Raw genomic sequence first — 47,586 nt, forward strand, 5'->3', positions numbered from 1 at the left:
CCATTAATGAGTCTTTGAACTCCATTAATGAGTCTTTGAACTCCATTAATGAGTCTTTGAACTCCATTAATGAGTCTTTGAACTCCATTAATGAGCCTTTGAACTCCATTAATGAGCCTTTGAACTCCGTTAAAGAGTCTTTGAACTCCATTAATGAGTCTTTAATACTCGTGAACAACAAAATTTAAAAACTCTCTGCGTCTCTGCGCCTCTGTGTGAAACTTAAAACTCTGCTAACAGCGTTTCCAAGCAGCGAGTGAAATTATATACAATAGCTTATCAGTTGCCTACATTCACAGATACCAAGTTAAAACTGACAGTTAAACAAGTTTTTAGCTGGTTGACTATAAGTTAAGTAATATAGCGGTTCTTAGTTAAGTTTAATATAGACCTAACCCCCAACCCCTTCCCTACAAGGGAACGGAAATAAACCTCAAAGCCTCTCTCCTTTTAGGAGAGAGGTTTGGAGAGAGGTCAAAATTTATTGCATACAAACAAGAAGCGCTAAACAGGTGCATTTTTACCAAATTGATGCTGTTGGAGAATAGTCTATGGCAATGACGAAACTCTGGAAGTTTTTGCGAAACATTCAGGATTTGAACTGGGGACAAAGCGTAGAGGTAACAAAGACTGGAGCCGAAGCAGCGAAAGCCGTGCTTGATTTGGCAAAAGCAATCAAGGAGCAAAAACCCAATGTTCAAAACTTCAAACCTTATGTAGAACAAATTTCATCGCTATTAGATGTATTTAATTCTCCTCTCGGTCAAATTACCAAAGAAGTAATTCCCTTTGCACCCATCGCCATTACCATCCTCAAGTTCATTATTGATGCAACTAACAAAGAGCCAAGTTTAGAAAACTGTGTGCTACTAGTTAGTCAGGCTGCCTACATAGATAGCTTTCAGGATATTCTCAAACAAGATTCGGAATTACTTCAGAAAATTGATCAAAACCGTGAAGCTTCTGAGACTTTAGCTTTTCAGATTCATAAATTAGGTGAGCAAGAATTTGATGAGCGGGAAGTGAAAAAAGCTATTCTCTATTTTCACGAATCTCAACTAGCAGAATCATTTAATCAGATTTTACAGCAACGCTTGCAAGAAGCCGGATTATCCGAGGCAGAAGCAAAAACCTTCACTGAAAGGGTGGCGCGTCACACTGATGAAAATATGCAAGACGCATTGGTAGAAGTTGGAGAGAAAGCGGACAAACTTTGGAAGTGGTATAGCGCCGGAGGAAAAGAAAAGCTAGAGAAAAATCTGAATATTGAAGATTATTTACAACACGTTGATTTTGTCACCAGTGATTCAGGCTGGCTGACAGATAAAAATACTCGGTTTTTGTTTTTACTAGATGGGTTTGACGAGTTATTACTAGAAGGACGAGCCAGTGGCGGCTTGAAGGAATTTCTGGAACAGGTGGAGCAGTTTCAAAAAGATCGCCTTTGCCATCATCAGTTTTTGATTACTGGTCGTCCCCTAGCACTGCAAGGAATTGAGCGGCTACTTTCACAAACCAAAAGCTTGAAGCGCGTTGAACTTCAGCCAATGGATGATTCACTTCAGCAAAAATGGCTGGAAAAATGGGCAATTGCGGCTCAAGTTAACAAGAGTGAGTTTGAAAAATTTTTGCAGGCCTGCCCTGATGAAGTCAAAAATAAACTAGCACGAGAACCCTTACTGCTTTATTTACTGGCACGGATGCACCGAGAGAACCGTCTCAATGTCCAAATGTTTGCAGGCACAGACGCTATTAAGGCAAAAATCCGCATTTATGACGAATCGGTGAAGTGGGTACTAGAAAAACAGCGTAACAGTGAAAATCAGAATGATAACTCCCGCTTGACTGGATTAGAAAGTGAGGATTTACGGCAGTTTCTCACGGAAGCCGCTTTGTGTGTGGTGCAGTCTGGGAATGAATCTGCCAGAGTGACGATGTTAGAAGCACGGCTCAAAGACAGCAACAACCCAGCTGCAAAGTTAATTCAGGATGCCAGACAGGAGAATACCTCGGAAAAAAATCAACAAGATAAGCTACTCAATAATCTGTTGACGGCATTTTATATTAAACCAGCCTCTGGTGATAAAGGCGGTTCAGTAGAGTTTGTTCACAAGAGTTTTAGCGAATTTTTATTCGCAGAACGGTTACTCAAAAGCTTTGTGGATTGGATAACGAAGGTAAACAAGCGTGACTTTATTACCACGGAGGTAATGGATAAGCAAATTTACGATTTATTCGGGTATGGAAATTTAACGCCTGAGATTATCGAATATTTGATGGGGTTGTTGGCTGAGAGTTCAGAATTTCACGATGTAGAACGCTTGTGTCAACTTTTCCGAAGATTAGAGGATTTCTACTTTCGTTGGTGCGATGGGGAATTTATTGATGCAGAAGATGCAAACCTGCCTCTGATAAAGAAAAAACAATTACGGGAGCAGTTACCAGAGCGAGAAAATCAGTTGGGATTACGACAGGTGGATGTTTGTACAGGGCTGAATGTGATGATTTTGCTGTTAGAGTTGCATCGCTATGCTCAACAGCGAGATGAACTGAAAAACAAAATAGTTTTTTATCCTTGTGGTCAAAAGAATCAAGAAGGTTTTGATAGAAACAGGTTGCTTCGCATTATTAACTATAGTAATTGCATAACAGTTGCAGAATTTCCATTTAAAGTAGGACAATTTCTTTCTAAGGTCAATCTTAGTGATGCTGATCTTAGGCAGATAGACTTTAGTGGTGCAGACCTTAATGGTGCAGACCTTAGTGGTGCATATCTCTATCTTGCCGACTTTGGTATGGTAGACCTTAGTTATGCAGACCTTAGTTATGCAGATCTTCTTGATGCAAGTTTCGGAGAGTATGCTAATCTCAGCGGCATAAACCTCACTAACGCTAACCTTATTTATACGTACTTAGCTCAGACAAACCTCAAGGGATCAAACCTCAAGGGGGCAAATCTCAGCAACGCAATCCTCAACGAAGCGGATCTTAGCGACGCAGACCTCAGTGATGCCGACCTCAGCGCTGCTAACCTCAGCGATGCTAACCTCAACAATGCCAACCTCAGCAATGCCAACTTCAGTCGTGCCAACCTTGAAGCAGTTGTATGGAACAGTGACACAAAATGGTTTAATGCTAAGGGGCTACATGAAGCAGTTGGTGTATCTCCAGAGTTGTCGCAAGACAAAGCTTTTGCGGCTGCGGTTTCCTTGAGCCAGGGCTTCAGTTGGGTGAGAGAAGGCAAAATTAAAGAAGCACAGGAAGCTTTCAAACAAGCCCAAATACTTGACCAGAGTTTAAGAAACTCTGCTGAATTTTGGAATAGTATTTGCTGGGTTGGCTGTTTACACGGTTATGCTCAAGGTGTTTTCAAAATCTGTGAAAAAGCTGTTACCTTAGACCCTGATAATAAAGCCTCCCAAGACAGTCGAGGACTGGCTAGAGTTTTGACAGGCGACTTGGTAGGGGCATTAGAAGACTTTCAGGCTGTTGTAGACAGTGGCGCACTTAATTACTCAAATGATGTGAAGCAGCGACGGCTACGCTGGATAGAAGCATTAAAGTCAGGAAATAATCCCCTGACACCAGAAGAATTGGAGAAACTGCGACAGGTTGAGGGTTGATGTATCCGTTCAAGTTCAGCGCCTCAACATCTGGCGCAATTGGGCTGACCGTATAGGCGATCATCGCTAACGCGCATAATAAAACCATCCCCTCTATTTCACTCACTTATGGCGATCGCAACTCAACCCCAATTAACTTTAGACGAGTTCCTCAAACTGCCAGAAACTGAGCCAGCATCAGATTTTATCAACGGGGAAATCATTCAAAAACCAATGCCCCAAGGTGAACATAGCCTACTGCGGGGAGAATCTTGTCATGTCATCAATCAGATAACCGAAAGGCAAAAAATTGCTTTGGCTTTGCCCGAACTACGTTGTACCTTCGGCGGTGCTTCTATCGTCCCTGATGTCTCTATGTTTCGCTGGGATAGAATTCCTAAAACTCCATCTGGCAGAATTGTTAATCGCTTTGAAATTCATCCTGACTGGGCAATTGAGATTCTTTCCCCAGACCAAAAGTTCACAAAAGTATTGAGTAAATTATTGCATTGTTCGCGCAATGGTACTGAATTAGGCTGGTTAATCAACCCAGAAGACGAAAGTGTGCTGGGGATTTTTCCGGGAGTGCGAGTGGAATTATACGAAGCTGCTGATAAATTACCCATCCTGGAGGGTATTGAGTTGGAACTGACTGTAGAACAAGTTTTTGGCTGGTTGAGTTTGACGTGAAAAAGAACGCATTTCCTAGAGAAAGTTGGAAAGGATTATATCTGTAGGTTTATTGTAGAAACTGGGCGGTATAGCCCCAACTCGTGCATACTCCAAAAATTTGTATTGCCGTGCTTTTATGGAAAATCAACTAGGATTTGTTCTGAAACTGCTTTTACTCTCGGCTTTGTTATCGCTATTAATTAAGTATGCAGCGCCAAGTCTATCAATTCCGGCGACAGCAACCAACGCGTTGATAATAGTATTGTTGCCGATTGTGATTATGGCGATCGCGCTACTGTGGCGATTCCAAGCACAGAAACAGAATTAACTCAAATCATTTACGCACAACTTCCTAAAATCGGCTAACCTAACTGAATTACAACAAAATTGCATCTCGCCAACCGTTGGAAGTCAGCCTGTGAAACTCGGTCAATGGATCGGCTTAATCGCCATAGTTCTTTCTTTATACATTCTGTGGCAAATTCGAGAAGTGCTTTTGCTAATGTTTGCCGCAGTTGTCTTAGCCACTACCTTAAATCGGCTAGCAAAACGCTTCCAACGCTTAGGCATAAGACGTGGATTTGCCGTCCTCTTTTCAGTAGCGATCTTTTTTGCACTGATTGTAGGTTTTTTCTGGCTAATTGTGCCACCTTTTGCCCGGCAATTTCAAGAACTAACCTATCGGGTTCCCCAAGGGTTTGAGCGCTTTAATAGTTGGCTTGACGCCCTGAGAACTCGTATTCCTACCCAATTGGTTTCCTACATCCCAGATATCAACAGCCTTATCCAACAAGTACAGCCCTTCGTCAATCGGGTACTAGGAAACTCGTTTGCCTTTGTATCTGGCTCCTTAGAAGTTGTTCTCAAGGTTTTGCTAGTGTTGGTTTTAACAGGAATGTTATTAGCCAACCCCCTAGCTTACCGCAAAGTCTTTGTGCGGCTTTTTCCCTCATTTTATCGGCAACGAGTGGAAGGGATTTTAGATAAATGCGAAATTTCTTTGGGGGGATGGGTAACAGGCGCTCTCATTGCTATGGGTGTAGTGGGATTGATGAGTGTAGTTGGCTTATCTATTTTGGGTGTAAAAGCAGCACTTGCTTTAGGAGTTTTAGCAGGATTTTTGAACTTAATTCCCAATCTCGGCCCAACAATGAGTGTACTACCAGCAATGGCGATTGCCCTGTTGGATGATCCTTGGAAAGCCGTCGCTGTCTTGATTCTCTACTTTTTTATTCAACAAACTGAAAGTAATTTCATCACGCCCGTTGTCATGGCGCATCAAGTCTCATTGCTACCCGCTGTCACCTTAATTGCCCAGCTATTTTTCGTCACTTTCTTTGGCTTTTTAGGATTATTTCTAGCGCTACCCCTGACTGTTGTTGCTAAAATTTGGTTGCAAGAAGTACTGATTAAAGATGTTTTGGATAAATGGGGGAATAACCATACGAAAGAGACTGAGTTTGTAATGGTTTCTGAATCTCCCGGAGTAGATGATAATTGGACAGCAGAAAGTCCTGATATTAATCAGGAGCGACCGATTGATGATATCTTGCAAAAAGAAGATTAGTCAAAATAATTCATAATTAATAATTAATAATTATGGCAATCCGATTTGATTGCGTGAAAAAATCTAAGTATATGTAGGGGAGCCAGGCGTGTGGGCGGGTTTCCCACGCCAGTCCGTACAACGGGGGGAAAATACGCAAGCGGCTGGCTCGACTTGAGCGAACTGGCGTTGTGTTATTGCCGAGAGTACTGGCGTTGTGTTATTGCCGAGAGTACCGCACCTAGAATCAGAGGTGGTGCGTTAGCCTTATGCGTTGATTCTGCCTAGTAACTAAGCGATAACAATATCCAACGTCCACTACAAAGTCATTAAGTACAGGTCACCACAAAAAAGGGTCGGAAATTAAGCTGCGATTAATAGGTCTATTTGAGCCGTAGAATTGGAATCTGGAATTTGGCACTTTGCGATAACTTTCAAGGTTGACTTTTTACTCCAACCAAAAGGATGTGCTTTTGTATTTTATTCAGAAATAAAAGCTTGTAAACGTTTCATCTCTTGGGACTTTTGGCGAGTTTCCTGAAAAACTCGTGGTTTTCAGTCTATCCGACAAGAAGAGTTGGATGTTTCTTTTGGAAGTCCCTTAGTTTAAGAGGATGTTTGAAAAGTCTTAAAGTATACTAAAAACCTCGCTTCCATTACTCTCCTCGAAAGGTCGAAAGGCTTTGAACCCCCCCTTTCTGGTAGGGAAGGGGGGTTAGGTTTGGGAGGGTTTGATGTTACCAAAAATACTTTTCAAACATCTTCTAAGGTTTGTCCAAGAGAATCGATTCTGCTGCTATATCATCTAAGCTGATGCTGCTTAATAAATTTCGCCACTCTGCTTGCAGTGCTGCATCTTTAGGATTTTTCTGGCGCAGTTGAGCCAGTGTCGTCAGTGCCTCGTACCATATGCCGTTTTGGGCATAGATAGCATAGCGCTTTAGAGGTTCTGCCGTTTGTAGCTCTTTGAGAGCGGCTGGATTCAGTTCGACTCGTTTTATTACCCCTTCGACGAAAGTCGGGGGAGAATCCTTTTGCTTGTCACAGTTAATGGTGAAAAACCAGCGATATTCTTTGTCTAGTGCTAAAGCGGGAGCAGTGGTAGGCAGAGAAACGCTGATGACTCCTGGTTTATCTGGTAGAGCGATCGCTTTTTGATAAATCTCGTTAAAGTCCTGATCTTGCAGCACAAATTCAACTTCATAGGGCAAATCTTTGGTATATGGCACATAGAAAAACCAACTTGGGCGTTCTACTGTTGTTTGTCCCCAGACATTAATCACTGAGTTAGCTTGCTCAGTAAAGGGCACTAAAGCAGTCAGGTCAGGTTTAGTAAGTGGACATGTCGGCCCGCGCTTCGCTCCACCACGAACGCGACCGCCAGGAGGGGGGCCAGATGGAAGTGAGGGTGGATTAAAGGCTCGCTTACCTCCGCCACGAAGGCGATCTCCAGGAGGGGGGCCAGGTGGAATTGTGGGTTGATTAAAGGTTGTGATTTGAGCAAGGGTCGTTTTAGCATCAGAGCGTAGGCTTAACCCGCCGTAGGCATCGCTAAGTGAAGAACCAATTGGTTTCGCCAGTACTGGAGTCACGCTAACTAGTAAACTGGTGTAGCTAAAAGCTAGTACTAAAAACAGTTTTCTCGGTTGTGAATTTGACTTCATAAAAACCCTACCTTAAGTATGTAAACCTTATAGATTTATCTGCTGGTTATCTAAAAATGTAATCAATAAAATCTTTCCCCATTCCCTAAAGAACTCCAAAAATTAAATTATCCAAATTTTTGTGTCCAATACAACTATCAGATTCTTCTTCCCCTGCTCAATAACTGCTTCCACAGCGATTGGATCTTTTTTGATTTGGAAGTCCCCTATTCTCCACTCGCCACCCGAACTTTTGTTTTTGAATTATAAATTGACATCAAGACAACCGTAGCTACCAACGACAAAGCCGAAGGTATGAACGGCACCCAAGCACCCGAAATTAACAGACCAAAGCAAACTATATACAGAACACTAGAGGTAATACTGACTGCCAATGCCAACCAAGGGAACGAAAGCTTTTGCCAAGCCAGAACTCCCCCTACCAAAGACCAGCCCCAAATCCAGACCACCTCAACCCACAGTGACCAAACCCGCAGCAACGGCCGCCCATCCTGGACAGCACTGAGGATTTGGCTGACCATATGCGCTTGTACTAAGACTCCTGGCATTTGCTGATCTAAAGCAGCGCCATAGGGTGTAGCCCAGGTGTCTGGAGAATCCCCTTTTGCCACCACACCAATCAAAACAATCTTGTCTTTGATCGCACTGGGGTTAACCGGACTAGATAAAAATTGGGTTAGCTTTACCTGTTCGGCTATCTCTTTTGAAGAACGGTAGTTGAGCAAGATTTGACCGCCATTAGCATCAATATTTTGATAGCCGCCAGTACGAGATTTCAGATTTGGAAAAATAGTTTTACCCAGCTGCAAATTACCTTGAGGAGTGAACTTTGGTTGAATTCCTGAAGGACGCAGATAGAGAGAGGCCAATTGCAGACTGAATGCAAAGGGAGCAGGACATAACGATGTCGCCTCTTGGTTCATAAACAAAAGATGCCGACGGATAACTCCATCATGATCATTAATAAAGTCACTGAATCCCAGATTTGTTGTGGGGATTTCTGGTGGCGGCTGATTGCCTGGGATATCTACTGTACCATCGCTTCCCTTACATATGCCAATCAAGTTCTGAGTTTTTTGGAGACGAGTAATTAAATCAGGTTGTGTGGCTTTAAAATCACGATAGATATCCAAGCCGATCGCTCTGGGTTGGTATTGATTCAATTTCGCCAGTAGTTTGTTGAGAGATTTTTCGGAAATGGAAGCTCCAATTAAGGACTCGCCATTTTGTCTTTGAGTCGCCAAATCATGATCGTCAATTGTGATTATCAGCAGTCGGGGATCAACTCCCTCCGCAGGGCGCGATCGCATCATCTGGTCAAAAGCTTGAATTTCTGGATTTTCCAGCAATCCCAGCCATCTCAGCCCACAAACCAAGACTGTAATCGCCAAACTGGATAACAAAGTTGTCTGAAATCTGCGTCTGGTAGACAAAGCTAAATCCGGTATATCTTCAGTTTTTGTAAACCTTAATTCATCCCAAGTGGGTGGTATCTGCGCTGGATTTTGGCAAATTACTGGTAGCCAAGTCGCACAGGGAAATCGATCCTCAAGTCCTTGCAAACGTTCTCGCGCTTGGCGTACCGCTTGATATAAAGACTTGCCACCCGCAAAACCTTCGAGAAAATACTTTAAGAACTCCTTAGCAACCTGGTCTGGGACTGGTTCGCGCATGACGATCATCTGAGGAATTTGCAAATCAGCCAGTTCTCGCGCCAATCCCAATCCATCACAGGAGTTAAATATAGCTAGTTGCAAGCCGTTTTCAATGGCTTTCCTGAGAGCGTACTTTAACTCGCTAATGGTGAGGCTATCAGTTTTATTCAGATAAATTCGTCCGCTTTCTCCATTTCTGTTACTAGAACTGTGCCCAGCAAAGAAGAGAATATCCCAGTTTTTTCCCCAAAGATGGTCAGTCAATTCCTTACGTTGTGGTTCTACCAGAAAGCTGACCTCTGCATTACTACATTGTTGCAGTAAGGCTTGATCAGCCTGGGTGTCAATTCCCTGACTATTGCCCACAATTGCTAAAATGTTGACTAATTGATTTAAAGTGCGTGGCTTGTGAATGTGATCATAAGATGGTGAAGAAAGGGCGATTTCAGCCTTAGGGTAGCGTTCTAACAAGTCCCACAGATGCCAGGGTAATAGCTGCAATTGGCTATTTTCTGTTTGCAAAATCACCCGCACTTCTTCGGTGGACGACAATCTTTCTAACCATTTTTCCCTCAAAGGGCGAAACTCCTCTGCTCGCAGCCAGGTATTAAAGCGTGCCCGCAAAATATGGGAAGTGTTTTCGCAGTCTTGAATCATCGATACATTTGTCACCTGCATTTGGTCAGCATGGAGGCGATAACGATTGCCTATCTGCCGATAACTAGATTGCCAATGACTATAATAGAGCGGCATTTCGGGGAATGAAGGTAGTCTGCCGATGATTTCTGTTGCAGCACGCTCCTGTTCTTCACCAATTTGGAGAGTGACAGCAAACCCCTGCTCAAAACTACCCTCTCCGAATTTCAGAACCACTAACTTACCCATGACTGTCGCTATCTCCCTGTGCAAAATCATGCCCTGTTATAATGTCTGATCACAAGCTCCACAAGCGTCTACAGACTTCTTTCAAAATCCCTAAAAGCCGACTTGGATTTTAATTTTTAATTTTTAATTAACCAATTACCACTTAATAAATTATCAACAAAGAGGGAAGATAGCTACATGTTTCAAATCCTAAAATGTTCGGTAATACTGGTATTATCCAAGGCTACTCTAACGCTAAATTGCTCTGTAGGTTCACCGCGAAACTGTAATTGAATGTAGTTGTCTGATTTTCTCGATTGAGCGTTTAGAAATACTGCCCCTGAACTATCTAGGACGGTGAGATGAACTCTTGGCGGCAAGTAGATTTGATTCCCAGTGGCGTGCAATTGGAGATGAATATTGGTTTGTTGATCCTTTTCGGGGCTGATTTCCACAATCAACATCACAGGTTGGTTGAGAATTTGGATACCCAAATCAATCACTTTTGCACGTTTAGTAATTGATTCTGGTCGGTTAAAGGCATTTAGTTCCAAAGTTTCAGTACTGCGAAAAGCATAAGTTGGTCTGAGTTGCGGCACGTTCCACATGGATTCAATAGTCTGCCAACCTGTCTCAAATACACCAGCAAACCATTGACTTAAATTCACCAGTGAACTAACTGGGGACTGGCGCAGTTGACCCAAGTGGTCGAGAAACGCTTCCAATGGTTGCAGTTGTTCTAAAGGCAGTGTTTCAGTTGCAACACTAGGGATAAAACCAAGCAGCCTCGCTTCTTGGAGCGATTCATCAAATTGAACTACTAAATAACCCACTCGTTCTTCCCAGGTTTCTGGAGGAATGGAACATATCTGTTGATCCAGATGGACAGGGCGACACTCAAGACGACCAACTGAGGGCACCTCTAAGTCAGCTACATTCCCACAAAGGCGCATGATCGGGTTCCAACTATCACTAGCTTGGAGGTCAGTAGGAATATCCATCATTTCCAAGTAGTCATTCACCACCCACACAGCCAGTGTATTCAGCCGGACTTGTTCTGCTTTTTCAGGATTTGGCTGCTGGTTAGCAAATTGCTGGGCAGTTATACGAGCTGATTGGGAAATTGGCAATGTTAAAGCGAAATCGTTTAGCTGATAGGTGGAGTTACTCATATGTCAATCTCTAGGGATCAATGCTGCTATATACATATCACCCGCATTTACTAAATTTATGCCACAAAATAGAGAATGATTATTGGAAAATTAGGGATGGGGGCAGAGGAGATATGTTTTAGAATGCAACTTGATGTCAACATCAGTTTAATGAGTCTTTGAACTCCACTCTTGTGCTCTCCTGCTCCAATGCCCTATGCCCAATGACGCCAGTTACTTCTCCTGTCGGAGACGCTGCGCGTAGCTTGCTTCCCTGTAAGGGTACAAGTCGGGCATTGCCCGTCCAACGCACTGGCTCCCCAATGCCCAATTCACAAATTACAACCAATTGCCAATCAACACATAGGCAGACCAAAAGCTTGGTGCCTTGTAGTTAGGATGTTTCAGCAGTTGCATCTGGGCATGGTGGACAGCTTCGGCTTTGGTGATTTTGCCACTCTTAAGTTCTCGATAGAAGGCGGTAACAAACATTGCCGTCGATTCATCATCAATCTGCCATAGGGAGGCTATGGTACTACGTGCCCCAGCTCGTACAGCTGCTCCTGCTAGACCGAGTGCTGCACGGCTGTCTCCTGTTGCTGTCTGGCAAGCACTCAAAACTAATAGTTCTACTATAGTTTTACCCTGACTGCTAAAGAGAGTATCAAAATCCTTGACATTAATCTGACCATCGAAATCCAGAATAAAAGTGTCTTCAAGGCGGGAACTAAACTGACCGTGGGTTGCTAAATGCACTATGTTGAATGAAGTGGCACCAATTTCACTCTCTAAATTCTTTTTCTTAAAATCTCTATCTAGTAGGCTAGTTGTCGAGATTCCTGCTTTGCTAATGCCGTCAAATTCAGATTTGATCGCAAGCAACGGTGCAAATTTAGAAAACCCTGGCGGCGGCTGAGTTAATCCTGCGGTTAGCGCTCTTAGCTGCTGTTGTACCAGCGGTTTAGGGTTGAGGAGTTGCAGACCCACGCTCAGAGCTACTGCATATTTCTCTACCAAGTATTGCTTACCATCATAGAGAGCTGCCATTGGTAAATTGCGTAACGGCCCATCCAAGACAAACACTAGGGTATCTACCCCACTTTTTTGCAATTGTGACTCTATGGGTTTGAGCAGCCAGTTGTAAACTTGGTGCGAGTGGGTTTGGACGGCTTTAGTAGCGGTAGGATTGACAAGATTTTTTCGCAGTTCTACTAAGAGTTTCTCTACTTCTGTGTAAGAAATCTGAGTAGTGTAGTTTTGCAGAGGTTGTTTGGGAATTTTGACAATGACCTGGAGTTCTTTTTCAAGAATAATCGGATAGAGGATGGCAGCCGTGGGATTATCTTGCTCTACCACTTGATCGAGGGTTACTTTCTGACCTTGTAGGCAAGCTTCCTGGAAGAAGTTATCCAATTCTGCTAGTTGGAGTGCTTCAATCCGCTGACGTGCTTTCTCTAATATTTTTTCATCTGGTTTTTCTTGTTGTGATTTCAGCAGTAACTCTACTGACTGTCGGTAGATGGGTTCTACGCTGTCCCGGAAGTTGAATTGCACATCCTGGTTTACTACATCTTTATTGACTACTAAATCTCTGCGGACAGACTGGAGAGTGTCTACAGCAGCATCATATGCCGCGATCGCACCATTAATATCTTTTTGTGCCTTGAGCAATCTACCTAACTGCCACTGCAAGGTATAGGTAATTTCTGGTACATTGCTGCTCTCTACCAAAGCTAATCCTTGCCGGGTAAGGTCTTGTGCCTCTGACCACTGTCTGGTTTCTTCGTACAAGCCGCCTAAACTCTTCAGAGCATAAGCCTCTGCCCGCTTGTCCCCTAAACTGTGGGATTGCTGAATGGTGCTGGCGAGTAATACTGCTGAGTCTTTTGTGCTGAATCCTAAGTAGGAATTATGACTGGATGCTTGTAATATACCACTCTTGACTTTTGCCAGACTTTGTGCAAAGTTTACCTGAGCGTAAATACTAGCACGACTGAGGGGGAGTTGGTTGAGTTGGGACTCAATCAACGGCAAGAGAGTTTGAACCTTTGCCCATTGTTGATCTTCAATGAGTAGACCGAAAAGATTCAGTTGCGCTTGGACTTTTGTCAGGGGTAAGGGAGATGCTGCAACTGTTTGTTGATAATAGGCGATCGCCTTTGCTTTGTCCTGTTGTTTCCGGGCATTATTCCCCAGGCTGAACAGACTAGCCCCAATATCAGCGCTTGATTGCAGATTTCGAGCAATCATCAGACTTTCTTCTAGCGCCTGGCGTGACTTTTCCAAATCACCCAATACCAAAAGGGCATCACCGAGCGATCGCAAACTCACTGTCTTTTCTATACAGTCTGGTTGAGATTTTAACGTCTGACTTACCTCTTCGAGTGTTTTGACAGACCGAGGATAAAATCCTTGGGTTCGCCACGCCTGTGCTTGATTGATTAGCGATCGCACCACGCCGCTTTGATTATCTGCTTGCCTGTAAATTTCTTCCGTCTGCCGCCAAGTTTCTAAAGCCGCCTCAGCCTGTCCCGTTGTCAGTTGAAGACGACCTTGAATATCCAGTGATTGGGCAAATATTTGCAGATTTTGGTTTTTATCCTGTCCTTTGAGTAAATTTAGGCTCTCTGTAATTGCCTGCTGTGCCTGACTCCATGCACCAAGTTGCTGGTAAGCTAGGGAAAGATTACTCAGTGTCACTGCCATTCTGAGGCTCTGCCTTTGCTGCTTATATGCTTGGACAGCTTGTTCTAACACTTCTACCGCCTTGGCAAACTTTCCGTCATTGTATAAAACTTTGCCCTGTTCTAGTAGTGAGGCGGGGTCAGCGGCCACAGCCAGCAACGTCAGATTGTTAATTAGTAGTTGGGATGAGGAATTAATTGAGCCAGTAACTTTTGCCAGCACGGGTGAACCAAGGATGCATAGCAAAGTTATCAGGAAGTACAAAAGCAAACGTAAAAAGTAAGCCAGCGTGGTCTTCTTTCTTCGCAAAAAAGCGTCTTTAAGAATTGGGGAGACACTAAGAGCGAACGAGCGTCGGGAAAATAGGCAACACTCTGGCTGCTTTTGCTTTTTAACTTTTACAGAATTCGCGCTGAAAATCCTAGTTGTTTTAGTCATAAGTATGACAAGAGATAAGTGATAACCAGGAACGCACAGGATTAACTGTAAATGTTTGGGCTACCAGGGTAATGTTACCATTTGCATCCATTACTCATCCCTGAGCTTCCACAATCTTATTTATCGTGGTTTGGATGAAAAGTATTTACTAATCTGTGAGTCATTAAATACGTATTTTTCAGTATCCTCAACGACAGCAGCGATCGCGTTGTAGCCTCCTAGTACAGCACGGCGTAAATAAGCAGACCATTGAAAAGCCCTAAAGAGCTTATTCCATAATACTTTTGACCTTTGACTTTTGACTTTTGATTTCCGCCTTGCGGTACTAGCCTATTATAAAGAGACCTTCCTCCTGAACGTTGTGATTCAGAATGGGCTATAGTCACTTTTGCTGCTGATAGTTGTGCTGGCGGCGTTGTCGTGAAATGAGCCAAACTAGGACTTAATCTGAAAATAGTCACAACCATGACTGTAATACAAACCAATGTTAACCAGAAAGCTTTGTAAATAGGCTTTGTATTTCCATCGTAAAAATTCCTCTTTTAAGTTTAATACTGCATGAATACAGAAAAGTTTTTAAATTATCAATTTTTCTATTACTAACACAGACAACTATAGCGTTTCTCGTTTACGTGAATTACACCCGTAGGTGCACGACAGTGCCGTGCCCTTACACTTAGCGATATAATGTTGTACTGCATGTGAATGGGAACCGCTATAACTCTTATATATTGACGAAAACACTGTACCAAATTTCCAAGATAAAATCCGAATCCGGAACAGTTTTATTTGAGTTTATATTGTAAAAAACAAGCCCACTGATGTGAACTTGTTTATATATGTAAAATCAGTCAATTCCCTTAACGAAAATATTTTACCTTTCTGGGGCACATTAACTATCTTTTGTTAATGTTATCCTAGTCTCACAACTAGCTATTCAAGCGTCAATTCCAGCACTTCCTACCTACTGAATAAAAATTATATCACAATAAAATGCCTAAAACCTGGTCAAGGTTGACCAGGTTTTATCGAATTCACAGGTTTCAAATTGTTAAACTAATTAAGTAATTGAAAGTTAATAACTAAGGTGGACTAAACAACGAACAAACTCAGCATTTTTGCGTTTTTCCGCTTTGGGATTTGGTTTTGCCTTCTACATTAGGCTTTTTACCACTTCTATACTTTATATGCTGAAATTTGCTTGGGTTGATGACAGGGAACACTAAGTCATTTACCCTTTTAGTTTGGTTTTCTTTTGTTTGGTGTCCTACTAATTTAAATTATCACTTAGTTTTGTGAGTTGCAACCCTTAGTTTACTAAAATTGATGTTTTGTTAGATTTTGCAATCTAGAACCAGAAATTTGATCCCTAACCCTGTTTTTAAGAAAGTTGAAGGGATCTTCGTACTCCTAAGGGGAAGCAAGCTACGCAAAGCGTCTCCAAAAAAGAGAGACAAGTATGGCTAACTAAACTGCATTGTCACCAATTCCACATAATTTGACTGTTATCAAGATGGTCGGTAACACTACGTCCAATGGTGTCAATTTCTGCCAATTGGACGGTAGAAAGTTGGATTTGAGCGGCTAATGCGTTGTCTACTGCTTGTTCGGGATAACGCGCCCCGGCAATCGCATTTGTTTGGGGTTGGGCAATTAACCATGCCAAAGCTAACTGAGCAAGGGTACAATTATGAAGAAGAGCTATAGGACGTAGTTGTTGTATTGCTTGTTGAGCATGTTCAAAATTTTCGCCTTGAAACAGTTTATTTTTAGCACGGTTATCTGCTTGGTCGAATTTATGACCGTGAGCAAATTTTCCTGTTAACAATCCCTGTGCTAAAGACGAATAAGCAAGGATAGAAATATTATTTTCGATACAATAGGGCAATGCATCTTGTTCTACCTGTCTCCAGAATAAAGAATAGGGTGGTTGTAAACTATCAATACGTCCATAATTTGCTGCTTGAGCTAATTGGGCGTGGGAAAAATTGGAAACACCAATCGCTCGAATTTTACCTTGCTGTTTGAGCAGGTTAAGAGCGCTCATAGTTTCTTCAATAGGTACTATTTCACTATTAAAAGCACCGGAGGGCCAATGAATTTGGTAAAGGTCAATGTAATCAGTTTTCAGGTTAGTTAGGGAACGATGTCTAACGACAAGCCGCTACGCGTCTACGCAAGCTTCAATGACTTGTTCATACTTTAGATGCTTGGGGGAAACTTTCGTGGCATACTCCACGCGATCGCGCACATCAGATAAAGCTTCGGCGACAATTTGCTCAGAGTGTCCTTCACCATAAGCTTCAGCAGTATCAATTGTCGTGATCCCAGCTTCAAATGCGGCTCGGATCGTTTTAATCGAGTCAGCATCCTCAACTCCCACCCACATTCTTTTACCAGCTTGCCAAGTTCCAATAAGAATAGGTGTGATTTGGACTTCAGTTGTACCTAGCGCTCGCTTTTCCATAACTGCTTCCTAATTCATTTCCTTGGACAGTTTCATACTTTATCGGTTTTAGGTTGAAATTAAATCAGAGTTACAGTAAATGTGATGGAATTGACTACAACTTTTCATGCTCTCAAAGAATGGGCAGTCGCCGTAAATGCCTTAGAAGACGGTAAAACAATTATGTTGCTCCGCAAAGGCGGTATCCATGAACGAAATGGACATTTCCAAGTTGCCCACAAGCAAATTTTGCTTTACCCTACTTATGAACATCAACAAGCTTTCATGTTGAAAGTTGAGTATGCCAATCATGTTTATCCAGTAACATCAGGTTGGCATCCAGAGACAGTTCGCATCGGCAGTTGGGCTGAAATTACGGATATTTTGCCAGTTAGTGACGAATTTATTGTCAACGCCTTGCTTCCCTTCCATATTTGGAACGAGCATTTTATTAGCGATCGCCTCAAATGGAAACCACGCCAACCGCTTTATATTCTCCTCCTGCGAACCTATAAACTACCCCAACAAGAAATTCCCTACCATTCTAAATACGGCGGTTGCAAGTCATGGATTGATTTAGATCAACCAACTCAGTTGCAAGGAACAAAACCAGTTTTATCTGACTTTGCATACACCCAATTAGTAGAGACAATTCGCGGCATTGTCGGCGATAAGTTGTATGCTCCATCTTTCTAATAACCAACTTGCTGCCCAGATCCCCGACTTCTTCAAGAAGTTGGTGATCTAAATCTAGGTTAAGTAACGCCTATGTAACCAGAAAAACAAATAGTCTGATTGTAAACTCTAGCTAAAATAGTAGTTCTTGTTACACACACTCCTTAAAAGCGCGGATAACATTAGAAAAATCTCCCCTAGAAGGAAGGTGAGGGAAAGCTGTTGCTCTTTGTATCCTATTAGCAGCTTTCTCAGGGTATGACTTGTTAAGTAATTATCCTGTGGTGGATAGAACTTAATTACACTTTGTCTAAAGTATTAGGCAAAAAAGTAACCCACAAGAGTAAGGTGTGGCTTGACAAAAGCCTACCGTTATGCATTAGTTATTAGCTAAAAGCAAAGGAGTTTGCAATGCATCGACAAATGTGCTGGTTACCTAAGTCTGGTGGCGATGGAGAGAAAATTTTGTATTTACAGACAGAACCCAATCAGCCTTGGCGTCCCTACACAGCTTTTGGACATTTCGCAGTCCCAGATTATCAAATACCAGGTGGTTCTAAAGGTTGGGCAACTTATCAAAAACTTCTCAAAGCAGGTTGGACACTAGTACCTAGCGCACGGGCAAACGAGTTTGGCGGCAGCAGCTACGCAGAGTCAACAATCCCAAATCAATAGAGAGACGCGATTAATCGCGTCTGTACAGGAGTTATTATTCTCCTTGTCTAGTTCACAAACCTCTGGGGGAACCTTCACCGCGAGGATCAGCGGCCCCTTCTAAAGTTCCATCAGATGTAACAGCGATCGCGTTACCATTACCCCAAGGAGCAGTTTCCTTTATTTTGTGTCCCCGACGGCGTAAGTCTTGCACAGTCAGAGCATCTAAGCCCCAGGATTCGACGCGCAACTCATCTGGAAGCCATTGATGATGTATGCGTGGAACCGAAACAGCTGCGCCAACATCCATGTTATATTCCAGCACATTCAGGATCACTTGTAAAACCTGGGTAATAATCGTGCTACCACCAGGCGCACCCGCTGCCATACGGAAATGACCATTTTCTGTGACAATTGTGGGAGTCATGCTGGATAGAGGAGTTTTACGGGGGGCAATGCTGTTTGCATCGTTACCAACTAAACCAAAGGCATTAGGCACTCCTGGCGCAGCGGCAAAATCATCCATCTCATTGTTGAGGACAATTCCAGTTCCTGGTGTTACTATACCAGCACCAAAAATCAGGTTAACCGTGAAAGTCAGACTTACGGCGTTGCGTTCTTCATCGACAACAGTCAGATGAGTGGTTTGGGGAGATTCATATTGAGTCGCGTGCAATTTCAGAGATTGAGCAGATAACGGAATGATATTTTCTTTTAAACTCTGATTATCAGCTTGACTAAAACGTTGTAGTGTCTCTTTATCTACTGGCTTGACCTCGGTCGAGGGTCGAGCCACTTGCATATTAATTTCTTGACGACGTTTTTTGGCGTAAGCTGGACTGAGCAGTTCTTGTACAGGAACTTTGACAAAATCAGGATCGCCTAAATATTCTGAGCGATCGGCGTAAGCAATCTTCATTGCTTCTACCATTAAATGTATAGCATCGGGATGATGCCATCCCAAAGATTTCAAATCAGTGTCACCGATAATATTTAAAATCTGCAATAGGTGAACGCCTCCCGATGATGGTGGTGGCATTGAGCAAATTTTAGCTTTACGAAAATTGCCACAAACAGGAGTGCGCCAGATTGGTTTGTAGGCTTTCAGGTCTTCTAGAGTAATTAAACCACCATTTTTTACCATATCAGAAGCGATCGCATGAGCAATACTTCCGGTGTAAAAACTTTGAGGATTTTGGGCAATTGCTGTTAAGGTATGGGCTAAATCACGCTGCACCAGCTTGTCCCCAGATTTGTAAAATTCGCCGTTGCGAGTGAAAATTTCCCGCGCCGCTGGATTGTTGAGAATTACTTGCTTGCGGGAATCGTTGGTTTGCAGAGAATGCCAAGTTTCTCCAGTACGAAGAATAAAGCCATATGCAGCAAGTGCGATCGCAGGTTTCATTACCTCTTGCCAAGGTAGCTTACCATAGCGACGATGCACTTCATAAAGTCCCGCCACCGTTCCTGGTGTGCCTACTGCTAAATAACCATTGATACTTGCATTCGGACGCACCTTTCCTTCTGCATCCAGATACATATTTCTTGTAGCTTTCAGGGGGGCGCGTTCCCGAAAATCTAGCGCTTTCATCTCGCCAGTTTTTTCAGAGTGCATCAGCAGAAATCCGCCGCCGCCGATTCCTGCCGAAAAAGGCTCAACTACGGATATTGCAAAGGTTGTGGCTACAGCTGCATCTACTGCATTACCACCTTTGCGTAACATCGAAATTCCCGCCTCACTTGCTAGGGGATGGGCCGAAACTACCATTCCCTTTTTGCTATGTAGAGGTAAAGTCAAGGCGGCTGATGCAACTTGGCTGTAAAGTAAGACACTGAAGGAAAAGATTGCGAGTGCAACTCGCTTGGGTTTAACAACAGTAAGCATTTTTAGTTGAGTTATTGAGGCGATACAATTTTTTCTTAAAATATTATACTTGTTTAGCATCTTGATGTGAGATTATTAATATGATTTCAGAAATCTACAGTCTTGATGAATGCTATGTTAATAAAAACAAGTAAGACATTTTTCAAAGCCTTAACTATTGGATTATGTATTTCTAGCGGAAGCGTTCTCTCTCAGACATTACCGCTTTCCTCTAACTTAGTAGGTTTTAATACGCCTGAAGGGGAAAAATTATTAATTCAGAGTGAATCAAAAGAAGACTTTTTTCCACTGAGTATGCAATTCACTACTCAAAATAATCAGGCATATTGTGGTGTTGCTAGTATGGTTATGGTCTTGAATAGTCTACAAATTCCAGCACCAGAAGTACCGCAATACAAGCCATATCGAGTATTTACTCAAGAAAACTTTTTTAGCAATAATAATGCAAAAAAAGTGCTAACTCCTGAAGCTGTGTCTCACGGAGGTATGACTCTAGACCAGTTAGGGAAATTACTAGCCAGCTACGGCGTTAAAGTTAATGTTTACCACGCTGCTGACACTAGTTTAGAGGAGTTCCGCAAACAAGCGGCAGAAAATTTAAAACAACCGCAAAACTTTATTTTGGTAAACTATTTACGCAAAGAAATTGGTCAAGAGAAAGGTGGGCATATTTCTCCTTTAGCAGCATATAATGAGCAAACAGATAGATTTTTAATTCTTGATGTTTCTCGTTACAAGTATCCACCAGTTTGGGTAAAAACAACAGATTTATGGAAAGCAATGCTTACAAATGATCCCTCATCAAATAAAAGCCGTGGCTTTATATTTGTAAGCAAAAGCCCTTGATATAACAATCTGTTCATTGAATTTATGAATCCTGCAATCGCCCATCCTCCATGTAAACAATGCGAGCGAGAATATCTAAAATGCGATCTACTAATATGGATACCGTAATTACCCCAGAAAGAATTGAGTTGCCACCTGGCGCAGTGTTGAAGCTTTTAGGAAACTGGCAAGACTATCAAGTATTGAGTCAGCAACTAGGCGATCGCTCCTCGCCTCGCATTAAATATCGCAGAGGAGAAATTTTACTGATGGCACCGCTACCAGAGCATGGAAGAGATGCAAGTTTGCTAGCAGATATTGCTAAGGTTTTGCTGGATCATTTAGAACAAAGATACGACTCATTTACTCCCATTACCATGAGCTTGCCAGAAGTTAGTGGTATTGAACCAGACTATTGCTTTTACATTGAAAATTGGAGAGCAGTAGTAGGCAAAAAAAGAATTGATTGGCAGTCAGCACCACCAGATTTAGCAATTGAAATAGATGTTACAAGCTACACCAACATTAATGATTACTTGCCTTATCGAGTGCCAGAGGTCTGGATATTAAAAAGTAATCGGTTATTAATTTATAGATTGCTCTTAGAAAGTTATGTGCTTACAGAAAGCAGCTACTTTCCTAATGTCAGAGAAATTGTGCAGCAATGTCTCCAAATTGCAAACGAGCAAACAACAAGTGAAGTCATTAGGTGGTTAAAGAACTTTTTGCATGGACAATAGTAGTACAATGTCTAAACTAATTAGGACTTACGCAAAAACTCTCTCAAACCTTTATTACTTTGTGTCCTTTGCGTCCTTTGTGGTAGCCTGTCTTGAAAAGTTCAGAGACGCTCGCGGACTCGCTACCGCTGCGCTAACGGCGGGAACCGCCGATCCGACTTTTCGCTGCGGCAAGCCGCTTTGCGTCTACGTTTTCTCATAATTCAGCGTAAGTCCTACTAGTAATGAAAAGTTTATATGTAATAAGCACTTTAATGCTTAAAGAAGAAGGACCAAAGTCCTTACTACGAACTTACTTAACCATCAATTTAAACTTGACAAACTAGTAGGGTGTATTATGCTAACCCTTAATTACGAATTACGAATTATTTTAATCCCTTCGATTTGCGAAACTCCTGGACAACATCTTTAATATCTTGCAATTCACCCTCAACTAAATAATTTAACTGTCGCATTTCATCTGCCGAAATCTTTCCGGCAAGAGAGGCGATCGCTTTTCTTAACTCCGGATATTTTTTTAAAGTTTCTTGTCGAACAATTGGTGTAGCTTCATAAGGAGGAAAATACTTTTTATCATCCTTGAGTACAACTAAACCTAAGCGAGAAATCTGTCCGTCAGTGGAATTACCCGCTACCATATCTACCTGTTTTTGAATCAAAGCCCGATATATTAAACCCAAGTCCATGATTTGGGGTGGTTTAGCAAAACGTAAATCGTAAGTTTTAGCTAATCCTGGAAAACCATCTTCCCGTTCCAAAAACTCATAACCGAAACCACCGCGCCACTGCGGGGTATATTGAGTAGCTTGAGAGAGAGTTTGAATATTGTAGCCTTTGGCATCATCACCCCGGACAATCATCGCAAAAGTGTTTTCAAAACCCAAGCTTGGCATGACTTCCAGATTGAATTGCTGGGCGTATGCTTGTTTTAATCTTTGATAAACTTCTTTAGGATCATTAATTGCTTTTTGCTTGAGAATTCCAGTAAAAGCTGTGCCTGTATACTCAATATATGCATCAATTTTGCCAGCAGTAATAGCATTATGACAAACAAAAGAACCACCCAGGCGAGGACGACGAGCTACTTTTAAATTAGTTGTTGCCTCGATTTGCTGTGCTAAAAGTTCACCTAAAATATCTTGTTCAGTAAAATCTTTGGAAGCAACGATAATATTACTGCTGCTACTACTATTTGTATTCGGAGTGCAGCCAGCGATTAAGAGTAAGACAGCAAAAGTTAAAAAGCAAAATGCCAAAAATCTTTTCATTAACTTTTAATTTTTAATTTATTCTCCAACCAGCCAATTGCAAAGTCAGCCAGTAATGCAATTACCGCCGCCGGAACTGCACCAGCTAAAATTAACTGATCATTTACAACTGATATCCCACGAAAAATAAATACTCCTAAACCACCAGCACCAATCGCTGCTGCAATGGTTGCAATCCCAATGGCAATTACCGTGGCTACACGCACTCCTGCTAAAATCACTCCCATTGCCAAGGGAATCTCAACTTGCAATAACAATTGTCTATCTGTCATCCCCATCCCTCTCCCAGCTTCCCGAATAGCTGGATCGACGCTAGTAATCCCTGTATAAGTGTTACGAATTATCGGCAGCAGAGAATATACAATCAAAGCAACAATTGCTGGGACTGCCCCAATTCCGCCAATTATGGGAACCGGAATCAGTAAGCCAAACAGTGCCAAACTAGGAATAGTTTGCAGAATATTCGCTATGCCGAGAATTGGTTGGCGGAGATAGGTTTTGCGTGTAATTAAAATACCTAATGGAATGCCTATAAGTATGGCAATTCCGATCGCAATTCCTACCAAAAATAGGTGTTCTAGAGTATGCTGAAGAATTTCTGGGGCATACTTAACCAGGAAGAAATTTTTCATAAAGTGTCTTGGAAAGAACGCAGACATTGAAGAAAAGCTAGGCTTTCTGGGTGTTGCGATCGCATAAATTCATCTGTTGTCCCCAATACTACCAATTCTCCGCCAGACATTAAACCAATTCTCGATGCCAAAATAAAGGCTTCTTGAATATCATGAGTCACAAAAACAACAGTTTTGCCTAATTCTTGCTGCAAATGCCGAAACTCTTGTTGCAGTTCTAGGCGCGTAATTGGATCGAGTGCGCCAAAGGGTTCATCCATTAACAACACAGGCGGATCTGCTGCTAAAGCCCTCGCTACACCGACTCTTTGCCTTTGTCCTCCCGAAAGTTCGTGCGGATAACGTCCGGCAAATTGTGCTGGTTCTAAGCCTACCAATTGCAACAGTTCATAAACCCGCGTTTTAATTTGTTTGGGTTGCCAACCTTCTAAAGACGGGACTAAACCGATATTGCGTTCGACAGTAAAATGGGGAAATAAACCAATTTCTTGAATGACGTAACCAATTTTTCGCCGCAATTTAATTTCATCCCATTGAGTTGTGGGAATACCATCAAATAAAACTTCGCCTTCTGTAGGTGTAAATAGGCGATTAATTAACTTCATTGTTGTGGTTTTGCCGCTACCACTGCGCCCAAGTAATACCAATGCTTCTCCTTGACGGATGGTGAAATTGAGATTTGACACCAATGGGCGATGATTGCGGCTAAGGGTGACATCGCGGAATTCGACGGTGGTTTGGTTATTTTGCGGCATGAGTGGCTTTTGCTGGACACTAGCTATTGTATTATGTGATGATTTTCTCCAAAGTAGGGAGTACCTAAAGCTTTCGGGGGTGTAGATTTCCCCAATTTACCCACTAATGCTAATAAAGCGATCGCATAAGGTAGCATTACTAAAAATTGGTAAGGGATATTTGCCCCTAATGCCTGAATTCGCAGTTGTAAAGCTTCTGTAGCTCCAAACAGCAAACAAGCTAAAGCACTACCTATAGGATGCCATCTACCAAAAATTAATGCTGCGATCGCAATAAATCCTTTACCAGCACTCATCCCCTCGGCAAAAAATCTTACCTGTACTAATGTTAAATAAGCGCCTCCTAAACTCGCAAGAGTGCCACTAATCACCACAGCGATATAACGAACAAATGGTACGGAAATTCCAGCCGTGTCAGCAGCTTTCGGAGATTCTCCCACTGCTCGCAATGTCAGTCCAAAGCTAGTTTTAAATAAAATGTATGTAGTTAAAATAACTAAGATAAATAAGAAATATACTAAAACATCTGACTGAAATAGTAGCGGCCCAATCAGCGGAATATTAGCTAAACCAGGAATCATAATTGCCCCGATTCCAGATAACTGCTGCGTACTACTGCCACTAAACACTAACCGCGCCAAAAACGATGTTAATCCAGCGGCGACAAGATTAATTGCTAGCCCAGATACTAATTGATCAACACGCAAAGTTACACACAAAACAGCATGAAGTAGTCCAACTAATCCCCCAGCAATCAAAGATGCAAGGATACCAAGCCAGGGATTACCAGTGTAGAAAGTAGCCACAGCACTAGTAAAAGCACCAGTAAGCAACATTCCTTCTAAAGCAATATTTAACACCCCCGAACGTTCCGAGTACAATCCTCCAAGAGCTGCAAATGCTAGAGGAACGGCTAGACGCAAAGTAGCTATTAAGTAATCAGAGAAGAAGTTGAGATTATTCATAAAATTATTTTTAAACGCAGAGATTCTCAGAGGGAAGCGCAAAGTTCCGCAAAGTTTTCTGGGTTAAACTTTGGCGCCTCTCTGGGTTTTAATTCTTATCTCTCTTTCGACTGCGAAACTGATAGCAATAAATAACACCATAAACCCTTGAATCGCGTAAACTATAGTTACCGACACACCTGCACTACGCTGCATTACATTCGCACCACTGCGAAGCGCTGCAAAAAACAAAGAAGTTAATACTACACCGACAACACTACCACGACTTAAAAAAGCGATCGCAATGGCATCAAATCCATAACCTGGGGAAACTTGTTCAAATAGCCGATATTTCAACCCCATCACCTCACAACTCCCAGCTAACCCAGCTAAACCACCCGCAGCAGCCATCACCAGCATAATGGTACCTTCAACAGATATGTGGGCATAACGAGCGGCAATCGGGTTAAATCCCACTGCCGTAATTTCATAACCTAGAGGCGATCGCACTAACAATACCCATAAAATACCTGCGGCAATTAAACCGAATAAAATCCCCGCATGGGCGAGGCTTTGCGGTAAAATAATCGGCAAACGCGATGTTTTGGCAATTAATGGCGAATAAGGACTAGGCGCACCTGTTGCCATTAATGGATTTTGTACAAGGTAGCTAACTAAATTCACGGCGATATAGTTGAGCAACAATGTAGTAATTACCTCATTCACTCCGCGCTTTGCTTTGAGATAACCAGGAATCCAACCCCAAACTGCACCAAAGAAAAATCCTGCCAGAAGTGCTAAGGGGATATGAATCACCGCAGGTAATCCTTGCACGTACAACCCAATTAAAGTACTTCCCAACGCACCCAGATAAATTTGTCCTTCTCCACCGATATTAAATTGCCCTGCCCGCAATGCTACTAACACGCCTAAACTGGTGAACAATAGCGGTGTCATTTTGGTGAGGGTGTTACCAAATCCAAAGTAGGTAGAGAGAGATTCTTGAAATAATATGCTGTATGCGGTGATAGGATTTGCCCCAGCAATTAGCATCAGGATAGCACCGACGATGAGGGCGGAGGCGATGGCAATGAGTGGTGATAGTATAGGCAGCAGTCTAGGATGAATCCGATTAATTAATGTCAGCACGAGCCTAACCCAATAGAACGCTTGTACTGAGGCATAACTAGAAACGTAGAAAATTGCATCTTGAAACTTTCCTAAAGCGATCGCCTTCTCTGGATTTCTCAATAAACCTCATCATGAGTACCAATATCAATTAGCACGATCATATCTTCATCCTCATCAGGATTGGGCTGAAACGTGTAAATAATACGGCAATCATACTCGACCCAACAAGCCCACAAACCCGCTAAATCACCTTTTAACTTATGTGATTTTAAAGTAGGTGTAAATGGATCAGTTATAAGTAATTCCAAAACCTCAAGAATTGTTTCTTCTAAGCGAGGATTTTTACGAATAACTCGTTTAAAAGCACGCTTAAAGCTACTATCCCAAACAAGAACTCTCATCCTTCACTTAACAAATCAACCCGCAGATCCTCAAGAGTACCATGCTTGGCTGTACCTGCTCTAATTGCTTTCAGGGTTTGTGCAGCATTTGTTGCAATTTCTTTACGCCGTTGGTCAATCCGTCTTTTAGAAATTAGTTCGAGTAGTAAATCTTGCTCTTCGATTGACAGAGCCTCTACATATTCAATAACTGTCTGAAAAGATACAGAGTTGCTCATCAGCAGTGTTGATATCTTTGAAAAGTTCAATACTTTTTCATCTTATACCATTGTAATTAAACTCCAAAAAGATTTAGTATTTTACTCCCTATTTGTTCCTCCAGCCATCAACAAACCAATTTCTTCCACTGTCGCCGTCTGTGCATCCAAAATAGCCACAAACTCACCTCTGTAGATTACAGCAATGCGATCGCTCATTGTCATCACTTCTTCTAACTCAGTAGAAATATACAAAATTGCGACACCGCGATCGCGTTCTGTTAATATTCGCGACTGCACGGCTACTGTCGCCCCGACATCTAACCCCCTTGTGGGTTGCATAGCAATAATTAAAGCTGGTGCTTGTGCCAATTCTCGCGCTAACACCACTTTTTGTTGATTTCCTCCCGAAAGCTGACTTACCTTGATATCAATCCCATTCGCCCGAATATCAAACTCTTGCATTGCAGCTTGAGCACGATTAGCGATCGCTTCTTGTTGTAACAAAAAATGCCGACAAAATGGCAGATATTTAAAAGCTTTTAAAATCAAATTTTGGGCGATGCTAAATTGCAACACCAATCCCATTGTCTGCCTATCTTCTGGGATGTAGCCCACTAAGGAATGCTTGGGCGTAAACTCAATTTTACCCTGTTTAATAGTCCGCAAAAGAGCGATGGCATCAGCTAATTCTCGCTGTCCATTACCATCGACACCAGCAATTCCTAAAATTTCTCCTGCCCGCAGTTCAAAAGATACGTTATTTACAGCAAGAATATTTCTTTGATCAGCAACTTGTAAATTTTGCACCAACAGGATAATTTCTCCTGGTAACGTAGCACTTTTATTTAACTGTAAAGCGACTTCCCGTCCTACCATCAATGCTGCTAACTGCTGAGGTGTCGCTGCTGAAGTTGATGTTGTTGCTACTACCTTTCCCTGGCGCAAAACTGTTACTGAATCACAGAGATTCATTACCTCTTCTAATTTATGACTGATAAAAATAATTGTGTTGCCTGCGGCTGCCAATTGGCGCAAAATAACAATTAATGATTCTACTTCTGGCGGTGTCAAAACTGCTGTAGGTTCATCAAGAATCAACAACTTTGCTCGACGGTAGAGAACTTTGAGAATTTCTACCCGTTGTTGTGCCCCAACAGATAAATTTTCAACTTTGGCAGTGGGGTCAATTTCTAACTTATAAGCTTGAGATAAGGCGGCGATTTCTTGCTGTTTATCTTGGAGATTTAGCCACCAACTTTTATCCGTTCCTAAGATGATGTTTTCTGTAACAGTCAATTTGGGTATAAGCATGAAGTGTTGGTGAATCATGCCAATGCCTAATTTAATTGCCTCATTTGGTGAGGTAATTTTTATTAGTTGTTCCTGAAGATAAATCTCACCAGCATCAGGTTGATAGAGTCCACTAATAATATTCATTAAAGTACTCTTACCTGCACCATTTTCCCCTAGTATTGCATGAATAGTTCCAGATGCAACAGAGAGATTGATATTGTCGTTAGCAATAAAAGACCCAAAGCGTTTGATAATATTGTTTAAGCGTAAATAGTTCATATTCAAAAAACCGATAGCTCATAATCAAAGAAAAAGAAAAGGGGGCAAGGGAAATAATTTCTTTCTTTCTTTGTGATGGCAGTCGCTCATGGGGGAAACCCCCAAGACCGCGCTGCCTCTCCTTTGCGTCCTTTGCGGTTCGTTTTTCTTTATTGTATTAAATATGATTTAGCGCATCATACAGAATTGGTATCAAGATTCCAGCACAAATTTTGTTCGTGTAGCGTCTCGTAGAGAGGACTTTAGTCCTGACTACGAAAGTTTTTAAGATATCTATATATTAAACTTATGTTGTTGCTTTTTTCACGCAGCGCGTATCCTTACCAGCCTCTTTGCAGTCTTCAAAAACGATTTTTTTATTAACAATTTCTTGCTTTGCATTCAACACCTTTTGCTTTACTGCTTCCGGTACGATTGCCCCAAATTTCCCTAAAAATAAGATATCTGTTCTTTCTAGCCCAATTGTATATATTTGTCCTTTGATTTGTTTTTGTTTAGCTAATTCTGCTATATAACCTATGGCTAAATCTAAGCGTTTGACAGCGCTGGTTAAGACGGCTTTTGGTGCAACATCTAATTGATCCTTAGTATTGCCAAAAGCATATACTCCTTTTTCACTTGCTGTTTGTAAGACTGCGGCTGAGGCATTATCTAACCATTGGTAGATGACATCAGCCCCGGAAGAAATTAATGCCAGAGTCGCTTCCTTAGCTTTAGCAACATCATTCCAATCACCTGTAAAAGTAGAAGTAATTTGAATATTTGGTTTAACAGACTTTGCTCCTAATTCAAATCCCCGCAATTCTCCTTCAGTTGCGGGAAACTTCTCTCCAGCAATATAAGCTAATTTATTAGATTTAGTAATAGAAGCACCGATAATGCCACATAAATAACTAGCTTGTAAGTGATCTATTCTTAAAGAAGCAATATTCTCAGCCTTGAGATTACCATTTACTCCTACAAAAAATGTGTTGGGAAACTGTGAGGCGACTTGTTCAATTGCGGCATCAAATTGTCCGCCATGCGCGAAGATAAGATTGTAGCCTTTACGAGCAAAATCTGTTAAGACTTCTGTTTGATCTGCTTGTGCTACTTTTTCTACATAGGCGGTTTGGACACCTAGCTTTTGTTTTGCGAGATTGATGCCTTCATAACCAGATTGATTCCAGCCTTTATCGGTAATCATTCCAGGGAGAGCGATCGCTATTTTAAACCCTTGAGTATCACCCGTTGTTGTCGCTGTTGGTGTCGTCGGCTGATTACTGCAAGCTTGTAGCAGTAAACTAGTACCAAACCCTGCTGAACCGAGCAAGATAAATTCACGCCGACTAAAGTTTGTTGTCATACCTCGCCTTCAGATAGATAACTATTTGAGTTATTTCAACACTCTAAAGTCATAGGTGGTACTTTGGAAACAGTTTCTCCCAGATTTCTCAAAAACTCGAAAAATCGCCGTCTCTACGATAATCAGTCTTTTGTAGAGACGGGGATTCATCGCGTCTCTTACCTTCTCCTGCATTTTATGCAGTTTTAGCATCTTCATCAGATGCTTGTTCTGCAACATTTTTCAAGCGACTCGACCTGATTTTGCGGATGCGATCGCTATTGCGAACACCACCCGCCATTTCATATTCGCGGCTATCTTTGCCATACTTGATAGCAACCACCATCAGCATCTTTTCAGAAAGTTGACTCAAATTTTTTTCCATCTCTTCAATTTCAGTTTTAGAAGAGTCAACCACAGACAGAGCAGTATTATAAACATCAATTTTGTTACGTAACTGCTCAATTGACTCAATCAGTTTTTCCAGACTATAATCTTCATCATATTTGATGCTTGGAACAATCGATTTCAGTCCAGCGGCTCTTAACTGAGCTTTTTGTAGAACACGGGATGTAAGTTTTGGACGAGACATAAATTTATTCCTTTAAGATACTTCTATAGCTAGCTTGCCTCAATTAAACCGCATTCCGGTTCAGCAGAACTCGCAATTGTTTCTTATAAAGTTTTCAGGTTATACCAGTAATTTTTCGGAATTTAATTATTAGATGTTGGTATTTATGAAAATAATTGTCTCAGGTTCATAAAAACTTTAAGCCAGACCGTTCCCATAAGTTGTGAAACTGCTCCCGTAAGTTATGAAACCGTTCCCGTAAGTTGTGTAACCGTTCCTATAAGTTGTGTAACCGTTCCCGTAAGTTGTGAAACTGCTCCTGTAAGTTGTGTAACCGTTCCTATAAGTTGTGAAACTGCTCCTGTAAGTTGTGTAACCGTTCCTATAAGTTGTGTAACCGTTCCCATAAGTTATGAAACTGCTCCCGTAAGTTATGAAACCGTTCCCATAAGTTGGGGAGTGCGTAGAGGCAAAGCGATTAATCGCCAGAAGACAATTGAGGGTCATTTGTGACCCACCAAATAAATGCATGGGTATCCAGTAAAGCTCTCATTACTAAACGAAGTTAGAACTTTCAAAATCACTCAAGATTTATATGGTAGTGTGGACTCGATTTAGCAAAATAAGAAGACTTCATGCGGCGAGACTCGATATTTTACAAACTATTTCAACAATCTCCCACGTTATTATTTGAATTATTGACCAATCCGCCAACAAATGCTAATGCCTATCGATTTGACTCAGTAGCAGTCAAAGAACCAAAATTTGAAATTGACGGCGTATTCCTCCCACCAGAAAATGCCGATGCAGGAACAGTGTATTTTTGTGAAGTGCAATTCCAGAAAGATGAACAGCTTTACGAAAGAGTGTTTGCTGAGTCTTCACTATATTTTTACCGCAACCGTGAGAGATTTAGCGATTGGCAAGCAGTCATAATTTACCCATCTCGCAGTCTGGAACAAAGCCAGATTCATCCCCATCGCTCATTGCTCAATGGCGGACAAGTACATCGAATATATTTAGATGAATTGGGGGATATTCGTACCTTACCTTTATGGGTAGCGCTGATGGTATTAACGACAGTTAACGAAGAACAAGCACCAGCACAAGCCAGGTATTTATTAACCAAAACTCGGCAAGAACTATCATCACCCACAAGTCGCGCCATAATAGAGATGATTATAACGATTATGGTGTACAAGTTTGAGCAATTAAGTAGAAGGGAGGTAGAGTCGATGCTGGAAATCACACTCAAGGAAACGCGAGTTTATCGGGAAATTAAAGAAGAAGGGCGCGAGGAAGCAACAGTTAATCTAGTTATGCGACAGCTAAAAAAGCGATTTGGTGAACTGACTCCAGAAATGCGTTCTGCCATCACTGGTTTACCTATACCTGTTCTGGAAGACTTGAGTGAAGCATTGTTAGATTTTACCAGTGTGGCTGATTTACAGTCGTGGTTAGCAGAGCGATAAGCCCGCTTTTATGTAGGTGCTACTGAGATAGAAGCGATCGCATTGCTTGATTTTTAGATAGTCGCTTACATCTATAGTTTAACGATGAGCAACTGCAACGCTGAAAAGTAATATCGTAAACACCGCCAAACTCAGCACTGATGGCACTCACCAAGTTGTTATTTTGCCGGAAGATTTTCAACTCACTGGCACAGAAGTCTATATCAAAAAAATTGGTAACGCGATCGCTCTCATTGCCAAAGATAACCCCTGGCGATCGCTCATCGACACTCTAGACAATTTCTGTGATGATTTTATGATTAATTGCGATCGGCCACTCATGGACACCAGAGAGAGTTTGTAAATGCGATACCTGCTTGATACCAGCAAAGCGGCTTGTTTATAGATATGGCTGCGTAGGCAAAACTTTTGTAGGTGATGCCCACGGCGGTAAACTACGCAGTTTATGAGAGATAGTTAGTAGCGTGTTATGCAAGGGCGATCGCAATCGCAAGTTAGGCAAATCCAATTGCTGCGTTGTACCCCACAAGTCTGAATTTTAGATGCATTTGTCCTAAAACACAACCCAAAGACTTTTGGGTTGACAAAAATATAACTGTTAAAATCAGCATAATGGTGTCAAAATGCGAAAAAAATACACCCAAAAGGAGAAAAATGCCAGCCATTGTTAAACTACAACTCTCCTTAGAAACTTTAGCAGAAGCAATATCTTCCCTTGATTTAACAGAAAAACGCCAACTTCAAGAGTTAATTGAGCAACAAATTTTTGAAGCCGAAGAAGCGTTGTACGAAGACGATGCAGAAACACTGGCAGAAATTCAAGCAGTTCGCGCTGAGTATAGCAATGGTGAGTCAGTGACTATAGATGAATATCTTACTAACCGCTTAGAGCAGAGATAATGAGTTATGCGGTCATTATTTCAAAGTCGGTACAAAAGCAGATTGACAACTTACCAAATGATGTTGCCCTGCGTGTTATTGAAAAAATCCAAAATCTTGCTTCAGAACCGCGTCCCGATGGAATTGTCAAGTTAAAAGGTTCTGATAACGAGTATCGTATCCGTATTGGTGATTATAGAGTTCGTTATGAGATTGATGATGAAAGTCAACTCGTACAAATTTTGCAGTGCAAGCATCGGAAAGATGTTTATAGAAAAAATTAGTTTTGAGATGCTCAACCTCAACGCGATCGCTTTTTGCCAAACGCTATTGTTCTCATTGGCAAAGATAACCCCTGGCAATCGCTCATCGACAGTCTAGACAATTTCTGGTGATGATTTTATGACTAATGGTGATCGTCCACTCATGGACACCAGAGAGAATTGGGTTGAGTAGTTGTAAAAGGCGATCGCACTTTGTTTAAAACTATAGATCCTGCATCTTCTTATACCAATTAACCAAAATCAGGCTACAGATGCAAGTTAAATCTAATTTTCTTAAATTACGAATTATGAATTATTTCCACCATCGCCCCACATCCACAATCGCACGAGCAATTTCTACCGTTGCTGCTTCCCCATTTAATGCAAAGATAACTGGAAACAATGCCTTGATATCTTGCAGCAAATTAGGGCGAGTGCGAAGGGATAGCTGATGAAGTGTATCTTGCCAAAGGGAGAAAAGTTCTGTAAATGGCATTTGTGACAAACTGTTAGCTAAGGCACTCAAGGCTTCGGCACGAAAATACTCAAATTGAATTGCCCTGGCAGCAGCAAGGGCTTCTGGCAATAACTCTGGTGGCAGTTTCTCAGCTAAGGCACTCAAGGCATTGGCACGATAATTCTCATCCTGAATTGCCCTGGCAGCAGCAAGGGCTTCTGGCAAAACTTCTGGCAGTTTCTCAGCTAAGGCACTCAAGGCATTGGCACGAAAATTCTCATCCTGAATTGCCCTGGCAGCAGCAAGGGCTTCTGGCAATAACTCTGGTGGCAGTTTCTCAGCTAAGGCACTCAAGGCATTGGCACGAAAATTCTCATCCTGAATTGCCCTGGCAGCAGCAAGGGCTTTTTGCAGTGCTAAGTCTTGAAGAGTTGGTGGCAAATAATTGACTAGTTCTGTCAGCGAGTCGATTTTCTCTTGTGGTTTTGGTTTTTGCAGGGCATAAGCTAGTCCTTGTTCGGGAGTCCACATCTTGTTTTTGACCAACGCTACCAGCAGATTTGCTGGTAGATTAGCTGCCAAACTATTCATCGATGCAGTAATCAAAGCATAACGACACTGCAAGCTTAGTGTTGATTCAGTAAAATTCGCTTCTGCTAGTTCCCAGGCACGAGAAACATCTGTGATGTAACCGCCAGTTTGTGCCAATTGTTCTCGCACTTCATACCAGCCATTGCTTCCAGTTGCAGACTCTTCCCACAATAACTGGTGAATCTCTTCTAACTGTCCAGCCTTTTCCAAATGCCAAACTAAATACTGATGAATGTAACCATCATCGAGTAAAGTATGCCATAAACCATTCTGGGTTTTCTGCCGATACTTCTTTAAAAAAGCAGCGTGAACGTCAGTAAGGTTTAAACCCAACCCAGCCAAATCTCCTGGGCGCTTTGGCTCAGAGGGAGCAGTTAACAAATTACAAGCTAAATCGTGGAATAAGTCATGTAAGCGATAGGTAGGCATACCATCAGCAAGCGGTACTCCTGTTAATAGCAATGCTTTATTCCGTAAATATTGCAACATCTTGGCAGCATCACGCTTATCCATCTGCCACAGCGTTGCCGCCATCATCTTATTAATGTTGACATCCTCCGGTAATACCCCTAACCAAGAGAAATGCTGCTGCTTTTCTGGTGGCATTCTCTTGACACTCAAATTTAATGATGCAGTTAAACTCAGGCGTTTTAAACTAGCCTCATCAGTAATTTCTTCGGCTTCCGGTCGGTTAAAACTTGTTAATCTGGCAACTTCTTGCTGAATATCCGCCAACAGTTCATTCCAAGTCGTACCACAGGCAACTTCGGCGGCTGCGAGTTCCAATGCTAGGGGAAGATAACCAACACCTTTGGCTAAATTTTCTGCTGAATGACGTTCTGTGCCAGTAATCTCGCGTCTTAATTTCTTGGTCAGCAATTCCATTGCCTGGTCTGGTTTCATTATATCCAGGCTGTAGGTGCTGGCTGCTAAGGCATCGGCAATGTGACCTTCACGAGTAGTTACTAAAACTTGACAACGCGCCCCACCAATATTAAAAGCTTGTGCATCTTCGGTATTCCAAGCATCATCCACCACCAGCAACACAGCTTTGTCATAAAGCAGAGTCCGCAAATGCGAGGAAGTTGCTTCAACACTGGTAGGCTTAAAGCTATAGTCTCCTAATGCTTGCACCCAACCACTAAGTAAAGCCAGCACATTGGGTTGTTGACCTAATGTTGCCCAAAGAATGCCATCACAAAAACGAGATTGTATTTCTGCATTATGGGCTAAAGCCGCAGCTAAAGTAGATTTGCCCACCGAACCCAAACCGTGAATTGCAGTAATTACCAAAGTGCGACTATCAGACGATGAATCATTTAAAAGACGAGTCTTTAAATCATCGCTGTACTCTGGGCGTTCTACAAAGTGTGGGGGTAAAGGTGGCGCTTGAAATATTTGTATGTGACCTAACCCCCTAACCCCCTTCCCTGCGAGGGAAGGGGGAAAATTCAAAGCCTCTCTCCCTGTAGGGGAGAGGTTTGGAGAGGGGTTATTTAATTTCGATTTCTTTGGTCTTTTCTCTTCCCACGCTTCATCAAACCTTTTCAGGTTCTTCTCTCTATCCTTTGACCATAGCTTTAAAGTAAAGCGCCAGTCATTAGAACCTTGAGTTTGGAGACGGTTATCTTCCAGAATCTTCAAAAAATCCTTCAGCAAATTCAGCGCTTCTCGAATTTGCGCTTTAGTTAACTTGCCAAGATATTTGTCTTTTTGCGTCAGCAACTCCAACGTGACTAACGTAGTCTGCACAGTCAGCTTGGGGTTATCGCTATCTGCTTCTTTCCAGTCCGACTCAATTTTAAAATTACCGTCCTCAAATTCTCCATCGACAAAACAAAGCAACGCCTCTAAGAGACGCTTGACTCGTTTTTGAATCTCAGACCCATAGGTAGTTCGTGGCATTACATCCAAATTGAGTAAGAAGTTTGAGGCTACCCCATATTGAAACTACCACCCCAAACTCATGTAATCCAGATTCTAAGGCATTTTCAGCTACCTTGGGGTATTTGCTTAGGGACACAACCCCAAAGAGAACCTGTATCTATCAACTCTTTGGGGTACAAACAAATGCAAGGTAAGCGTCAAAATCTTCTCAGTAAAACCATTGCTTTGTTGCTAGCAATGCAACTATTCTTGATTGGTTTACAAGCTAAAAGCCTAATTGACCAAGGTAACTCATCCATTGAGGCGTTGATTTGGATGATTCAACAATATATTTCAGTGCTGGTTAAAATCCGTAGCTTGCAGGATAAAAGGGAGAAAAACGATTCTCCAAAGCTCAAAAGTAAAAGATGAAGTGGTAGGTGTGTTAACGGAACACCGTAACGCACCTACGCTGAATAAATCATCACATAGACGCGATGAATTGCCGTCTCTACGAAAGACTGATTATTGTAGAGACGGCGATTCATCGCGTCTGTTGTCTTAATTCACATCATGTAAAAAAATCAAGACTCCATCTCAGCCAATTCTAACCAGCGTTCAGTCGCCACATCGATCGCTTGCTTGAGCGTTTCCACTTGTTCATACAATTTCTGCACTTGGCTATAATTCCCCGGTGAAACATTCGCTAGTGTTTTCTCGGTTTCTGCTTTCTCAGCTTCTAACTGAGCAATTTTATCTTCCAACTGCTCAAATTCTTTTTTTTCCCAATTGGATAATCTACGCCGCTTTGTATTCTCGACATTTTTGGCTGAAGCCGCACCATTTTGGACTTCGGCATTTTTGGGCTTATCTTTAGTAGTAGCAGCTTGTTGCTGTGCTTCTTCAGCCTTCTTATAGTCTAGATAAACTGAGTAATTACCTGGATATTGCCGGAGATTACCGCCTTCTTCAAAGGAAAATACTGTGTCGATGGTGCGATCTAGAAAGTAGCGATCGTGAGAAACTACAATTACACACCCGGCAAAATCTTCTAAATAATCCTCTAATACCGCCAATGTCTGGACATCTAAATCATTTGTCGGTTCATCTAAAATCAAGACATTGGGCGCACTCATCAAAACCCGCAACAGAAATAAACGTCTTTTTTCCCCACCAGAAAGTTTATGAATTGGGGCATACTGCTGATTACCAGGAAACAGAAACCGCTCTAACATTTGCGAAGCAGTAATTTGAGTACCATCGGTAATTTTGACAAATTCTCCTTCTTCTTTGATATAGTCAATCACGCGCTGATTTTCGTTTAAGGCTGTGAGCAATTCTTCAGAATGCTGGTCAAAATAACCGATGTGAATCGTAGTACCAATTTCTGCAATGCCAGAATCTGGCTTAACCCGCCCAGTAATCATATCCATTAAAGTGGATTTACCTGCACCATTAGCGCCGATGATGCCGATGCGGTCTTCTGGGCTAAATTCGTAGGTAAAATTCTTAATTAAGGTGCGTCCATTGTATGCCTTAGAAATGTTATCTAATTCAATAACTTTTTTGCCAATGCGACGACCAACTGTAGAAATATCAACTTTACCTTGAACTTGTTTAAACTCAGTATCCCGCAGAGCATGAGCGCGGTCAATTCTAGCTTTTTGCTTAGTACTTCTGGCTTTCGGCCCTTTTTTAAGCCATTCTAACTCGCGCCGCAACAAGCCTTGGTGTTTACGTTGACTACTTACAGCAGATTCTTCAGCTAAGGCTTTCTTTTCCAGGTAATATGAATAGTTACCTGTATAGGTGTAAATGTCGCCTCGGTCGATTTCGATAATCCGATTGGTAACGCGATCTAAAAAGTAGCGATCGTGGGTGATGAGAAAAAGCGCACCGCGATAGCGATTTAAATAACTTTGTAACCATTCTACAGAAAGAGCGTCGAGATGGTTTGTCGGCTCATCCATGAGCAAAATATCGGGTTCTGCTAGCAACGCTGATGCTAGGGCAATACGTTTGCGATAGCCTCCAGATAAAGTGCCTATTTTGGCGTTAAAGTCAGAAATTCCTAATTTTGTGAGGATGATTTTGGCATTAGTTTCGAGTTCCCAAGCACCACTCGTATCCATCCGTTGCATCACCACAGAAAGGCGAGACATCAATTGGCTATCATCTGGATAGTGAGCCAATTTATCTGAGAGTTCTTCATACTCACGCACCAAAGCCATGTGTTCGCCACTGTCGGCAAAAACTTGCTCTAAAACTGTGTGATTTTCATCTAAATCTGGCTGCTGGGATAAGTAAATAATTTTAGAACCAGAGTTAACTAAAATTTGACCACTATCAATCGATTCTAGACCTGCGATCATTTTTAATAAGGTTGATTTACCAGAACCATTAGTACCAATTAAACCAACTTTATCGGTAGCATCTAGGCTAAAGCTAGCATCTTTTAAAATTTCCTTGATGCCAAAGTCTTTTTTTACTGATTGAAGCGTAATAATACTCATTAGATGTAAGTCATTAACTATTTTTCATTAGTGAGTAGGCAAGTCCTATGCCCTACCTACATTCGCTGAATTCTATACAAATAAATCCAAGGGTAAATGTCCATACATCTCGTTGATTCCCTCTTCGTCGTCAGACTGGCAAGACACTAATACTCCACGATGATGACCATCATAGGAATCGAGATAACACAAGCCATTTTTGCCATTTAATTTGATATAAACTGGCCCTTCAGGTGTAAGTAAATTATTTGGTGGTTCATAACCCAAAGCCAGAGAATAGGTTTTCATAGCTAGTATTCCTTCTTCTGCTGTATCAGCACAAATTCCTAAAATTTGATAATCAGCAAGTTTGGTGAGCAAAATTAAGGCATTACGAATTACTACTTTTTCTGATGGCTTGAGCACAGGCGCGATGTCTAAACAGTTGAATTTGTTCAGTAATTTTTTTGCTTCTTCAGCAGTGAGATTCTGAGGATTGGGGGTTGACATAAACTTCGTTTATTATCTTGTAAGTTTTTCTGTTGTGTTTGAGTTGGGACTAGCCCAATTTCTACCATTTGGGATTTTAGATTTGAGATTTTGGATTGGCAATCGTCCAAGTGTAGTAAAATTTGTCTGGTGTCAGAGCAAATTCTATAATTTTGGAGGTTGTTATCTAATGTCCAGTCCCTAATCCTCAATTCCCAGTCGCTTATTACGGTTGATTTTGTACATTCCCAAGGTTGAACATAAAGGGGACGCCGCTTTTTGAGTCACCACCCATAACGAGGACTTTTGGCATTTGAGCGCCGCCAGTCTTCCAAGCTTCAATTGCTTCTTTTTGTAGAACTAATTGTCCTCCTTGGGCTTTGAGTGTCTCTGCTAAGAGTCTTTGAGCTTCTGCCTTACCTTTAGCGCGATTCACATCTGCTTGTGCTTCTTGTTCAGCTTCCCGTGCTACATAAACGGCTCTTTGCGCCCGCTGTTCAGCAATTTGTTTTTCTTCCACTGCTCTGGCAAATTCTGGTGAGAACGCTAAGTCAACTACGCTAGTATCTAACACAATTATCCCATATTTGTCTAAGCGATCGCCTAAGGCATTATCAAAGTCTTCTTTCAATTCACTTCTTTTGGTAATTGCTTCTTCTACGGTTCTTCTGGCTGCGGCAATTTTAAATGCTTCTTGTGTCTGAGGTGCAATGATTTTCGATACAATATTTGCTAAGGTTCCTTGTTTCCTTCTAACTTCAACTACCTGTATGGGATCGAGGCGAAAGTTGATCGCAAATCTCGCAGATAAATTTTGCAAATCCTTAGTAGAACTCTCCGCTGGCACTTCAAACTTTTGCACCGTCAAATCATACACATCTATCACGGAGATAAAAGGCGGTTTCACGTGAATTCCTTCTAATAAAGCGCCATCTCTAGCTTTACCCAAGATGCTGATCACTCCTGCTTGTCCAGGGTTAATAATGACAAAGGAATTTAGTCCGAGAATCACTAGTATTGCTAACACAATTCCTAAAACTGTGGTTTGCCAATTTCCCAATTGCTGATTTTTCAAATTCCTTTCTCCATGTAAGTTAGTCATTAGTCATTAGTCATTAGTCATTAGTCATTAAGAGTTATTATTTTTTTACTTGTCTTCCTTCTCTGTTCCCTAGTCTCTAGTACAACGCGGCGTAAATAAACATACCCTTCGGGTTCACCAGTCGCCTGTGGAGGGAAACCCTCCCGCAGCGCTGGTTCACCATTTCAAATGGTGCAAAAGCCCGGAATACAATTATGCGTGACTTTTGACTTCCGCCGAACTGTACTAGTCCTTAGTTCATAGTGCCCAGTGCTAAGTAAAAAGTTTTGCTGTTGACTTGAGTAAACTTAGTTACTATTTTAAGTTTCTCATTAGTCTGTCTGAATCAAATCTTTCATCTTTAAACTCAGAACTCAGGACTCAAAACTTTGTTTTGTGGTAATATCAGTTGCACGAAACCGCAAAAAGCCGTGGCTACTGGATTAAAATCTCATTGGGTATCAACAAGGCGTAAACATTCAACGCATCCTCTCCAGCGCTTGCTTGAGTATGAACACCAGTATCGTAAACAAATTTGGCTGGCGACTACTTATTCTATGAATGAACAGTAGACATCTAGGAAAATTAATTATGCGTTCACTCAAACCCTTGTAGAGACACGAAATTTAGCATCTCTACATTCTTTTCTGGAGATGTCTAGTAGATGGTTTCTGTGTTGATGACGGCTCTGCCAAACTCTTCCCTTGTGCTAGAATCCCCCTGTCAATAGGGTTTGAGATGTGCTAACCCTGGAGTTAGCAAACCTTGAAAACCATCGTTGCAAACATAAGGGATATGCAAATTACAGATGTAGTTGTCATTGGTAGCGGTATTGGCGGTTTAAGTTGTGCTGCTCTTTTGGCACGGTATGGCTTTGATGTGATAGTCTGCGAAAGCCACTCCATTGCTGGAGGCGCTGCCCATGCTTTTGAGCGCAATGGTTTCAAATTTGACTCTGGCCCATCCCTCTACTCTGGACTGTCTTACAGCCCCTCTGCCAACCCTTTGCGACAAGTGTTAGATGCAATTGGTTCTGGATTACCATGCGTAACCTACGATACTTGGGGTTGTTGTCTACCAGAAGGTGATTTTGACACCTCAGTTGGTGCCGAGCAATTTCGTGAAGTGCTGATGAAATTCCGGGGTGATGATGCTGTAGCCGAATGGCAGGAACTCCAACGCGTTATGGAACCATTCGCTAGTGCAGCAACTTCTATACCACCAGCAGCATTACGCTTTGACTTTGGTGCAGCTAGAACTGTGGGCCCGTTTGTCCCATCTCTGACAAAACATGTTGCGAATATCATCAAGCTGACGGGCCCTTTCAGCCGGATTATGAATGGTGTTATTAAAGATCCATTTACCCGAAATTGGCTCAATTTGCTATGTTTTCTGCTTTCTGGATTGCCAGCAGATGGTACTAGCGCCGCAGAGGTAGCATTTATGTTTGCGGACTGGTATCGACCAGATGCAGTACTTGAATATCCAATTGGTGGTAGTGGTGCTTTAGTTGACACCCTTGTACAAGGATTGGAGCGTCACGGTGGAAAGCTGATACTGGGCGCTCATGTGGAGCAAGTGCTTGTAGAAGGTAATCGCGCGGTGGGTGTGCGTCTGCGCGATCGCCAAGAAATTCGGGCGCGTCGGGCAGTGATTTCTAATGCATCGGTTTGGGACACACTGAAGCTACTACCAGAAAAGGCAATACTTAAACAGTACCGCAGCAAACGACAGGCTACACCTGAGTGTGATAGCTTCATGCATCTACATCTAGGCATTGATGCTCAAGGATTACAGTCAAATTTGCGGTGTCATTACATCGTAGTCAATAACTGGGAATTGGGCGTTACAGCACCTCAGAATGTTGTGGTGATATCAATCCCTTCAACTCTCGACCCATCCTTAGCACCAACAGGTAAGCACGTGATTCATGTGTATACTCCTGGTAATGAGCCATATGCTATCTGGCAAGGAATGGATAGAAGGAACCAAGAATACGCCGAACAAAAGCGATCGCGTGCAGAAGTAATGTGGCAAGCGCTACAGCGGATCATTCCAGATATTCGCTCTCGTTGCGAAGTCACACTTGTTGGTACACCTCTAACCCACGAGCGTTATCTCCGCCGTCACCAAGGTTCCTACGGTCCAGCAATTCCGGCTGGATCTAGTATGTTTCCTGGCCCCAGCACACCTCTACCAGGACTGATGTGCTGTGGAGACTCGACATTTCCCGGCATTGGTTTACCAGCAGTCGCCGCCAGTGGGATGATTGCTGCGAATACACTTGCACCTGTTAATAAGCATTTAGCTATGCTTCAGGATATTAGGTGCATTTAATTTTTTGAGTATAAAATCTAGTTGCCAACAGAGCCGCACCTGCTGCCAAAACTGCTAGTACACTGTCAGGTTCGGGTACGGCAGCAACTTCAGCATCAATTCGTGCAGTTCCAGCAAACAAACCTGTCAAGTTAGGCTTTTGCAGTATAGTCGCAAACTCTGGAGAAATCAATAATTTAACATCAGGAATGGTTAAATTTTGACCATCAAATGCCACAGGTCCCGGAATACTTAAATCAAACAAAATTGTTTTTAAAGAAAATGTGTCTCTTAAAACAAATCCGCTGCCACCTGTGACAGTACGTCCCGGAGCCAAACCTATTGAAAAGTTACCAAGAGTTATTTGATTATTGAAAGTAATAGTACCAGTATGCTCGATTGTACCAGAGAGCGGAGTAAAACCGCCTTCGTCACTGAATCTAAAGTTGGTGGCTGGGTCGATGTTGAAGCCAACCCAATAATTGCTGGGAATCGGTGCGATCGTATTATTAGTACCTGTCAAGTTTAGCCCGATACTTTTAAGAATATCCTCGTGGTCACGATCAATGCTGGTGACTCCAGATATCACTTGAAAAGTAGCAGCTTCTACCTGTATGGGTGCAATTGATATAAAAGCTGCTGTGGTACAACCAAGAATCCCTGTAAACTGGTAAAAACGCATATACACTCCTTGTATTCGTAGTTTATTTTATCTAAAAAAGCGCCATTTTTTCATCTAAAAACTTGGAGATTAGCGCTAAAAAAATACTTCAGAATATTAACAAACATTTTTATAAACTTTATATAAAGTAACCGTCAAATTACTACATTTATGTAAGTTGTATAATTACAAATATCAAGTTAAATAGGTGGGTAAAAATAAATATCACTGCTCAGGATGGAGCATAATGTATGAGGCATAAGGCATTATGGATAAAAGATGAAAAAATCCAGTTAAGTTTAATTATGTCCAATTCAAATTGTTTAGCTTTAAACCTAACAATTAGGATTTGGTCAAATATAAGTTTTACCTTTAATTATTGATAAGTTTAGGTTAAGAGGTGAAGCACTGTCTTATACCCCGTTTCACTTTAATAATGATATAAATACGTTGGTAGGGGCACAGCAATGCTTATGCGTGTCAACTTAAGCCAAAACACCAGATAAAATTATCATTTACAGCCAGAGGCTGTAAATGCATTAGAAGCGGCTCTGCCGCAATTCAGGAGGCAGTAGCCCCCCAATTGGTATTCCCAGCCAGGGTGGTTTCATAGGAAAAGAGAAAAATATATAAGTCTTGATTTATCGTTTTGTGACATGGCTTTTTACCCCTCTCCAAACCTCTCACCCACGGGGGGAGAGGCTTTGAAACCTAATTTTAGTTTTTCTCTGCTTGTATAGAAACCACCTTGCCAATTGGCATTCCCAGCCAGAGTCCGGGAACGAGAGAATACTTAGATTTTTTGAAAAATCAAATCGGATTGCTATAGATTGATTTATTCTTGCCGAGTTACTTGTTTAGGACTTACGCAAGAACTCTCTGAAACTCTTATTTCTCCGTGTCCTCTGCGTCCTCTGCGGTTCGATTTTCCGTTACCTGTGCGTAAGTCCTGTTGTTGATTCACAGACTTGTTCTAATCCACCAGCTTATTTTCTCCAAATTAGGAACTATTTCCTGCCAAAAGCTTGCTGAGGAGTCTGCTTCTCTTGTTGTTGCGAGTATTTTATCTATACTGTCGAAGTTTTTTTGAATCAACTGCTTATCTAGTTTAGGAATATCTAATTTAAGATATTTCAGACGGTTAGGTAACTCTACTTTCTCTTTTATCGGCAAGTGGACAATCTGGTTAACTTGTTCTATAATTTTGTCTATTGATGCAATGACTTCTTGCAGGCTCGGCTTTTTAGTTTGTAATTGTAAATCTTTTTCTTCAAAGGTTTCTTCTTGATTACCTAACTTTACTAATACTATTTTTACCAAGAAAACATTGTAATCAATCTCACTTACTTCACCCACTTGCTTGTGGTATTTTCCACTTTTATTTATAAGTACTATGTCACCTTTCTCAATTCTGTCGTTCATAATTTATACAGACTTTGAATGAAATTGCTAAATAATCTCCTCTACAGAAAATACTACTCTAAAGCCACAAATCCTCAGTCCACCGTCTGACTCATTCCAGCTACGACTGGCGCTGCGACAAAGTTCTGCACTGAAACTCCAAGAACCACCGCGTAGCACCCGGCGATGAATATCACCGCCAACTTCCCAAGCTGTTCCATCTAAGGGTGCGTCGTTGTAATTGTTGTGCCACGAATCAACACACCATTCCCAAACTAGCCCGTGCATATCGTACAATCCAAAGGCGTTGGCGACTTCAAAACTACCGACGTTTGTTGTTTGTTTACGGAATTTGCTTTTTGGTTCCACAGCGTAGCTTACTAACTCAGAGGTAATTGTTTCGCCAAAGTGGAAGGACGTTATAGTTCCAGCCCGACAAGCATATTCCCATTCAGCTTCACTCGGTAAACGATAGTCGCGTCCAGTTTTTTCTGATAGCCTGAGACAAAATTCTACAGCCTCATACCAAGATACATTTTCGACTGGTCTATCTAGACCTTTGAATTTCGATGGATGGGGATTTAAAGCTTGTTTGACTTTGGGTAAAGCTGCCACTATTCTCCACTGTGCTTGAGTTACGGGAAATTTCCCCATAAAAAATGGTTCAACAGTAACTTGATGTTGAGGACGTTCGTCAGCATCTCCTTCAAACTCTGGTGAACCCATCATGTAAGTACCACCAGGAATCGATACCATTTCTAATGTGACAGACTTACCCAATTCTTCGGCAAAGAAGTTTGCATTGCAGCTAACGCGGTTTACTTCTCTACCACCTGTGTCTACTGTCACTACGTCAAACTCAAAGGTTTCTAAGGAGTGTAATGGTACTATTACTTTTTGTAGTAGCGGCGGTAATATAGGTTGAGACATCGAAACAATTTTTAGGGCAACAGGTTCAATATTCACTGTTGTAAACTTCAAATCATTGATAACTTCTACTGCTGTTTGATACCTTTCACTCGGTAGGTGTTTTAGTAATTTATCTAAAATTTTCCCTAAGTCGTCGCTGATAGTAATACCTTTTTTCTGTAACCGTTCGCGCCACAACCACTTAGCATTCATTGCATCATAAATAGGATCATTAATCTGCCCAGAAGCATCCTGCAAAGGCAAACATTGAGTTAAAAGACGCACGCAAGTTACACCCAAAGCATACAAATCACTGGCGTGACAAGCAAATCCAGCCATTTGTTCTGTTGGGGCATAACCAAGGGTATAAATTACTGTAGCTTGTCTTCCTATACTGGTTTGTGTTACCTGTTTAGCACCGCCAAAGTCAATTAATACGGGTTTTTCATCACTTGCACGGCGGATAATATTTTCTGGTTTGATATCCCGATGAATGACATTATGAGTATGAATGAATTTCAGAACTGGCAATAAATCAGCTAAAAGTTCCCAAATTTGTTCTTCACCATAGATTTGTTGCTGAACTTCTTGTAAGAGAGTTTTTCCTTGAATAAATTCTTGCACAAGATACAAGCTAGTACCTTGTTCAAAATAAGCTAGTAATCTGGGAATTTGGGTATGATTTTCTCCCAGTTCATACAACCGGAAAGCCTCTTCTTTAAAAAATTCTGCTGCTTTAGTGCGTTGTCCTGTTCCCTGAAATTGTGGGAAAAATTGCTTGATGACGCAAGGCGCATTTAGTCTGTCTACATCTTCTGTAGCATAAGTTCTACTAAACCCACCTTCACCTAAGAGTCTCATTACGCGGTAACGGTTTCTGAGAAGTTTGCCAAAGTTGCTTTGTCCGCAACTCACGCAAAATCTATTGCTATCAGAGTTGAATGGATTTGAGCAATTAGGATTTTGGCAGATTTGCATAATCAGGGGGAAATAGCATCTTCTCCAAAGTTAGCCCCAATATTATCTAATTGAAAACAGTTATGTAGAGAAGCGAACACGGAACTTTTTATATGTGCTTAAAAACTATCTTTCCCATGAGGATAGAAGGATGATTAAAATAATTCGTAATGGGCTTTTCTACGAGACGCTGCGCGTAGCTTGCTTCTCCGTAGGAGTATGTCCCCCTACGCTAACGTAATTCCTTATTAAGTTTTGTGATAGTGATTTAAACCTACCACAAAACTTGCTGCTTTTAGAAGCGGGGGACTTCAAGCCCGAAAATTAGTTAACAATTCCAAATTAAAAATTTAAAATTCAAAATTTAAAAGAGTTACATAAGAGGATTTAAACCCTGAATTAAACTGATATTGGTGCATTAGGCTTGCCGTAACACACCCTGCATTTTAATATAGCTCTTGTTCACTATCCAAAAAAGTTCGCAAAGAACCAAATGAACATAGTAGGGTAGCACAGATGTGCTACCTTACCCGTGTACCTGATTCAAATGATAATCGCTATATCAGATAACTTAATTGACCTTACGTTGAAAACTAAATGTTCCAGACTGTCCAGGTTGAAGTGGCCCAACAATTGTGTCTATATAGGTGGTAATATTAACGCCAATCGCATCCGTTACAGCTACTCCCAAATTTAGATAAGTTACAATTCCAGCAGGATCAATTGCAGTATTAATGACTCATCATAAACTAGCTGATTGAATGCATCACCTTGAGTTTGACCAAAGCTCTGAGCAATATTAGAAATCGTGGCTGTGGAAGTCAGAACTCCATTTGTCACCACTTGGAAGGATAATCCATTTACTGTTGTCCCGGCAGTAAGAGTGCCAGATTTAACAAATCCAACACGAGTTACCAATGTTAAGTCAACGGGTACAATACTAGTCCAAAGGGCATTGTTTGCTGTCACTACTGTAGGCGTCACTGTGTAAACAACACTCCAACCTGTAGGAGGGGTAACTACACTCGCTAAGTGAGTATTTACGGGAATGGCATCAGATACCAAAATTTTGGCACCAATCAGCGCATCTACATTGATATTTGTACCTACCAAATTTGCGGGAGTTAATCCTGTACTACCTGCGGGACTTGTGGAATCAATTTTTAGACTCAAATCGTAGGTCAACTTATCATCACCCAGATTGTTGGGTGTACCGGAATCTGAATACCCAGAACGAACTTTTAAGACTTTAGCAAAGGCCTGTGGAGTTGCAGAGATGGTAGTTGTTTGTATAGCACTAGCCTCTCGTTCTCCATTCAACGGTATGCCTGCCGTTTCTCCTGCTGTTACATCTGAATTAACGTGAGTTCGATGAACTAAAAAACGGCAGGAGGAAGGGCCGGTAAGTCTTTAGGATAAATATCAAGTGAGGGTTTTTTAGGCAAATAAGTG

38 protein-coding genes and 1 pseudogene are annotated in these 47,586 nt (G+C 41.7%); 15 read left to right on the forward strand and 24 right to left on the reverse strand.

Translation table 11 applies throughout. The annotated features are described in order from the left end of the window. Positions 1 to 551 precede the first annotated feature (551 nt). The 4 genes from V7L29_RS11375 to V7L29_RS11390 all read left to right on the forward strand — a co-directional run bounded on the left by V7L29_RS11375 (position 552) and on the right by V7L29_RS11390 (position 5,841). Positions 552 to 3,623: a pentapeptide repeat-containing protein gene (locus V7L29_RS11375; RefSeq protein ID WP_334735524.1), complete on the forward strand. Its 3,072-nt coding sequence runs from the start codon at positions 552 to 554 to the stop codon at positions 3,621 to 3,623. 108 nt (positions 3,624 to 3,731) lie between these two features. After that, positions 3,732 to 4,292: a Uma2 family endonuclease gene (locus V7L29_RS11380; RefSeq protein WP_334689725.1), complete on the forward strand. Its 561-nt coding sequence runs from the start codon at positions 3,732 to 3,734 to the stop codon at positions 4,290 to 4,292. A gap of 118 nt (positions 4,293 to 4,410) precedes the next feature. Then, positions 4,411 to 4,602, forward strand: coding sequence for a hypothetical protein (locus V7L29_RS11385; RefSeq protein WP_334689724.1), 192 nt, complete (start codon positions 4,411 to 4,413; stop codon positions 4,600 to 4,602). 90 nt (positions 4,603 to 4,692) lie between these two features. Continuing rightward, positions 4,693 to 5,841, forward strand: coding sequence for an AI-2E family transporter (locus tag V7L29_RS11390; RefSeq protein WP_334735525.1), 1,149 nt, complete (start codon positions 4,693 to 4,695; stop codon positions 5,839 to 5,841). A gap of 743 nt (positions 5,842 to 6,584) precedes the next feature. On the opposite strand, the gene V7L29_RS11395 is transcribed toward V7L29_RS11390, so the two are convergent. The 5 genes and pseudogenes from V7L29_RS11395 to V7L29_RS11415 all read right to left on the reverse strand — a co-directional run bounded on the left by V7L29_RS11395 (position 6,585) and on the right by V7L29_RS11415 (position 16,744). Continuing rightward, on the reverse strand, positions 6,585 to 7,484 hold the full coding sequence (locus V7L29_RS11395; protein ID WP_334735526.1) for a DUF928 domain-containing protein: 900 nt from the start codon (positions 7,482 to 7,484) through the stop codon (positions 6,585 to 6,587). A 206-nt stretch (positions 7,485 to 7,690) separates the two neighbouring features. Continuing rightward, the gene (locus V7L29_RS11400) at positions 7,691 to 10,024 is read right to left on the reverse strand and encodes a CHASE2 domain-containing protein (RefSeq protein ID WP_334735547.1); all 2,334 of its coding nucleotides are present in this window, start codon (positions 10,022 to 10,024) and stop codon (positions 7,691 to 7,693) included. A 182-nt stretch (positions 10,025 to 10,206) separates the two neighbouring features. Next, positions 10,207 to 11,175, reverse strand: a complete 969-nt coding sequence (locus V7L29_RS11405) for a DUF1822 family protein (RefSeq protein WP_334735527.1) — start codon at positions 11,173 to 11,175, stop codon at positions 10,207 to 10,209. Between the two features lie 318 nt (positions 11,176 to 11,493). Beyond that, on the reverse strand, positions 11,494 to 14,277 hold the full coding sequence (locus tag V7L29_RS11410; protein WP_334735528.1) for a CHAT domain-containing protein: 2,784 nt from the start codon (positions 14,275 to 14,277) through the stop codon (positions 11,494 to 11,496). A gap of 1,480 nt (positions 14,278 to 15,757) precedes the next feature. Beyond that, positions 15,758 to 16,744: pseudogene (locus tag V7L29_RS11415) on the reverse strand (aldo/keto reductase). A gap of 84 nt (positions 16,745 to 16,828) precedes the next feature. Here V7L29_RS11415 and V7L29_RS11420 point away from each other — a divergent pair. Next, the gene (locus V7L29_RS11420) at positions 16,829 to 17,419 is read left to right on the forward strand and encodes a DUF1802 family protein (RefSeq protein ID WP_334735529.1); all 591 of its coding nucleotides are present in this window, start codon (positions 16,829 to 16,831) and stop codon (positions 17,417 to 17,419) included. 390 nt (positions 17,420 to 17,809) lie between these two features. Further along, entirely contained in the window at positions 17,810 to 18,073 is a 264-nt protein-coding gene (locus V7L29_RS11425) for a hypothetical protein (protein WP_334690238.1), read from the forward strand. Between the two features lie 52 nt (positions 18,074 to 18,125). On the opposite strand, the gene ggt is transcribed toward V7L29_RS11425, so the two are convergent. Then, positions 18,126 to 19,937, reverse strand: coding sequence for a gamma-glutamyltransferase (gene ggt / locus V7L29_RS11430; RefSeq protein ID WP_334690239.1), 1,812 nt, complete (start codon positions 19,935 to 19,937; stop codon positions 18,126 to 18,128). A 105-nt stretch (positions 19,938 to 20,042) separates the two neighbouring features. Here ggt and V7L29_RS11435 point away from each other — a divergent pair, with 105 nt between their 5' ends. After that, positions 20,043 to 20,783, forward strand: a complete 741-nt coding sequence (locus V7L29_RS11435) for a phytochelatin synthase family protein (RefSeq protein WP_334735548.1) — start codon at positions 20,043 to 20,045, stop codon at positions 20,781 to 20,783. Between the two features lie 95 nt (positions 20,784 to 20,878). Beyond that, the gene (locus tag V7L29_RS11440; RefSeq protein ID WP_334690254.1) at positions 20,879 to 21,502 is read left to right on the forward strand and encodes a Uma2 family endonuclease; all 624 of its coding nucleotides are present in this window, start codon (positions 20,879 to 20,881) and stop codon (positions 21,500 to 21,502) included. A gap of 365 nt (positions 21,503 to 21,867) precedes the next feature. Here the strand turns inward: V7L29_RS11440 and V7L29_RS11445 are convergent, their stop codons facing one another. From V7L29_RS11445 to V7L29_RS11490, 10 genes are all read right to left on the reverse strand, one after another. Further along, a complete protein-coding gene (locus V7L29_RS11445; protein ID WP_334735530.1) occupies positions 21,868 to 22,770 on the reverse strand; it encodes a glycine betaine ABC transporter substrate-binding protein in 903 nt (300 codons plus the stop codon). Continuing rightward, entirely contained in the window at positions 22,770 to 23,402 is a 633-nt protein-coding gene (locus V7L29_RS11450; protein ID WP_334690242.1) for an ABC transporter permease, read from the reverse strand. Before V7L29_RS11450 ends, V7L29_RS11445 begins: the two co-directional genes overlap by 1 nt. Continuing rightward, positions 23,399 to 24,157: an ATP-binding cassette domain-containing protein gene (locus V7L29_RS11455; protein WP_334690243.1), complete on the reverse strand. Its 759-nt coding sequence runs from the start codon at positions 24,155 to 24,157 to the stop codon at positions 23,399 to 23,401. The genes V7L29_RS11450 and V7L29_RS11455 overlap by 4 nt, the downstream gene beginning before the upstream one ends. A gap of 23 nt (positions 24,158 to 24,180) precedes the next feature. Further along, on the reverse strand, positions 24,181 to 25,122 hold the full coding sequence (locus V7L29_RS11460; protein WP_334690244.1) for an ABC transporter permease: 942 nt from the start codon (positions 25,120 to 25,122) through the stop codon (positions 24,181 to 24,183). Between the two features lie 63 nt (positions 25,123 to 25,185). Further along, positions 25,186 to 26,247 (reverse strand): ABC transporter permease, encoded by a 1,062-nt coding sequence (locus V7L29_RS11465; RefSeq protein WP_442944174.1) that lies wholly within the window; start codon positions 26,245 to 26,247, stop codon positions 25,186 to 25,188. Positions 26,248 to 26,348: 101 nt separating this feature from the next. Next, positions 26,349 to 26,633, reverse strand: a complete 285-nt coding sequence (locus tag V7L29_RS11470) for a type II toxin-antitoxin system RelE/ParE family toxin (RefSeq protein WP_334735531.1) — start codon at positions 26,631 to 26,633, stop codon at positions 26,349 to 26,351. Next, positions 26,630 to 26,851, reverse strand: a complete 222-nt coding sequence (locus tag V7L29_RS11475; protein ID WP_334735532.1) for a hypothetical protein — start codon at positions 26,849 to 26,851, stop codon at positions 26,630 to 26,632. The genes V7L29_RS11470 and V7L29_RS11475 overlap by 4 nt, the downstream gene beginning before the upstream one ends. An 81-nt stretch (positions 26,852 to 26,932) precedes the next feature. Further along, entirely contained in the window at positions 26,933 to 28,405 is a 1,473-nt protein-coding gene (locus tag V7L29_RS11480; RefSeq protein ID WP_334735533.1) for an ABC transporter ATP-binding protein, read from the reverse strand. 286 nt (positions 28,406 to 28,691) lie between these two features. Continuing rightward, a complete protein-coding gene (locus tag V7L29_RS11485; RefSeq protein WP_334735534.1) occupies positions 28,692 to 29,750 on the reverse strand; it encodes a BMP family protein in 1,059 nt (352 codons plus the stop codon). Positions 29,751 to 29,925: 175 nt separating this feature from the next. Then, a complete protein-coding gene (locus tag V7L29_RS11490) occupies positions 29,926 to 30,321 on the reverse strand; it encodes a hypothetical protein (protein ID WP_334735535.1) in 396 nt (131 codons plus the stop codon). Positions 30,322 to 30,516: 195 nt separating this feature from the next. Between V7L29_RS11490 and V7L29_RS35490 the strand changes: the two genes are divergently transcribed. The 5 genes from V7L29_RS35490 to V7L29_RS11515 all read left to right on the forward strand — a co-directional run bounded on the left by V7L29_RS35490 (position 30,517) and on the right by V7L29_RS11515 (position 32,935). Next, a complete protein-coding gene (locus tag V7L29_RS35490) occupies positions 30,517 to 30,813 on the forward strand; it encodes a hypothetical protein (RefSeq protein WP_442944175.1) in 297 nt (98 codons plus the stop codon). 122 nt (positions 30,814 to 30,935) lie between these two features. Continuing rightward, the gene (locus V7L29_RS11500; protein ID WP_334735537.1) at positions 30,936 to 31,772 is read left to right on the forward strand and encodes an Rpn family recombination-promoting nuclease/putative transposase; all 837 of its coding nucleotides are present in this window, start codon (positions 30,936 to 30,938) and stop codon (positions 31,770 to 31,772) included. Between the two features lie 163 nt (positions 31,773 to 31,935). After that, on the forward strand, positions 31,936 to 32,115 hold the full coding sequence (locus tag V7L29_RS11505; RefSeq protein WP_334735538.1) for an antitoxin: 180 nt from the start codon (positions 31,936 to 31,938) through the stop codon (positions 32,113 to 32,115). A gap of 311 nt (positions 32,116 to 32,426) precedes the next feature. After that, positions 32,427 to 32,672 (forward strand): hypothetical protein, encoded by a 246-nt coding sequence (locus V7L29_RS11510; protein ID WP_334735539.1) that lies wholly within the window; start codon positions 32,427 to 32,429, stop codon positions 32,670 to 32,672. Next, the gene (locus tag V7L29_RS11515) at positions 32,672 to 32,935 is read left to right on the forward strand and encodes a type II toxin-antitoxin system RelE family toxin (RefSeq protein ID WP_334735540.1); all 264 of its coding nucleotides are present in this window, start codon (positions 32,672 to 32,674) and stop codon (positions 32,933 to 32,935) included. Before V7L29_RS11510 ends, V7L29_RS11515 begins: the two co-directional genes overlap by 1 nt. Positions 32,936 to 33,227: 292 nt before the next feature. Here V7L29_RS11515 and V7L29_RS11520 read toward each other — a convergent pair whose 3' ends face one another. Further along, entirely contained in the window at positions 33,228 to 35,867 is a 2,640-nt protein-coding gene (locus V7L29_RS11520; protein WP_334735541.1) for an NB-ARC domain-containing protein, read from the reverse strand. A 39-nt stretch (positions 35,868 to 35,906) separates the two neighbouring features. Here V7L29_RS11520 and V7L29_RS11525 point away from each other — a divergent pair, with 39 nt between their 5' ends. After that, positions 35,907 to 36,260 (forward strand): hypothetical protein, encoded by a 354-nt coding sequence (locus tag V7L29_RS11525; protein ID WP_334735542.1) that lies wholly within the window; start codon positions 35,907 to 35,909, stop codon positions 36,258 to 36,260. A 152-nt stretch (positions 36,261 to 36,412) separates the two neighbouring features. Here V7L29_RS11525 and V7L29_RS11530 read toward each other — a convergent pair whose 3' ends face one another. The 3 genes from V7L29_RS11530 to V7L29_RS11540 all read right to left on the reverse strand — a co-directional run bounded on the left by V7L29_RS11530 (position 36,413) and on the right by V7L29_RS11540 (position 39,884). Then, positions 36,413 to 38,341, reverse strand: coding sequence for an ABC-F family ATP-binding cassette domain-containing protein (locus V7L29_RS11530; RefSeq protein ID WP_334735543.1), 1,929 nt, complete (start codon positions 38,339 to 38,341; stop codon positions 36,413 to 36,415). A gap of 72 nt (positions 38,342 to 38,413) precedes the next feature. Further along, complete coding sequence (locus V7L29_RS11535) at positions 38,414 to 38,830, reverse strand: DUF1824 family protein (RefSeq protein WP_334735544.1); 417 nt, start codon at positions 38,828 to 38,830, stop codon at positions 38,414 to 38,416. Positions 38,831 to 39,035: 205 nt separating this feature from the next. After that, positions 39,036 to 39,884 (reverse strand): prohibitin family protein, encoded by an 849-nt coding sequence (locus V7L29_RS11540; protein WP_334692234.1) that lies wholly within the window; start codon positions 39,882 to 39,884, stop codon positions 39,036 to 39,038. Positions 39,885 to 40,685: 801 nt separating this feature from the next. Between V7L29_RS11540 and V7L29_RS11545 the strand changes: the two genes are divergently transcribed. Beyond that, positions 40,686 to 42,227, forward strand: a complete 1,542-nt coding sequence (locus tag V7L29_RS11545) for a phytoene desaturase family protein (protein WP_334693354.1) — start codon at positions 40,686 to 40,688, stop codon at positions 42,225 to 42,227. On the opposite strand, the gene V7L29_RS11550 is transcribed toward V7L29_RS11545, so the two are convergent. From V7L29_RS11550 to V7L29_RS11565, 4 genes are all read right to left on the reverse strand, one after another. Further along, the gene (locus tag V7L29_RS11550) at positions 42,214 to 42,888 is read right to left on the reverse strand and encodes a hypothetical protein (RefSeq protein WP_334693353.1); all 675 of its coding nucleotides are present in this window, start codon (positions 42,886 to 42,888) and stop codon (positions 42,214 to 42,216) included. The two genes, V7L29_RS11545 and V7L29_RS11550, sit on opposite strands and share 14 nt — an antisense overlap. A gap of 939 nt (positions 42,889 to 43,827) precedes the next feature. Next, positions 43,828 to 44,289, reverse strand: coding sequence for a hypothetical protein (locus V7L29_RS11555; protein ID WP_334693352.1), 462 nt, complete (start codon positions 44,287 to 44,289; stop codon positions 43,828 to 43,830). Positions 44,290 to 44,316: 27 nt separating this feature from the next. Next, a complete protein-coding gene (locus V7L29_RS11560; protein ID WP_334735545.1) occupies positions 44,317 to 46,155 on the reverse strand; it encodes a bifunctional serine/threonine-protein kinase/formylglycine-generating enzyme family protein in 1,839 nt (612 codons plus the stop codon). 681 nt (positions 46,156 to 46,836) lie between these two features. Further along, positions 46,837 to 47,454: a DUF7925 domain-containing protein gene (locus V7L29_RS11565; protein WP_334735546.1), complete on the reverse strand. Its 618-nt coding sequence runs from the start codon at positions 47,452 to 47,454 to the stop codon at positions 46,837 to 46,839. Positions 47,455 to 47,586 lie beyond the last annotated feature (132 nt).

This window comes from Nostoc sp. (assembly GCF_036916575.1).
Classification (GTDB): domain Bacteria; phylum Cyanobacteriota; class Cyanobacteriia; order Cyanobacteriales; family Nostocaceae; genus Nostoc.

What these genes read in the sequence shown, in the direction of transcription:
- V7L29_RS11440 (WP_334690254.1), top strand. Translation starts at nt 20,879, where the DNA reads ATGGATACCGTAATTACCCCAGAAAGAATTGAGTTGCCACCTGGCGCA.
- V7L29_RS11480 (WP_334735533.1), bottom strand. Translation starts at nt 28,405, where the DNA reads ATGAACTATTTACGCTTAAACAATATTATCAAACGCTTTGGGTCTTTT.
- V7L29_RS11475 (WP_334735532.1), bottom strand. Translation starts at nt 26,851, where the DNA reads ATGAGCAACTCTGTATCTTTTCAGACAGTTATTGAATATGTAGAGGCT.
- ggt (WP_334690239.1), bottom strand. Translation starts at nt 19,937, where the DNA reads ATGCTTACTGTTGTTAAACCCAAGCGAGTTGCACTCGCAATCTTTTCC.
- V7L29_RS11400 (WP_334735547.1), bottom strand. Translation starts at nt 10,024, where the DNA reads ATGGGTAAGTTAGTGGTTCTGAAATTCGGAGAGGGTAGTTTTGAGCAG.
- V7L29_RS11545 (WP_334693354.1), top strand. Translation starts at nt 40,686, where the DNA reads ATGCAAATTACAGATGTAGTTGTCATTGGTAGCGGTATTGGCGGTTTA.
- V7L29_RS11395 (WP_334735526.1), bottom strand. Translation starts at nt 7,484, where the DNA reads ATGAAGTCAAATTCACAACCGAGAAAACTGTTTTTAGTACTAGCTTTT.
- V7L29_RS11500 (WP_334735537.1), top strand. Translation starts at nt 30,936, where the DNA reads ATGCGGCGAGACTCGATATTTTACAAACTATTTCAACAATCTCCCACG.
- V7L29_RS11435 (WP_334735548.1), top strand. Translation starts at nt 20,043, where the DNA reads ATGAATGCTATGTTAATAAAAACAAGTAAGACATTTTTCAAAGCCTTA.
- V7L29_RS11490 (WP_334735535.1), bottom strand. Translation starts at nt 30,321, where the DNA reads ATGTCTCGTCCAAAACTTACATCCCGTGTTCTACAAAAAGCTCAGTTA.
- V7L29_RS11450 (WP_334690242.1), bottom strand. Translation starts at nt 23,402, where the DNA reads ATGAAAAATTTCTTCCTGGTTAAGTATGCCCCAGAAATTCTTCAGCAT.
- V7L29_RS11375 (WP_334735524.1), top strand. Translation starts at nt 552, where the DNA reads ATGGCAATGACGAAACTCTGGAAGTTTTTGCGAAACATTCAGGATTTG.
- V7L29_RS11555 (WP_334693352.1), bottom strand. Translation starts at nt 44,289, where the DNA reads ATGAACGACAGAATTGAGAAAGGTGACATAGTACTTATAAATAAAAGT.
- V7L29_RS11535 (WP_334735544.1), bottom strand. Translation starts at nt 38,830, where the DNA reads ATGTCAACCCCCAATCCTCAGAATCTCACTGCTGAAGAAGCAAAAAAA.
- V7L29_RS11550 (WP_334693353.1), bottom strand. Translation starts at nt 42,888, where the DNA reads ATGCGTTTTTACCAGTTTACAGGGATTCTTGGTTGTACCACAGCAGCT.
- V7L29_RS11410 (WP_334735528.1), bottom strand. Translation starts at nt 14,277, where the DNA reads ATGACTAAAACAACTAGGATTTTCAGCGCGAATTCTGTAAAAGTTAAA.
- V7L29_RS11405 (WP_334735527.1), bottom strand. Translation starts at nt 11,175, where the DNA reads ATGAGTAACTCCACCTATCAGCTAAACGATTTCGCTTTAACATTGCCA.
- V7L29_RS11560 (WP_334735545.1), bottom strand. Translation starts at nt 46,155, where the DNA reads ATGCAAATCTGCCAAAATCCTAATTGCTCAAATCCATTCAACTCTGAT.
- V7L29_RS11470 (WP_334735531.1), bottom strand. Translation starts at nt 26,633, where the DNA reads ATGAGAGTTCTTGTTTGGGATAGTAGCTTTAAGCGTGCTTTTAAACGA.
- V7L29_RS11530 (WP_334735543.1), bottom strand. Translation starts at nt 38,341, where the DNA reads ATGAGTATTATTACGCTTCAATCAGTAAAAAAAGACTTTGGCATCAAG.
- V7L29_RS11455 (WP_334690243.1), bottom strand. Translation starts at nt 24,157, where the DNA reads ATGCCGCAAAATAACCAAACCACCGTCGAATTCCGCGATGTCACCCTT.
- V7L29_RS11510 (WP_334735539.1), top strand. Translation starts at nt 32,427, where the DNA reads ATGCCAGCCATTGTTAAACTACAACTCTCCTTAGAAACTTTAGCAGAA.
- V7L29_RS11520 (WP_334735541.1), bottom strand. Translation starts at nt 35,867, where the DNA reads ATGCCACGAACTACCTATGGGTCTGAGATTCAAAAACGAGTCAAGCGT.
- V7L29_RS11460 (WP_334690244.1), bottom strand. Translation starts at nt 25,122, where the DNA reads ATGAATAATCTCAACTTCTTCTCTGATTACTTAATAGCTACTTTGCGT.
- V7L29_RS11420 (WP_334735529.1), top strand. Translation starts at nt 16,829, where the DNA reads ATGGAATTGACTACAACTTTTCATGCTCTCAAAGAATGGGCAGTCGCC.
- V7L29_RS11380 (WP_334689725.1), top strand. Translation starts at nt 3,732, where the DNA reads ATGGCGATCGCAACTCAACCCCAATTAACTTTAGACGAGTTCCTCAAA.
- V7L29_RS11515 (WP_334735540.1), top strand. Translation starts at nt 32,672, where the DNA reads ATGAGTTATGCGGTCATTATTTCAAAGTCGGTACAAAAGCAGATTGAC.
- V7L29_RS11445 (WP_334735530.1), bottom strand. Translation starts at nt 22,770, where the DNA reads ATGAAAAGATTTTTGGCATTTTGCTTTTTAACTTTTGCTGTCTTACTC.
- V7L29_RS11425 (WP_334690238.1), top strand. Translation starts at nt 17,810, where the DNA reads ATGCATCGACAAATGTGCTGGTTACCTAAGTCTGGTGGCGATGGAGAG.
- V7L29_RS11385 (WP_334689724.1), top strand. Translation starts at nt 4,411, where the DNA reads ATGGAAAATCAACTAGGATTTGTTCTGAAACTGCTTTTACTCTCGGCT.
- V7L29_RS11485 (WP_334735534.1), bottom strand. Translation starts at nt 29,750, where the DNA reads ATGACAACAAACTTTAGTCGGCGTGAATTTATCTTGCTCGGTTCAGCA.